Here is a 57671-nt window from a genome sequence, read left to right as displayed (position 1 = left end):
TAATAGAAAAAGCGTTAATATATAGAAGAAAGTTTGGCTAAGAGAAAGCGAGGAGCAGATAATGCCTTTAATAGGAGCAGTGGCAGATGACCTGACCGGAGCTACGACAACAGGGGTGTTGCTTGCAAGGTCAAAAGCGAGAACAGCAGTATTTTTTAATGAAGAAGCAGCTGAGAATGCAAAAGAAATAGAAGAACTGGATGCAGTTCTGATTAGTAGTAATAGCAGAGCGCTTCCGGAAAGTGAAGCATATGCAAAGGTGAAATCGGCAACTATTTCATTAAAAAAGATGGGAATAAGATATTTCTCTAAGAGAATTGATACAACCTTACGTGGCAGCATAGGTATTGAAATTGATGCAATCTTGGATCAGTTTAGTTGTGACATGGTGGCAGTAGTCGTTCCGGCCATGCCTCAGTCCAGAAGAATACTGGTTGGAGGATATTCGGTAATTGATGGTGTTGCACTAATCAATACACCTGTTGCACAAGATGTACGTACGCCGGTGAGGGAAAACTACATACCAAGACTTCTGGGAATACAGACCAGAAGAAAAGTTGGACTGGTTACTCTTGACAAGGTACTTGAAGGGAAAGATAGTATCCAAGAGGCACTTCAGAAAAAACGTGATGAAAAATGTCAAGTAATCATCGTAGATGGAATTACACTGGAAGATGTAGATAACATTGCACAGGCATGTATTGAACTGAAATGGAACATAGTAGCCGTAGACCCGGGGCCATTTACAGCAAAGCTCGCATACCGCAGAGGTCAGACGCAGGAAGAAGAACCGAATCTTCCGCCGGAAGCCAGAGAGACTGGTAAGACGGTACTGATTGCGGCCGGAAGCGCCACACCGATAACAAAGAAACAGATGGAGGTTCTGTGTGAGGATACCAGACATGTACGTATCAGTGTAGATCCGAATCCATTAATCGAAGGTGGAAATACTGCATTAGACGAGGTGTTTAAAGCGGTGAACAAGGCGGTAGAGCTGATTGAAGGTGATGAACAGCCAAGAGCGGTTTTGTTTGAGACAGCACTTCACAAAAAACTTCTGAATCTGGAAAAAGAAGACGAGAAACGCGGTTACGCAGGCGGTATGAGTGCCAACCGTATCAATGCAGGACTTGGAACCATTATTTCTCAGGTACTTGAACAGGTAGGAAGAAAAAAAGTGGCGGGATTATATACCACAGGTGGAGACACGATGGTAAATGTCTGCTATCAGCTTGGTGTAGAGTGTATTGAGGTTATAGATTATGTAATTCCCCAGACAGATGTGGGAAGGCTGTCAGGAAAATATGCTGGGCTTCCGATTGTTGGCAAAGGTGGACTTACCGGTAATAATAACACAGCATGTGATATCGTAGAACGGCTGTTCAGAGAAGCTGCAAGATAATATCAGGAGCATCCTGACATTATATACTAAATGCAATAAATTAAAAAAGGAGAGAGAAAATGAGCAAAGAAAAGAAAGTTGAGACAAAGGAGAGAAAAGACTTTGACATCTTAAATAAGATGAAAAGCCTTCCGGGCGGCCTGGTAATTATTCCTCTGGTAATTGCTGTGCTAATTGCAACATTTATTCCACAAGCATTTCAGATTGGCGGCTATGTAACAGCATTGTTCTATGAAGGAAATGCCTGTATGATGGGATTTTTCCTGATTGTATGCGGCTCTATGATTGACATCAAGCAGGTAGGCATGCCTCTTTACAAAGGCGTAGTCATGACAGGCGTTAAGTTTGTACTTGGCGTAGTTATGGGATTGGTTGTGGGCAAAATCTGCGGACCTTCAGGTTTCCTTGGAATTGCTCCGTTTGTAATGATAGCGGCAATTACAAACTCCAATGGCTCTCTGTATATTTCCTTGTCTTCTCAGTTTGGTAATGCAACAGATACGGGAGCAATTTCTATTTTGTCATTGAATGATGGTCCCTTTTTTACGCTAATCGCATTGGGAGCTACAGGGCTTGCTAATATTCCATTCAAGTCTTTGATTGCGGTATTAGTACCACTGTTAATCGGATTCATCTGGGGAAATCTTGATAAAGGATTTCGCGATGCATGTAAGGCTGCACAACCAATCGTCACATTCTTCATGACAGTTTCCATCGGAGCTAAGACCGATGTTAAAACAATTTTGACAGCAGGGGCATCTGGAATTGTTCTTGGACTTATTTCTGCGGCCACATCTGTTGTATTCTTCTTCGTAATTAATTTGCTTCTTCCGAAGAAAGAAAGAAACGCTATGGGTGCCGCAATTGGTACAACGGCCCTGAATTCTGCCATGACACCGGCAGCAGTTGCAGAAGCGGACCCATCCATGGAAGGCTATGTAAGTATGGCTACTGCACAGTGTGCAACAGCATCTATTATTACATTATTCCTGTGCCCATTCATTACAGCAGCATTTGACAAATGGATGCAGAGAAAACAGAAAGGTATTTACAGTCCCGAGGGTTGGGCATATTATAAGGTGAAAGCGCAGAGTTAATACTCTAAATGTATATGGATTAACAGCCAATCTGAGTCCTTTTATATGTCAAAGTATAGAAGGGCTTTTTTCAAAAAAGGTCTTTTTAGACGGTGCATTTCAGGAGGTATTATGAATAAAATGACGGTACACATGACAAAAGATGCATTATATGATTTTTTACTGTTTCATACATATTCAAAATTTAGCGGATTTTTAATTAACATTCTCGGACTTGCCATTGCATTTATGGGAATCATTATGTACACGACCGGGAGGAGCAGTATACTGGAAACCATATTATATTTTGTGGCAGCAACGATATTTCTTGGGAGCATGCCGCTTCAACTTAAAATGCGTGCAAACAAACAGGTAGTTGTGAATAATGAGTATAGCAGCCTGGCAGAATATACCTTTTCAGAAGAAGGAATTACTCTAGAGCAGAATGCGAAGAGTCAGAAATTCACATGGGAGCAGATCAAACGGGCAGTTGTAACACCTAAGACCATTGGTATATATTATGAAGAAGAGAGGGCTATGATTCTTCCAAAGGAAGATTTTGGCGATCAGTTTGTTCCGATTTTTACCATGATTGCAACGCAGCTAGGACAGAGTAAGGTAAGAATGAGGTAAGGGTAGAAATACTGTGATAAATGGCTATGTGCTTGACAATCTATGAAGAAAGTGTAAACTTATTGATAATAGAGCAGTTGAGAGGGAGGCAGCCATGGAAGAACGCAGAAACGCTATTTTAAGAGAACTGAAGGTTAAAGGCCGGGTCAAAGTTGTGGATCTTAGCAGGGAATTCGGGTGTTCTGAAGTTACTATCCGCAATGATATTAAGGCAATGGATACAGAAGGCCTGCTTAAGCGGACACATGGCGGGGCTGTCAGGATAGAAACGGAGCAGTCCAGGAAATATTCAGCAGAAAGTATCTACAAGAATGTAATGCAGAAAATGCAGATTGCAGAGGCCGCATATAGCTTCATAGAAGACCGTGACACTATCATTATAGATGATGCATCCAGTAGTTTTTATCTTGCAGAACATATTAAAAATCACCCGGAAAAGCATTTAGCAGTTGTAACTAATTCATTGCTTACGGGAAATGAACTGGCAGGCGTGGAACATGTGGAATTGTTTGTGATTGGCGGTCATGTCAGTGGTCACCTGGCAGCTACCATGGGAGATGCGGCGATTCAGAATATGGAGCAATTTCATGTAGATAAGGCGTTTATTGGCGTTCACAGTATTAATTTTGATGTAGGGCTTACTTCCATCGCAACACCGCAGATGCAGGTGAAGAAAACGATACTGAAAGCGGCAGAGAAAGTCTATGTACTGGCAGATAGTAGTAAGTTCGGCGGCGGCTATCTGTCGGTGGTGTGTCCAATCAAGAAAGTATATAAGATTATTACGGATACTGGTGTGTCAAAGGAGAATATCCAGAAAGCGAAAGAGTTAGAAGTACCGCTGGTAATTGCAGAGTAGAATTGAAAAGAAGTAGTTTTCCGTCAGTTGCTATATCGACTGGCGGTATTTTTATGCATTTGCAGCCCAAGTTCGTCAAAGGTTAGCTGCGTGCTTATTTAGCATATATTGTAACCGACTAAAAACAAATCATCTATAAAAAATTTGGAAAAATAGGAATTATTTATTGGAATGAATAAATAATAATAAAGCGGTCACATTAAAATGTTGAATTTCCAGAATCAGGAGGGACAAGTTTGAAGATTATCATCGGAGCGGATCCGTCGGGATTTGAACTTAAAAATGCAATAAAAAAAGACTTAATAAAGAAGGGGTATGAAATTACAGATATTGATCCAGACAATCCCGTGCTTTTTCAGGAGGCGGCGAAAGCTGTAGCCCGGGGAGTACAGAGTAAAGAGTATGAAAGAGGGATTGCCATATGCGGCACTGGGATGGGCGTCAGTATCATATGCAATAAGCACAGAGGTGTATATGCAGCACTTTGTGAGAGCCTGTATCAAGCGAAACGTGCAAAAGCAGTGAATAATACAAATGTACTGTGTATGGGGGGCTTTATCATCGGAAATGAGATGGGGATTGAGATGGCAAATGCCTGGCTTGAGGCTGAGCACATGTCTGGTCTCACTCCGGAAATGGCAAAAATAGTTGAAAAAGAATATGATCAGTTGGTTGAATTCGAAAAAACTGTATATCCTAATGAGTGTATATCCCAATGAGAAGGAGGAGAATTTATGAAAAATTTAAAAAAATTTATTGCAATCATAGCAGCAGCGGCTATGACATTTTCACTGGCAGCCTGCAGTGCTGAAAAGACCACCACATCTTCTAACAAAAAGGAGACGAAAGAGTCTGCTTCAAAGGATAAAAACGGTGACTTGTTTGATGTCTCCAGATATAAATCGGACAAGGATAAATCTGAGTGGACAATTGCTGTAGTTACGAAGGACAACACCTCAAACTGGTTCAAACGTATGGAGGTTGGTGTAAATGACTTTGGAAAAGAGACAGGCATCAAGGTAATTCAGAAAGGACCGGCTAATGCAGATGCAGCGTCCCAGGTTCAGGTAATCGATGACTTGATTAACCAGGGCGTGGATGCTCTCTGTGTTGTGCCTATTGATCCCGGTGCAATCGAGGCATCTCTGAAGAATGCCATGGAGCAGGGAATTGTTGTTATCACCCATGAAGCTTCTAATCAGAAGAATACACTGTTTGACACAGAAGCTTTTACAGCGAAGGACTTCGGCTCGGCAATTATGGATGCCCTTGCAAAGGATATGGGTGAAAAGGGAAAATATGCAATGATGGTTGCTTACACAACTTCCACAACTCATATGGAGTATGCAAACGCTCAGTATGAACGCCAAAAGGAAGCATATCCGGATATGAAGCTGATTAACGACGGAGCTGTTCCCTCTGCTGAGTCTGAAGAGTCTATTGATACTTCTTATGAAAGAGCAAAAGAAATCTTAAAATCAAATCCGGATCTAAAAGGCTTCACAGGTGTTGCTTCTACAGACTGTCCGGGTATTGCAAAGGCTGTAGAGGAATTAGGACTGGATGTAAAGGTTGTCGGTGTAGGAACACCGGGCGAATTTAAACCATATGTTGAATCAGGTACAATCTCTACAATCAAGCTGTGGGACCCTAAGGGTTCAGGGCATGTTATGTGTAAGGTAGCATCTATGATTCTTTCAGGAGATGAAGTGGGTGAAGGCACAGATCTTGGCATAGCGGGATACGACAAACTCCAGCTAATTGAGGGAGAAAACAGATGTCTGATTGGACAAGCTGATCTTACAATCACAAAGGACAATATCAATGATTATGATTTTTAAAGAGTATTAAGTAAAACGTGGTGGATTATTTACGCCGCCCCGGTGAGAAAGAAAGGCATGGTGACACGATGGAAAATGACAATATCCTTTGTGTAAAAGGAATTAAAAAATCATTTGGTGGTGTTCACGCCTTAAGAGGCGTGGATCTGACAATCAAAAGGGGAGAAACCCATTGCCTGGCAGGGGAAAACGGTTGTGGAAAATCTACAATTATCAAGGTTATATCAGGGTTCTATAAACCAGATGAAGGTATGATTGAGGTGGATGGGAAAGAATATCCTGTTATGACGCCTGGGTCTGCTATTAAGGAAGGAATTCAGGTTATCTATCAGGACTTTTCTATCTTCCCGAATCTGACAGTGATAGAAAATTTGGCTTTTAACCAGGTCCTTGCCAATAAAAGGAAACTGGTGAACAAAAAGGAATTCAGGAGAATTGCAAAAGAAGCTGTAAAGAAAATTAACTTTGATGTAGATCTGGATGCTCTTGTGGAGACACTTCCAGTTGCGGACAAGCAGCTGATTGCGATCTCAAGAGCCCTCCTTGATAACGCCAAGCTGATTATCATGGATGAGCCCACAACGGCACTAACGAAAAAAGAAATTGATCGTCTCTTTGAGATTATCACAAATCTGAAGGAAAACGGAGTCACAATTCTGTTCGTGTCTCACAAGCTTGATGAGGTATTTGAGATATCTGACAGTATCACCATATTAAGAAACGGCGAAAATGTTATCAGCTGTCCGACAAAAGAGATGACAGAAGAAAAATTCGCCTATTACATGACCGGACGGCATTTTGACGCACAGGTTAAAAAAGAAGTAAATGAAGAAAGCCGTGGAAATGTGGTTCTGGAGGCACGTAATCTGGCTGCCCTGGGATTTGAGGGAGTAAGTTTTGAACTTCACCAGGGAGAAATTCTTGGAATTACGGGGCAGCTTGGGTCCGGGCGCACTGAATTGTCAATGGCATTATGCGGATTACTAAAACCTACAGCCGGGCAGATTTTCGTGGAGGGAAAAGAGGTTCATATTAGAAATGTATCCGAGGCACAGAAGCTGGGCATCGCTCTGGTTCCCGAGGACCGTTTGACAGAGGGCCTGTTCCTTCCACAGTCTATTATCAAAAATATAACGGTGAGCAGACTGGACCAGCTTGCAAATAAGTTTGGCATTTTGAGCGACAAAAAGGTGGAGGAAGAATCCGCACAATGGGTGAAGGAGATCGGCGTGGTAACAAAGAACCATGAATTCCCTGTACAGACTCTTTCGGGCGGAAATCAGCAGAAGGTAGTTTTAGCCAGAGGACTTGCAAATCATCCTAAGGTGCTTATCTTGAACGGTCCCACAGTTGGTGTGGATATCGGTGCAAAATATGACATCCACAGGCTTCTGAGAGATCTGGCGGCGGAGGGGATGGCAATTATTGTCGTGTCCGACGATGCGGCAGAAGTCGTGACAACCTGCGACAGGGCGCTGGTAATGCAGGCGGGACAGGTGACAGGAAAATTATCTGCGCAGGATTTGAGCGCAGATGTTCTGACGGCCCAGGCGACGGTGCAGGAAGGAGGAATTATAGATGAATAAATTTTTTAAGAGGATGGTAAAACAGACAGAATTCTATGTATTCCTTATTATCGTAGTTTTATCTCTGGTGATTCAGGTAAGATCAGGCCTGTTTTTTGCAAACAATAATATAGTAGATTTACTCCGATCCATGATTGTTCCATCCATGTATGCAATTTGTGCCCTTTTGGCGTTTGTCAGTACAGGACCGGACGTATCATTTCCTCTGATTGCGGCTCTGAGCAGTTACCTTGCATTGATTGTGACGAATAACCTGGGGCTTGAGGATACATCGTGGTTTATTACATTTATTATCGGTATTTTCTTCGGATGTATCATGGGGGCATTAAACGGATTTATTATTGTAAGATATAATTTTCCAAGCCTGATTGTAACACTGGGAACCAGTTCTTTGTTCAGTGGGATTTTATTGGGCGCATTTGAAGCAGAAAGAATGAATCTGCCAAAAAATCTGGCAGCTTTCGGCAAAGCATCACTGATTACTGTCAAAAATGCAAAAAGTGGGCTGGGCTCTACTCTGCCTATGACATTTTTGCTTATGATAGCTCTTTACATTATTGCCTATCTTGTGTTGAATAAGACTATGGTTGGCCGCGGGGTTTACGCCGTCGGCGGTGACGAGGTATCCGCAGAACGTGCAGGGTTTAATGTGAAAGGAATCCGTTTTGGCATTTTTGTTGTAAACGGGGGGATTGCGGCTATCGCCGGTCTGTCTTATGCAGTTATGTCCATGCGGTATCTGCCCACGGAATATGCCGGCGGAGAAATGATTGTTATTGCAGCAATTATTTTGGGAGGAACCAGGATGACAGGCGGGATTGGTACATTAAAGGGATGTCTGCTTGGAACACTGCTTTTGACTATGGTATCTAACAGCCTGATTCTTCTGGGAATTTCGGTTTATTGGCAAAAGGTATTTATCGGCGCGATTATTATCATAGGCACAGCGGTTTCCGCAGTGCAGAGCCATGCAGGGCGTAAAGCAAAGACCAGGCTAAAGAAGGAGACAGCATAATTATGAGAAAGATGAACAGTAATATCAAAAGATTACTAATAATCCTTGTTGTTTTTGTGGTGATTGCCTGTGCTACCAGACCGTCAGAATTTATTAAAATTGGAAACTTCCAGACTATGGCAAAACAGCTCTCTGAATATGGCTTAATGGCAATCGGTGTTGGAATCTGTATGATTTCCGGAGGGATCGACTTGTCAACTGTCTATATTGCAAATTTATGCGGTATCCTGGCAGGGCTTATGATGCAGAGCGGAGGAAGTATTCCTCTTGCGATACTTGTCGCTCTGATTGTCGGAATTATCTGCGGAAGCTTCAACGGATTTTTAGTATCATATCTGAGGATACCGGCCATGCTCGCTACCTTGGGAACCTATCAGCTATTTATGGGAATTGCTATCATTGCTTCTAAGGGAAGTACAGTCAGCGGCATACCGGCCGAGTATACATCCTTTGCTACAACGGCACTGTTTGGATATATACCACTTTCATTCGTGGTATTTCTCCTGCTGGTCGTTGTAGTTACATTTATTATGAGCAAGACAAAATTCGGCACCCGGGTTTACCTTGTGGGAACCAATGAAAAGGCGGCAAGATTTGCAGGAATTCACGGTAATGCAGTACTTATCCGCACATATATGCTATCAGGAATTATGTCCGCTGTGGCGGGGCTCTTGAGTCTGGCGAGAATCAATTCCGCGAAAGCAGATTTCGGAAGCAGCTACACAATGCAGTGTATTTTGATAGCGGTATTGGGGGGCGTCAACCCAAATGGCGGGTTTGGGACAATCCCTGGTATTGCCATAGCAGTTGTTATTTTACAGATGATGTCTTCCTATTTAAATATGTTCCCGGGAATCAGCAATTACTACAGAGATTTAATCTGGGGTGCTGCATTAATCGGTGTTCTAATTATGAACTTTGTTCTTGACAGAAGGAGAACTCAAAGACTGAGTAAGATTAGCTAGTGTACCGTCTCATTGACATTTCGATGAAAGTCAATGGGAATAGTACACCAGTGGAAGTGGGTGAGATAGTGTTGGATAAGCGGCAATATGAAAAAATGAGAACCAGCGTGCTTGACGAATGTCAGAAAGCCCTGGAAGCTATAGAGCCTGACAAAGTACAGAGCTATCTGGAAATGATTACAGGCGCCGAACAAGTATTTTTTATCGGGGTGGGAAGGGTTCTGCTGTCACTGGAAGCAATTGCGAAGCGCTATGCCCACCTTGGCATACGTGTTGTTGTGGTAGGACAGATAACGGAACCCGCAATTACACAGAAGGATGTACTTATTGTAGGTTCCGGCAGCGGCGGGACACTGTATCCCGCCGGGATTGCAAGAAAAGCAAAATCAATCGGGGCAAAGGTAATTCATATAGGAAGCAATCCTGACAGCCCGCTTAAGGATACCGCTGACTTGTTTGTGAGGATACCTGTTGAGAGCCGGGCGAAAAAGAAAGATGAAATCCATTCCGTGCAGCCCATGACATCCCTGTTTGAGCAGGCTCTGCTGCTGTTTGGAGACATTACGGCAATGATGCTGATAGAAGACAGAAGGATTGACATAGACAGCTTGTGGCAATATCATGCAAATCTGGAATAAAAATCAGGCGCCTGGGGAGGGGGCATATTTGCGGTATAGGGTCGGTGTTAGGTATTCCTGTTTTTTAAATATTTTTGTGAAATATCCGGGATCACTGAAACCAAGCTGTTCACTGATTTGTGTGACAGGGATATCTGTTCTTGTCAGTAATTCTTTTGCCCATTCAATTTTTAATTTCGTAGTATATACCGTATAGCTTACACCAAATTCCTTAGAAAAAGATCTGCTGAAGTAACCCGGACTTATGTGACAGAGTTGAGAAGCCTTTTCCAGAGAAACCATTAAATGGGTATTACTAAAAATATATTCCAGCGCCGGTAATAGCTTAGTGTCTTTTAGAACAGGGAGTGATGTATCTGGTGAAGGGGACTGCCGACTTGGAACAGGAGAAGTAGATGTACTTACAACTAGATTTTTGTCAGTTGCTTCATCTACAATATAGTTACATAATTTAAAAAGCATGTCGGAAATCCTTAAAATAAGGCCATAGTCCAGTGTTGGAATTTCTTTGTATAAGTGTTTTAACTCCTGGGATTCTTGAAGGGCCTGAAGGCTGACGGGGGAATATAATATCTGCTCTAAATCCGGAATGGCTCCGGAAAACGATGGCTTTATCTGGCCTGCCATAATAGCACCGATATATTTGTCATCATTTGTTATGGGAATAGCGATATCAATAATATTATAATGACACAGATAGATATATGGCCTGTTATATCGGACAGCCTCTAATCCTGCTCTGGAATCACACTTTTGACACATTTTCGATAAGTCTGCGTTGTCCCGGATCTTTTGACAAAAAGGTGTACATTTACTGTGAGCAGAGATAGGTTTTCCTCTGTAATCAATAGTAATAATTGCAAGCTGTGTTACATCTGCAAGGGAATCCTGCAAGTCTTGCCATTTCTTCAAATTCAGGATTTGATCTAAGTTAAAGTGCATCATAGAAAATCTCCCCTCTTAAGTTATATCCAATGTCATTATATTACTAAAGCAATGCATAAAAATCAACCCTATTTGCGAAAAAGCATAATAAAATGAATAAAAAAGCTTCTACAAATCGTTATAAATATAACAATATAAACAAAAATTAAAATGAATATGTCCAAAAAGTCATAATAATACTATTATTTAGCGCTATATCATAGAAATACCATTGAAATTTATGAAAAATAGACAACAAATACCATTGTAATATAAGGCGTGTTGTGTATAATTTATATATTAAAGAAAAAACAAAGGTAAAGCATGGGCTGTAGATTGCGGGGATACTGGAGAATGCGTACAATATTTAGAAGAATGCTGGGGGAATGATTCAAAAGAGTAAGAGGAAATAGGGGAATTGGATTGTCATTCTGATTGTAATCAGTTTGTTTAAAGATGTCTCGAAATGTATAAAAAGAGAAGACTGATACAAGAGGATTGAGAATAGATAAATTCCAATAAAAAGGAGGAGGATTAAAAATGCAAACAGAAAAGCAAAAGAATGTGAGAAAGTGGATGACGGTTATTATTGTTGCCATTGCCGGAGGATTAATTACAAAGCTGCCATATTTGCGTGAGACGTATATGGAGCCTCTGCAGCAGGCAACAGGAGCGACAAAAACCCAATTAGGACTGATTATGTCTGCCTACGGTATTGTAAACTTTATCTGTTATTTTCCGGGAGGAATTTTAGCGGATAAGTTCAGCTCTAAAAAATTGATAATTATTTCTTGTGTCGGGACGGCACTTGCCGGTTTCTGGTACTGGACAATGCCCGGCTTTATTTGGCTCGTCGTGATTCATGCTATTTTTGCAATCACGACAGTGTTTACATTCTGGGCAGCTATGGTCAAATCGGTGAACCAGCTTGGCGGGCCGGAAGAACAGGGGCGGTTGTTCGGAGCTCTGGAGGGAGGAAGAGGACTGATAGGAACGGTGGTGGCGTTTGGCTCAGTTGCAGTTTTCGGCATGGCAGTTGATGATATCGGCGGTATGAAAAATGCCATTTTATACTATAGTATTTTTTTGATTATTGCAGCGATTCTGGCAGCGGTTTTTATGGAGAACGATACACCCCAAAAGTCAGCAGAGAGTCAAAAGAACCCCTTGAATATGAAGGACTTTATGGAAGTTGCAAAGATGCCGAGAGTATGGCTTTGCGGAGCATTAGGAATCTGTAATTATTCTGCCCTTATCTTCCATGGGTATGTAACCGCTTATTTGTCAGAAGCATTTGGCTTAAGTGCTACCGTGGTGGCAAACTTAAGTGTTATCCGTACATACTTCATGATGATGGTCGGTGCTTTTGTTGCCGGCCTGATATCAGATAAAATTGGAAGCAGAATAAAATTCATACAGTATGCATTTATTGGAATGGCAGTATTTGCCACCGCCTATGTTGCAATCCCGGCAGGTAAAGGCGCCGTCCCGATTATTGTAGCGAATTTTGTATGCTATGGTTTGTGCCTGTACAGCATTAAAGCATTGTATTTTTCAACAATTGATGAAGTGCTTGTTCCAAAGAAACTTGCGGGCACAGCGTCCGGAATCATTTCTCTGGTTACCTATGCACCGGAAATCTTTTTATATACAGTATCCGGAAATATGGTTGACAGATATGCGGGGACAGCCACACCGCTTCAGGGGTATATTAATTGTTTCATAGCAATGGCAGTTCTTTCAGTAATTGGCTTTATCAGTGCATTTGTTCTTCTTAAATTGAATAAGAAAGCAATTGTAGAAGCGCAGGCAGCGGGAATGGTGGGAATTTAGGAGGTAATTATGTCAAATTTAAAATTATTGAGCTCCTGTGAAACGGATTACAACAATGATCTGCATAATTGGGGTGAAATTGAGCGTCAGATTAAGTTTCTGGCCGAAGCAGGGTTTACGCATACACAATGGATGCAGAACTGGGAAGGAGAATACTTATACAGCAAAAGTGAAATGCTTCAGGCAAGAGATGTTCTCCGCCATTATGGTATCTGTGCTCATAGCATTCATGCATCGGAAGGCGGAAAAAGGACAGCCATAATTAATGGTACAAAGGTATTTCGTAATCGTTACAGGTTTGAAGATATTCGAAAGGATTATACTTCTGCAAATGAATATCTGCGGCTGGCAGGCGTTGAACTGTTGAAGAACAGAATAGATTTATGTACATATATTGGGGCATCCGTCATGGTACTTCACATGCAGCTTCCTTATATGCTTTTTGAAGAGAAGCCGGAGGAAAAGGCTGCCTATTATAAGCAGGTTGCGAAATCTTTTGATGAGGTGAAAGAGTATGCGAAAGCTGCCGGGGTCAGAATTGCATTGGAGAACTTGATCTGTACACCTCAGAAGTATCAGGATGAACAGTTTGACAGAATGTTTGACCGCTACGACAGCGATTTTTTAGGCTTTGCTTATGATTCCGGACATGGGGCACTGATGTGTAGGGAGGATCATTATCATTTCCTTAAAAAATATAACAGTAGGCTTTATGCGACTCATCTTCAGGATAATGTCTCTATTTCCGATGAACTGCTATATCAGGAGGATGGAGATAAGGCAGATTTGGAAGTGCTGCTTCATGACAAACACTGGGTACCCAATGTAGACGGGACACTTGGGCAGGGAATACTTGACTGGGATTTGATTGCAGGTTATGTGGCGAAAGCGCCGCTTGAGCTGCCGGCAGATTTTGAGGTTTGCCTGTATGGGGAGGACAACAGCAGAGAGGATGAACTGAATCAGCTTATTACCTGTCGGAGGCAGGCAGAGCTTTTTTATCAGAAGGTAATAAAATGTAAGGCAGAATAAGGAGGTAAAAGAAAGTGAGAAAAGCATTTATTTGTCCGACAAAATATGTACAAGGTGAGGACGAGATACTAAATTTGGGATACTTCGTAAAAACCTTTGGAATGTCCGCGCTCTTAATTGCACATCCGGATGATGTAGCCCGAGTAAAGGAAAAACTGAATGCAACAGCAGAAAAATTTGGGATTACTTTTGTTGAAAGCGGATTTAAAGGAGAGTGTTCCCGCGAGGAGGTTGCAAGGCTGCAGAAAACTGCAAAAGAAAATGGATGCGCCTGCACTATTGGGTTAGGCGGAGGAAAGGCCATTGATACAGCCAAATGTGTAGCTATGGGAGAGGCATTGATCATATGTCCCACCATTGCGGCGACAGATGCCCCCACAAGTCATTCAGCAGTGTTGTATACACCGGAGGGTGCATTTGATGATTATGCATATTTTAAACAGAGCCCCAGCGTAATTTTAATTGATACAACGGTGATTGCAAAAGCCCCCTCACGGTTTTTGGTGTCTGGTATGGGGGATGCCCTTTCCACTTACTTTGAAACAAGGGCAACTTCCAGATCCTGTTCTAATGTAAATGCGGGTCTGCCCTGTGGCTATCGTGAAGGCCTGTGTGGGGAGGCAAAGGGAACGAATGCGGCATTTGCTTTGGCCACACTGTGCTATCAGACGATATTAAAGGATGGTGAGAAGGCAAAGATTTCCTGTGACTGTAATCAAGTGACTCCAGCACTGGAAAATATTATTGAAGCTAATATTCTTTTGTCAGGATTAGGATTTGAAAGTGGTGGATTGGCCGGCGCACATGCAATTCATGATGGATTGACCGTTTTGGAGGGGACACATAAATTTTTCCATGGTGAGAAGGTTGCCTTTGGTACAATTGCACAGCTTGTGTTGGAAAATGCACCGGAAGAAGAGTTATATGAGGTGATGGACTTTTGTGTGAAAATTGGGCTGCCCGTGTGCCTGTCAGATATTGGAGTAGATTCAATTACGCAGGAAGAACTGATGAAGGTAGCCGAAAAAGCGTGTATTCCGGAGGAATCTATTTACTCTATGCCATTCCCGGTTAGTCCTGAGTCGGTGGCGGCTGCTATTATTACTGCCGATGCTATAGGGAGCGCTTATAAGACTAGATAAAGGGGGATGTCATGAAGAAGATTATTAACAAACCGGAGAACATTGTAATGGAAATGTGCAACGGTATGGCAATGGCATATCCGGAACTTGAATTTATTCAAAAATATAAGATTATTAAGAAGAAAGAGATCAACAGAAATAAAGTCAGCCTAATTAGCGGAGGAGGGAGCGGGCATGAACCTGCTCATGCGGGATTCGTGGGAAAGGGAATGCTCGACGCAGCAGTTTGCGGGGACATCTTTGCTTCTCCCTCTCAAATTCAGATATATCAGGCGATTAGGGAAACAGCCGGTGACAAGGGAACCTTGCTTATCATCAAAAACTACAGTGGGGACATGATGAATTTTAAAAATGCGGCGCACCTTGCGGAGGAAGACGGCATTCAAGTTGACTATATCAAGGTGGCGGATGATATTGCAGTGCAGGATAGTTTGTATACGGTTGGGCGCCGGGGAGTTGCCGGTACGGTGCTTGTCCATAAAATTGCCGGTGCAGCTGCGGAGCAGGGAAAAAGTTTGCAGGAGGTTAAGGCGGCTGCGGAAAAAGCAGCCCGAAATGTGCGGAGCATAGGATTTGCACTAAGTTCCTGTACTGTACCGGCGAAAGGTACGCCAACCTTTGAAATCTGTGAAGATGAAATGGAGTATGGAGTCGGCATTCACGGGGAGCCGGGAAGAAAAAGAGAAAAGGTTATTACAGCAGATGAGCTGGCACAGAGGATGGTAACATCGCTTCTGGAGGACTTACAAATGAAGCAGTCTCCGGAAGAAATTGCATTGCTGATTAATGGATTCGGCGGGACTCCGCTGCAGGAGCTATACCTTTTAAATAATGCGGTGACCAGAGAACTGTTTCAAAGAAGTATTAGCATCAATCGAATCTTTGTAGGAAATTATATGACCAGTATCGACATGCAGGGTGCATCCGTTTCAATAATGAAACTGGATGAACAATTAAAAGAACTTTTATCCTTTGAGAGCGATGCTCCGGCATTCAAAGCAGACAAAACAGTGGAAGGTGTACAGTATATAAACCTGATGCAAACGAGTGAGGATAAAAAAGAAATTTCTTTTCAGGTTCAGACAGATGAAGTCTATGCAGTCGTTCAAGATGACAAAGTATGCCTTAATAATATAATTTATCTTGTAGATAAAATGAGTGAATGTATTATTAAAAATGAAGTTTCATTCTGCGAGCTGGATTCTCATGCAGGGGATGGGGATTTTGGAATGAGTGTAGCCAAAGGATTTAAACAGTTAAAAAGGGAGTGGAGAGACATTGTTGATAACAATGCACAATCTATAGGGAGCTTTTTGGATGCTTGCTCTTTGGTAATTATGGAATACTGCGGAGGGGCTTCGGGTCCTATTTGGGGTGCCGCACTTCGGGCCGCTGGAAAATCTGCCGGCTGTAAACAAGAACTTTCCGTACGAGAGTTTGGAGAGATGATGCAGGCGGTTGTAACAGGAATTCAAAGTACGGGAGAGCGTTCTTTCGGAAGAGGTGCGGTTGTAGGAGACAAAACCTTAAATGATGCCCTGATTCCCTGTGCCGATTCCTGGATGGAAAGTGCTCACAAAGGAGATGATGTCAGGACATCATTTATAAAAGCTGCGCAGGCTGCAGTGGCCGGAGCAAAAGCAACGGAAAATATTGTAGCAAGAATGGGACGCGCAGGTACTGTTGGAGAAAGAAGTTTAGGATACCCTGATGCAGGCGCTTTTGCGTTAGGAGTAATCTTTACTGAAATTACTGAAAGTATAAAGATGTAAAATGAAAGAGGCCTTTCTCCAGGCCTCTTTTTGCGTAGTGCGCCCTTTCTTTCATGCGTGGAATGACTAACTATGTAAAGAGTTTTTTTAACTTACCCAGGGGTTTCTCCCGTGCGGCTTCCCGGCGGCTTGCCTGCTGCTGGCGGATCAGGCAGTCGAGTTTGCGAAAATGTTCTTCCTCCTGGCGCTCTTTTGTCTGGAACAGGAGATCCATTTCCCGCATGACATTTTTTGTGACCGATTGGCTGAGATCATTTTTCAGGGTTTCATTATTGGCAGCGACAACCTCTGTTAGAACATCACCGATCAGGAAGCGGACTTGTTCCAGTTGAGTGGCAGGAATGACCTCTGTATCGGTAATACTCAGCGCCGCCGGGGTTTCCTTTGAAGCAGCCTGTCCCAGGGCGGACTTGTCCTGACCATCAAGCTTATTTTTTTCATTAGGCTTCTTATTTTGACTATTAGGCTTGTCCTTGCCGGAAGCACTGCATATATTGGTATATGTATCCTGAGCGGAGGGCTTGTCCTGCATGACAGGCTTGTCCGGAGAAGTGGAGCTATTCTCACCGGAAGGGTCAGAATTATTATCATCTGATTTCATGTCTTTAGAATCATTTTTAATCTCTTTGAGAGGCGACTCCTTATTCCCTGCAGCTTTTTTAATATTCCGGATTTTAGGCTCCGCTGAACTCTGCAGCTTAAGACGTGTCTGCTTCAGTTCGGGGATAATAGGTTTTAAGTCCTTCAGAAGCATGCCTTCATCCTTTAGTTTTTTAATACAACGAAAAAGCTGTATATCATCCTTTGTATAATATCGATGCCCCATTTCTGTGCGCCCGATTTCCAGGTTTAGTTCTTCCTCCCAGTAACGCAGTACATGAGATTCGACTTTTACCTGTTTGGCGGCCTCAGAAATCATAAATCTGACCTCACCCATATTATACTTATACCTCCTTAAACATGGTATTCTTATTCTTCGTTCTGTGTTATTATACCATATAGAGGGTAAAAACAAGTGGGTAATCGTTCGTCAAATTGCGGCAGAATGTGTGTTACAACCGCACTGTTAGCTAAACTGTAATGAATACAAAAATTAAAGTTAGAAAAGAAGAGGTAAAGTTTGAAACAAAAAGGTAGCGGTTAAAGAAAAAGTAGGGTATAGCAAACAAGCCATCTTTCGCTGGCTTCAAAAAAGAAATATAGACACAACACTTAATTCATGGCAGGAGCGGCTTCATCCTTGATGATGTATCCACGCTGTTTTAGCAGATTAAGCGCCTGAGAAGTAGTCAGAATTTTTGACTTATTCACAGGGCGTGACTCAAGAAAGCCTTCCGGTGTATATGGTTTTAAATCTGAGAGTATGTGCCAGATAGCGGTCAGGAGCATACGGCAGACAGCAATAATAGCTTTCTTGTGACCACGACGTGCTTTTATACGTCTGTAGCGAGTAATAAATTCAGGATGTTTCTTCGATTTTAATAAAGCATTTGCAACTTGCACCAGAACTGGTTTAAAATAGGAACCAGCACGGGAGATTCGAGTTGATTTGATTTTACTGGCGCTTTGGTCATTACGAGGACAACATCCGGCCCATGAAACGAGGTGTTTAGCTGTGGGGAAGACAGACATATCACCACCGATTTCAGAAAGGACTTGGATAGCAGTCATTGGATTCTTATTAAATCCAGGAACTGTACGTATTAGATCAAGTGGAGCTTGGTACTTGTCACTGAGACAAAGGATTTCCCGTTCTACTTCATCTATGTGTAGTCTCAACTCATCTATGTGATTGAGACACTGTCTGAGTTTTACAGCCTGTTCAGGGCATAATGCGCCATCGACAGCCGCTTGGATTTCTTCAATGGGAGTCTTACATCCGCCGTGTACAAAAGGTGCAACATCAAATATTTCCCCAGGATGAGCAAGCATCTGTTCTGTAATGGAGCGGGCTGACTTTCCAAAAATATCGCTGAACACATCATCAAGCTTGAAATTAGATACGGTAAGACAGTTTTGAGCACGATTCTTTTCACCAACGATCATACAGGTGAGTTTGAACCGGTGCCGCACTAAGTCTCTCAGGTGACGAATATCAGCAGGTGGAATAAAGGAAGGTTTGATCATATCGCACATAAAGAGGTCACAGATCCATTTGGCATCTTTACGGTCAGTTTTATTTCCTTTTTGTGGTTTGGTGTATTTGGGGTGTGCGAGAACGACAGAAATGTCTGCCTTCTCCAGGATATTAAATACAGGGATCCAATACTTACCGGAAGACTCCATACAGACTTCAGAACAATTGTACTTTGCGAGCCAATCACACAGTTCACTCAGCCCTTTAGAAAAGGACGAGAAACGAGCTTGCTTGTAGTCGGTTCTGCCATTTGTATCAGTCACTCCAATGCAGGCATAGATCCAGGTTTTGTGGACATCAAGTCCGCAACAGTTTTTACGAAAGATTTTAAAAGACAATAAAATAACCTCCTGAAATTTATAGTCATAAGATTGACAGGGACTGGTCATCCGGCAAAATCGAGTCGACTTTGGAAGAGATAAGTTTACGGGCTACGGTATGCGCCATTCATTGATGCCTTAACGGATGACCGACAACATATAAATATGCGGGGTCGCCGCTATACGGCCCCACCACTCACCTCCACGTGTTCTGTAGTGTGTCAGTCTTATAAAGAAACTATATCAAAAAGAAAAGAGATTAGAAAGCGAAAAGTGGATCATGGGTTTCATAACCCCATGGGTGCCTTTCGCAGAAAGGCGGAATATAAGTATGGAGACATCATTTTACAGGCAAAATAGAAAAGAATTTGCAGAGCATATGAAGCCAGGCGATGCAGCGTTATTCTATTGTGGGGAGACCATAAGAAGGTCGTGCGATGAAAATTATGAATTTTTTGCAAACCGCAATTTTATTTATCTGTGTGGGATAGAGCAGAAGGAGAGTGTGCTTCTCCTGGAGAAAGAGGGAGAATCCTGTCTTGAAACACTGTATATTCTGGAGCCGGATTTTATGAAAGAGCGCTGGGAGGGAAGCCGGATAACCGCTGACAGAGCGGAAATAATATCCGGTGTTTCAAATATTAAGTTCATAAAGGAGTTTCCAAACGATGTGAAAAGGGTCTTTGAAAAAATTGGCGTAGGCACAATTTATCTTGATATAGACAGGGTACCGGGGCAGCTATTAAAGAGCTGTGCAGATAGGATGGAGGAATACCTGATTCAGACATATCCTCATGTAAAAATTAAAAATGCGCTGCCCGTCATGAAAAAAATGCGCACTGTAAAGAAACCCTGTGAAATAGAAGCGATGGAAGTGGCCCAGAGGATTACAAAAGCAGGAATTGAGGCTATGATGAAGAGCTCCCATCCCGGCATGTACGAATATCAGTATAAAGCGGAATTTGATTATGCGTTGGCTCAGCATAATGGCGTGACGGCACCGTTTTCAATTATAAGTGCAGGGGAAAATAATTTCTATATCCATTATGACAGCTTCACCGGTCGGGCTGCAGCTGGGGATATGGTTTTAAACGATGTAGGCGCGCGCTGGGACTATGAGGTGACTGATGTGTCGAGAGGGTGGCCCTGCAGCGGTAAGTTTTCTGACAAACAGCGTCTTCTGTATGAGTGCGCCTACCGTACGTCAGAATATATGTTTCAAACCCTGAAACCGGGTATTCCGATGGAGGAAGTCGATACCGCAATCCGCAGATATAATTTTGAGCAGCTGAAAGAAGCCGGGGTCTGCAGGAACTATGATGAGATCGGAACATACATGTGGCATAAGGGAGCACATCATGTGGGACTGGATGTACATGATGCCGTAGATGTGGCAGATGCCGTTACTGTGCCGGGAATGGTATTTTGTATTGATGTGGGAATCTATCATGAGGAGTGGGGAATTGGATTTAGGTTAGAGGATAACTGCCTGATCACTACAGACGGATGCCGCAATTTATCAAAGGACACGCCGAGAACTGTCGAGGAAATTGAAGGTGTTATGAAAAAAGGGACATTGTATTAACAATATCCCTCCTTACACGTTGTGATCACTTTACGGTATATGAATTATTCTGCTGAAATAGCACCTGTAGGACAGGCTGCCTCGCATGCCCCGCAATCTATGCAGGCATCAGCGTCAATAACGTATTTGCCATCGCCTTCAGAGATAGCGCCTACCGGACATTCACCTTCGCAAGAACCACAGCTTACGCATTCATCACTAATTACGTGTGCCATAGTATTATCCTCCTTTATGAAATCTTCGACAGAGCTTTTATGTAACTGCCTTAGCCTCATTCTAATACAAAAAAGGCAAATATACAAGCAGTTTTCATGCTCTAAATCAGGAACAATTATTAGGAGAACATAATAAATTTCGATAAACTTAAGAAAAAATTCCTTTATTTTTCACAAGATTAGTGTATAGTATATAAGTAGAAATTTGGAGGCAATCAATATGAATAGAAAATGGACAGCCATTGTACCTGCAATATTCGGCATCATGCTTACGGTTTCCGCTTGCGGCAAAGAAGATGCGCCGACATTTACAGGGAATATAACAGAGGAACCAACCTATCAGGATAGCTTGAACGTAATTTCACCGACGGCGTATAATAATGTGCGGGGACTTAAAGTAGAGCCGGGAGCATATATATCTATCATTGGAAGAGAGAGTGGCTCTGCCTATTGGAAGGAAATAAAAAGAGGTGCCCTGCAGGCGGCAGTGGACTTGAATGGAGCCCTGGGATATACCGGAGACGATGAGGTTAAGGTTACTTATAATGCACCGGAAGATGTGGAAAATATTGATGAACAGGTGAACCTTCTAGATGAGGAGCTTGCACGATATCCTGATGCCTTGGGAATTGCCAGCATTGATGCAGAAGCATGCAAGGTACAGTTTGATTTGGCCACAGAGAATGGAATCCCCATTATTGCTTTAGATTCAGGCAATTCTTATCAGGGAATACAGTGTACGATAAAGACAGATAATGCTGAAGCTGCGAAAACAGGTGCATACAAATTGAGCGACGAGATGGAAGACGAGGGAAGTGTTCTCCTCCTTGTACATGATTCAAAGTCAGCATCAAGTCTGGAGCGACTAAATAGTTTTAAGAGTGAGATAGAGGAAAATCACCCTGGAGTATCCATTACGGAAACGCTTTATTTGGACAAGATGGATGATATGAAAAAGGAGATTGCAGAAGATAAGAACAAGTCTAAAAAAGAGGATGAAAAGAAGATTACTTCCGAGGACCTTAACGATACAGATGTTGTGGCATATTATCTGGAAAAGCATCCGGACATTAAAGGTTGCTTTGGAACGAACATTACAGCGACACAGCTTGGCCTGAAGACACTGAAGCAGGAGGACAAGATAAAGGATGTGATATTGATGGGGTTTGATGCCGGGAAAGAGCAGTTAGACGCACTGAAAAGCGGTGACATCAAAGGGCTGGTGGTGCAGAATCCATTCGGAATCGGGTATGCATCTGTAATAGCTGCCTCAAGGTCTATACTGGAGAGCGGAAATGAGGCAGAAGTGAATACCGGATATATTTGGGTCACAGGGGATAACCTTGAGGAGGAATCTATACAGAATATGCTGTATCAATAGAAAGAGTAAATGTGTTACAGATTGAGGTTATGGGAGAAAACCCATAACCTCAATCAAATTTTAGAACTTTCGTTTTAACTTTTAGGATCGGGTTTACTTAAGGAAAAGATAAATTCGGTTCCCACCCCTTCTGTACTTATGACATTGATATGCTCATCATGGGCCTGTATAGCCTCCTTCACGATAGCCAGCCCTAGTCCGGTTCCCTTTTTGTCCTTTCCCCGTGAGAGATCGGATTTATAGAAACGCTCCCAGATTTTGTTAAGCTCTTTGCGGGGAATTCCAATGCCCGAATCTTTAACAGAAATGAAAATCTTCTCATTTCTCTGGCTCACTTCGATGATGACATCAGATTGATTTTCGCTGAATTTAATAGCATTGTCTATCAGATTATACAGAACCTGCTGAATTTTCCCTTTGTCTGCATATACAATGGGGGGATCGTGGAGCAGGAGCAGCCGGATGAATATATGCTTGCTGGTACACGCCCCCTCAAAGGAAGCGGCTGTATTTTTAATCATTTCCTGAATATCAAATTCGCTTTTCACGAGCATCATCTCTTTTGTATCAAATTCGTTCAGAGTGAGCAGATCTTTTGTCAGATCAGTCAGGCGTTCTGTCTCAAACAGAATGATATCTAAATATTTTCCGTGAAGTTCCGGTGGGATAGTGCCGTCTGTCATCGCTTCCACGTAACCTTTAATGGAAGTAAGGGGAGAGCGGAAATCATGGGAAACATTTGCCACAATTTTCTTTTGATACTCCTCCATATCTTTAAGCTGAGCAGACATATAGTTCATGGAAGCTGAGAGATAGCCTATTTCATCGTGGGTATAAACAGGAATTTCATAGGTCAGGTTGCCGGAGGCATATTGCTTCGCGGCCTCTGTAATTTGTCTTAAGGGACGGTATATAAAAAAATGAAACCCTAACAATATTATAAAAGATAAAATAAAAATAGCAGCAATTGTGATATAGACAGGGAACATCATCTGATCACAGACATCCTGTATATAAGAAACTGGTTTGTGGATTAACATATAGCCCTTGATGTAAAAGCCCCGGGTTACCGGGGCCATAACAGTTATCACATCTTCATCAAAATATCCGTGGTAGTTGCCGGTAATGTGCTGATTGCTTCCGATTTCCGCAGGATCAAAATTGTCAATTGCAGTGGGAGCCTTTGTATTGTCCAGGTTGGAAGACGTAATCAATACTCCGTCCGAGTCTACGAACCAGAGAGAAGAGTTCAGATATAATCTCATGGCATTGAGCTGGTTGTGGACGGCCCACGCAGAACCTCCTTCCATAAAATAGGAAGGAAGATAATCGTTGGAGATTAAGGTTGCCTCTTTGTACAGGTTACGGGAATCATTTTCCATTAATTTATCCATCATAAGCTGGCTTGTCAGAATGCTCACCGTAAAGAAGCTTAAGAAACCAAAAACAATATAGATACCGATAAATTTTAAGTACAGTGTACTTTTCATGTGGCACTTCCTCTTACTGATAAAGTATTGTTACTTTAATTCAAATTTATAACCGATTCCCCAGACGGTACTAAGTCCCCAGGAGGAATGGTCTTTAATTTTTTCGCGCAGGCGCTTAATGTGGACATCGACGGTTCTGGTATCTCCAATATACTCATAGCCCCAGATCTGATCCAGAAGCTGCTCCCGAGTAAATACCTGATTTGGGGAAGAAGCTAAAAAATAAAGAAGCTCCAGTTCCTTGGGCGGCATTTCCACCGGATGGCCGTCACAGACAACAGAATAATTGGTCAGGTTAATGGTCAGTCCGTCATACTCCACACATTTTGTTTTATCTTCGGAAGAAGCTTCTGCCTTAACCGGATGGTATCTGCGGAGAACAGCGCGGACCCGGGCTACCATTTCTTTTGAATCAAAAGGCTTCATGATATAATCATCTGCGCCCAGCTCCAGCCCCAGTACTTTGTCAAAGACCTCTCCCTTGGCGGAGAGCATAATAATCGGAACGGACGATTTGGCCCGGACCTCCCGACAGACTTGATAACCGTCAATGCCGGGAAGCATTAAATCCAGGAGAATTAAGTTCGGCTGATAACTCTCAAAAGCAGACAGTGCATCCTCTCCGTTATAAACAATCTTCGTATCAAAACATTCCTTCACCAGATAGAGCGAAATTAGCTCTGCAATATTTTCATCATCATCCACAATCAAAATTTTCTGTTTTGTAACCATGATGTTACCTCCTGTTTTCATTTGGGGTCTGACCCTTTTGCGGGCCGTTTTCTGAATATTCAGAAAATAGCTGATATCATTTTAAATGATACCTGCGGATTGCTACGCACTTTGTGCTCCCGCAATCCTAAAAACATTCGAAATCCGCCCTGCTCGGGCTACTCTCTCATGTTTTGCGGGTCCCAAAGTCATGCTTTTTCATGCAAGCATGAAACGCATGACCTTTTGACCCTGGTATCATTTTAATTCTACGATTGTGACACCGGCGTCACCTTCTCCAAATTCTCCCAGCCGGTATGATTTTACATGCTTTTGGCGGCGAAGGTATTCGTGAATTCCTTTTCGAAGAGCCCCAGTGCCTTTTCCATGTACCACGCGTACGGTGCCCAGGTGAGAGAGGAGGGCATCATCTAGGTATTTATCCAGCTCTGAAACGGCCTCGTCGACGGTCTTTCCGAGAAGATTGATTTCGGGGCTGACAGACAGAGACTTACTCATTTTCATCCTTCCTTTTGAGGTCTGTTTCATATTCCCGGACGTGTAGGAAGCCGCTTCGTCTACTATTTCCAGATCAGAAATATTTACCTGGGAGCGCAGAATCCCCATTTGCACTGTCAGGTTTCCGCGGGAATCCGGTAGTGAACTGACAGTGCCGGTTAAATTCAGGCTCAGTACGCGGACAGATTCCCCAAGCTTAAAATCTTCCGGCTTATATGATTTTTTCTGCTTTCTTGCAGGCAGGACATTGGCTGCGGAGGTCTCCTTTATCTTTTGGCGCAGGCGCTCACGCTCCTTTTCCATGTCCGCGGCCGAAACATTTTCCTTTCCAAACTTACGGAAGTTTTTCATGGTTTCATCAGCCATCTCTTTGGCCTCGCGCAAAATGGAGTTGGCTTTCTCATTTGCTTCCCTGAGAATACGTTCCCGTTGTTCCTCTGTCTTTTCCTGCTTTTGCTTTGCTTGAATTTTTAAGGCTTCTATTTCACGTTTATAGGCATTGATTGAGGCTTGTTCTTTTTCAATGGTGCGTTTGCTTGTCTCCAAATCAGCCAGCATATCTTCGAAGGAGACATCCTGCTCAGTCAGATGTTGTTTTGCATCTTCAATAATGTAATCCGGCAGTCCAAGCTTACCGGATATGGCGAAGGCATTGCTCTTTCCGGGGATTCCAACCAGCAGACGGTAGGTGGGCTTCAGGCTTTCTACATCAAATTCGCAGCTTGCGTTTTCCACACCCGGTGTGGTCAGTGCATAAATCTTGAGTTCACTATAATGTGTAGTCGCCATTGTGCGGATATTCCGATTGTGCAGATGAGATAAAATAGCAATTGCCAGTGCCGCACCCTCTGTCGGGTCTGTACCCGCACCCAGTTCGTCGAAGAGAACCAAGGATTTCTCATCTACATCCTGAAGAAAAGAAATAATGTTAGTCATGTGGGACGAAAAAGTACTTAAGCTCTGTTCTATACTCTGTTCATCACCTATATCCGCGTAGACCTGATGGAAAATGGCAAGCTCCGAGCGGTCCAGGGCCGGTATATGAAGGCCGGATTGCCCCATTAAAGTGAGCAGCCCCACCGTTTTCAGGGAAACTGTCTTGCCGCCGGTATTGGGTCCTGTTACGATTAACATGGTGAAATCTTCCCCCAGACTGACAGTAATCGGAACAACCTTTTTTTGATCCAGCAGGGGATGACGTCCCTCCCGGATATGAATGCGCCCTTCAGTATTCAGAACCGGGCGGCTGCCATTCATGGAAAGTGCAAGAGAGCCCCGGGCAAAGATAAAGTCCAAGTCTGTTAATATTCTATAATCGGTACGGATTTCTTCGATATACTCTGCAGCATCTGCGCTCAAACGTGCCAGGATAACCTGGATTTCTTCCTGCTCTTTGGCATAGAGCTCTTTTAGATCGTTGTTCAGCTTCACCACAGCCATAGGCTCAATAAATAAGGTGGAACCGGAAGAAGACTGGTCGTGTATCATGCCGTTCACCTGATTGCGGTATTCTGCCTTCACTGGGATACAGTACCGATCTCCGCGCATGGTGATAATGGGATCCTGCAGATAAGTGCGCAGTGACCCATTCACCAGATTGGTCAATGTAGCATGTACTTTATCATTGATAGAGCCGATGTTTCTGCGGATATTCTTCAAAGTGCTGCTTGCGTCGTCGCTGATTTCATCTTCTCCCGGGATACAGCGTTCAATCTCATTTGTCAGCAGTGTCAATGGCTCTAATTGCTCAAAATAGGTGTCCAGACAGTCAGACAAATTTTCCTGAGTATCGTGACGCCCGTAAGATTTGGTGCGGTCTGCCGTCTTTAAAAGCTTACAGATGCGCAACAATTCGCCGCTCCCAAGAACACCGCCGATTTCCAGTCGTTTCAAAGACTCTCCCACAGGAAAAGCATCACTGAGGGAAATTTTTCCTTTCTGGACAATTCGGGTAAATGCTGCTGCAGTCTGCTCTTGACAAGCATCGATGCGTGACCGGTCAGTCATTGGTTTTAGCTTTCGGCAAAGCTGCTTTCCCCTCATGGAGGAGGCTTGTTCCTCTAAAAGAGCCGTGATTTTATAAAATTCCAATTTATTTAAAGTTTTCTGATTCATAATGTTCACCTTTTATTCCCGCGAGCAACGAGCCAAGCGGAAATGCTTGCATTTCCATTTGGCGACTGCCGCGAGGGTCAAATACCCCGCAGCTTGCTGCGCTGCAAGTTTGATACCCCGTCAGCTTGCTTCGGGGTCTTTGACTTAAACTCATGAATATATTCTACCATATCTCGTTTAACATTAGTAGCTTAAATCTTGTTGAACATTTTTAATGAATAAGTTATACTATACCCTAAAGGAGAGCCGAGCCTATGCCGTACGATGAGAAGCCCAAGCAGGGACCGGATACAGGCCCCCAGGAAGAGAAAGAAGAAAAGTTCTCATTCATACAGGAAACGATAAAGCCGAAGCCAGTCACCAGAAGGAAAATTCTGACACAGCTTGCCAGGATAGTGATATACGGGCTGATTTTTGGAGCGTTTGCCTGCCTTGGTTTTTTTGCGCTCAAACCGTGGGTACAGAACAGGTTCCAGAACATTCCAAAGACAGTTACCATCCAGGAGGATGAGGACGAGGGCACGGTGCAGACAGCTCCTCCCGATACAGCAGAGGCGGTATCACCTGTGTTAAATGCAGACAGCTATAAAGAAATCATGAGAAGTATGTATGATATTGCAAAAGATGCCGGCAAATGCGTTGTTACTGTACAGCCTGCAGATAAGGAGAAGAGTTTTTCTTCAGAAGGCAGCGGCACGGAAAATAGTGTTGCCGGTTTAGTTGCTGCCGATAATGGAAAAGAACTTCTTATATTGTGTGACAATTCTGTGTGTGCAGATGCAGAGAATTGGACGGTTACATTTTCAGATGGCAGCCAATATGGTGCAACGCTGAAAAAGCAGGATAAGAACAGTGGATTTGCAGCACTTAGTGTTCAGCGTATAAATCTTACAACCAGTACGTGGAATTCGGTGCTGGTGGCAACTTTGGGCAATTCCAGTGTTACCACAGAGGGAGATGTAGTGATTGCTCTTGGAAATATGTTTGGCTATGCAAAGGGAACAGGTTTTGGAATTGTAAGCTCCAACATTTATGAAGAGTCAAAGGCAGATGGTCAGTACAATGTACTTACAACGGACATTCCCGCAGAAAATGGCGGAACCGGAATTCTGTTTAACCTGAAAGGTGAAGTCATCGGTATGATTTCCCCTGGCATTTGGGAAAATACTGAGGCAAACACTACAAAGGCACTTGCAATTTCGGATTTGAAATCTACAATAGAACTTTTAGTAAACGGTGAAAGTGTACCTTATGTAGGAATCTATGGCACTACAATTAATGATACCATGGCAGAGAAAGAGAACATGCCTGTGGGAATTTATGTCATTGAGGTAAACCCTGATTCCCCGGCCATGGCAGCAGGAATCCAGAGCGGAGATATTCTACAGGAGGTTTCAGAGGCAAAGGTTTCTAGTACATTATCCTATGAAAAAGCAGTTATGAGCAGCAAGGTAGGCGGAACTATAAAAATGAAAGGCAAACGCCGGGGGGCGAACGGATATGTAGATATAGATTTTAATGTAACAATAGGCAGTCTGGAATAAACATATCTTTGAGCAAAAGAAGAAACAGGCTGCCAGGTCACAGGGTAGCCTGAATTACATATAGAGATTGGAGAAGAAAATCATGAAATTTATCAATGAATTGCACGAAGGGGAGACAGTACGCGGAATCTATCTCTGCAGAGTAAAGCGTTCCGCAGAGACAAGAAATGGGAAACCCTACGACAATTTGCTGCTTCAGGATAAAACAGGAACTTTGGACGGGAAAGTGTGGGACCCAAATTCCCAGGGAATTTCGGACTATGATGAAAAGGATTTTATAGAGGTATTTGGTGACATAATCAATTATAATAATAATCTGCAGTTTAACATTAAACAGATAAGGAAAGCGGATAAAGGCGAGTACAATCCCGCAGATTACATGCCTACAACTGAAAAAAGTGTGGACGGCATGTATGCAGAGTTATTGTCCTATATCCGTCAGATATCGAATGCTTATCTGCGCCAGGCAGTCGAATATTATTTTGTGAAAGACAAAGAATTTATAGAAACATTCAAGGGACATTCTGCGGCCAAAACAGTCCATCACGGATTTGCCGGCGGGCTCCTGGAGCACACACTGAGTGTAGTAAAAATGTGCGAGTATTTTGCAGGAACCTATTCGATTCTCAACAAGGATTTACTCTATGCCGCAGCCATCTGCCATGATATCGGGAAAACAAGGGAGTTGTCTGATTTTCCCGACAATGACTATACAGATGATGGTCAGCTGCTCGGACACATTATCATCGGTGTGGAAATGATCAGTGATGCGGTCCGTGCGATTCCCGGATTCCCGGAGACCCTTGCAAGTGAACTGAAGCACTGCATCATAGCACATCACGGAGAGTTGGAATATGGGTCCCCAAAAAAACCGGCACTGCCGGAAGCATTTGCACTCAACCTGGCAGACAATGCCGACGCAAAAATGCAGACATTGACGGAGATATTTAAGAATAAGAGCAGTGCAGAGTGGCTGGGTTATAACAGGATGTTTGAATCGAATTTAAGAAAGACTTCTATTTAAAAGTCCTGTTTTGGTCTGTGTAAAGTCTGTGCAAAGGAGTACGTTTATGCAAAAAAATGACGTTGTTACAGTGACAATAGAAGATATAGGAGTAAATGGAGAGGGTATAGGCAAGGTAGACGGCTATACCCTATTTATTAAGGACGGAATTATCGGGGATACGGTGGAAGCTAAGATAATGAAGGCCAAGAAAAATTATGGATATGCCCGATTGATGAACATTATTGAGCCCTCTTCCTACCGTGTAGAGCCGAGATGTCCCATTGCGCGCAGGTGCGGCGGCTGTCAGCTTCAGGAAATGTCCTATGAAAAGCAGCTCGAGTTTAAGAATAATAAAGTAAGGGGAAATTTGGAGAGAATCGGCAGTTTTGCCCCGAAATTTCTGGAACAGGTCATGGAGCCTATTGTGGGAATGGATGAACCCTTTTATTACAGGAATAAGGCGCAGTTTCCTTTCGGAGCAGACAAAGAGGGAAACCCGATCACGGGGTTTTATGCAGGACGGACCCACAATATCATTGCAAATACAGACTGCGCGATAGGAGTGCCTGTCAATAAGGAAATATTAGGGCTGATACTGGCATTTATGAAGAAATATAAGGTGTCTGCCTATGATGAAAAAACAGGAAAAGGACTCATTCGTCATGCCTTGATACGATATGGTTTTACGACGAAGGAAATCATGGTCTGTCTTGTTATAAATGGGACATTGATTCCTCACAGTGAAGAACTGATAGAGGAGCTTCGGCAAGTTGAGGGAATGACAAGTATTTCAATCAGCAGGAATATTAAGAGGACCAATGTGATTATGGGGGACAGTTATAAAGTGTTGTGGGGACAGGGCTTTATAACGGATTATATTGGGAAGACTAAGTATCAGATTTCACCCCTCTCGTTCTATCAGGTCAATCCGGTGCAGACGGAAAAACTATATGGACTGGCACTGGAATATGCGGGGCTGCAGGGTGATGAAACAGTATGGGATTTGTATTGTGGTATTGGGACAATTTCCTTGTTTCTGGCACAGAAGGCAAAGAAAGTATATGGCGTGGAGATTGTACCCCAGGCAATAGAAGATGCCAGGAATAATGCTAAGATTAATAGGATCACGAATGCGGAATTCTATGTGGGGAAGGCAGAAGAAGTACTGCCGGAGTATTATAGGAAATATGGAGAGGAACATCCGGGAGAAGAGGCTCATGCAGATGTAATAGTAGTAGATCCGCCCAGGAAAGGGTGCGAGGAGTCAGTGCTGAAGACCATGGCAGAAATGAAGCCGGAGAAGATCGTGTATGTAAGCTGCGATTCGGCGACATTGGCACGGGATTTGAAGTATCTGCGGGGGAAAGGGTATGAAGTAGAGAAGGGGAGAGCGGTAGATTTATTTCCGATGACGGTGCACTGCGAGATTTGTGTCGAAATGTGTCGAAAAAAATAAGACATGAGACATCTACTTAAGGATCTCTTGTCTTATTTTTGTGGTGGATCCGGCGACGCACGTTTCTAACCAGTGAAAGTCCGGTCAAGGTAATTGCCAGTGAGCCTTGTAGCAAGCCTCCAGTGCTCTTGGGTGACTAATTGTGCTGAAACGAGGTAGACCTATGTGAAATAGGTGCAAATTAACAGTCCGTAACATTAAGTGAACTCTGCAGCATCGTTACCTTAGACCTCGTAAGAGGACAAAAGGGAGTCGGGTCATTGACTTTCGGAATGTTAAGACAGTTGGTGATGGAACAGAGGAGACTTTATGGCTTATACTTTTCTTGCCCGGACGATAATCACATCCGGTTTTTCTTTGTCCCCATAGCTTTCTTTATAAAATGTGTCTATCATGAAGGTATTTTGAAAGCAAAGATGCCATCCTCAGAAAGCAGTTTATAGACACAGTGAAATAATTCTGAACACTATACAATCAGTGTGTTGCTCATAATGTTCTCCTGTTTTCTAAAAATCGTCTGCAGCATGCTGCCTTGAGCACAGGGATAAATCGGATAACCGCTCCTTTGTTTCGTCCAGCAATAAGGCGACGCTCACTGCTGACAGCTTCTGCTTCATGGCATCGACGCTTTCATCCAAGTGCCCCTTCAGTACGCCGAAAATGTTGCTGCCAATGGGGCAACGCATATCAGACTGCTCATGAAACTGAAAGAACTGGTCAGGATCTGACAATTCGGCGGCCAGGAAGATATCCCATAAGGAGATGTCGTCCGCACTGCGTGCAAGCTTCGCACCGCCCGGTCCGGGAGAGATGGAGATCATACCGGCACCTTTCAGAGACTTGAAAATATTTCTGATGGTAACGGCGTTGGCACCTGTGCTTTTCGCCAGCATTTCACTGTTAATTTTTGTTTTCTCCCCGAAAGCGGCAATAATCATAAGAATATGCACGGCTAACGGGAATTTTGTACTCATTCGCATAATGGTTTACCTCAACTGTATTCTGCAATAAGGATAACATAAGAATCCGAAAAAGTAAATCTGTAGCCATTGACGTTACAAAAACTTTATGATAATCTGTAGTAAAACATACTACAATCTTTGTAGACCAATGGATACATTACAGAAAAAGGAATACCATTCAAAATGAAGGAGGTTACTGTTATGAAAACAATGCTTATTGCAGGTGCAGGAAAAGGGTTAGGATTGTCTCTGGCAAAGGCTTTTGGCAAAGAGGGATTCCAAATAGCTCTAATTGCGCGAAACGAGGAAAAGCTGCAGTCCATGGTCAAAGAACTGCAGGATCAGGGAATTGAGGCGTCTTATTATCCGGCGGATCTGACCAAAAAGGAAGCGGTGGAAAATGCCGTGGCTGACATCAAAGAAAAATACGGATCCATTGACGTCTTGGAGCTCAGTCCGGTACCCACCACTGCTCCCCCCCGCCACAGCGGTGAATGTTACGGTGGAAAATGCTACGGCGCCCTTTGAGGGGTTTGTGATTAGTGCTATCAATGTGGTCAATAGTGTGCTTCCAGATATGCAGGAACGCGGCGGGGGTGCTTTGCTGTTTACCACCGGGCTGTCCGCTCTGTATCCCATGTCAATGCTGGGGAACATTGGAATTGCTATGGCGGGACTTCGCAGTTATATCGCCAATCTGCATACAGAATTATCTCCAAAGGGGATTCTGGTGGCACACCGCTCCTTGGGACTGATGATGAAAGCCGGAACCGGCGGCGTCAATGATCCCGATACGATTGCAGAGATGTGGTACCAGGTATATTCTGAAAAGCTGGACGGGGAACAGGAATATCCAAAGGGCGTTACTCCGAAAACTATGGTGTTCTGACACGGAACCTGCGATCGAGAAAGCTTATAACTTATAACAGAGAGAGGGGCGGTAAATGGTCGACTTCAAGATTACTGTAGTCGATTTGTCATATATCCAGGAAGGAGAAATGGAGAAAATGAATGTCAAAGTAGTATACCATTCCGGACGATCCGGCAATACCAGGAAGGTTGCTGAAGCCATCGCGGAATCGTTTCATATCAGAGCGGAACGAATTGGCAAAGAAAAAATAGATTTCACTGCTCCGGTCGATCTGCTCTTTGTCGGGGACGGAATTTATTTTCACAAGCCCCATCGAAAGACGAGGGCATTCCTTCAGGGGATGAACCCTGAAATTGTAAAAAACGCCGCTGCCTTTGGAACCTATGGCAACCAGCTTGAGATTGGGGCTTTGATTGCAGCTTTATTAAGGGAACAGCAGATATCTATCGCAGGGGAACCGTTTACCTGCAAAGGAGATTCGCCGGGAACGGACAATAAGGGACATCCCGATGCGATGGATCTGGAAAATGCGAGGAGGTTCGCTCAGAAGGTGGCCGCTTCACTAAAGGAAAGAGGTGAAGAGTGAGATGAGAGCTGTTGTTTATACCGGGGTTGGAAAGACGGAGGAATCGCTCCGTATGGGAGAGATTGCAAAACCATCACCGGGGGCTCATCAGGTGCTTGTAAGGGTGAAGGCTTCTGCAATCACAAATATGGAGTATATGCGCTTTGGAAGCATCGGCCTTGGACGGGTGCTGAATCTGGCGATGCCTGCGGCCGGAAAGCCACTGGGCGTGGAGTTTGCGGGCATTGTGGAGGAAATTGGAGACGGTGTGAAAGGTCTGAAAAAGGGCGATGCGGTGTTCGGTCTCGCAAAAGGCTTTATCGGTGCCTGGGCGGAGTATGTGCTTGCCAATGAGAAAGAAGTGGCTCCAAAACCTGATTCGCTTTCCTTTGAGCAGGCAGGGGCATTGCCCACAGGCGGCATAACAGCACTTGGAGCGGTTTGCGCCGCAAAGATACGGCCGGGACAGGAAGTGCTGATACAAGGGGCATCCGGGGGTGTCGGGCATTTTGTCGTTCAGCTTGCCAAGGCATATGGTGGCATTGTTACCGCCGTGTGCAGTACGCGGAATGTGGAAATGGCGCAAGGCCTGGGGGCAGACCATGTGATTGATTATAAAAAGGAAGATATTGCGGGGACCGGAAAAACCTACGACAGGATCATTGCGGTCAATGGGTATCATCCCTTGTCGGTATATAAGAAGCTGCTGAATCAGGGCGGCAGGTATGTCTTAATTGGAGGCACGCCGAAGGCATTGAGCGGTATGGCGGCAGGACCGGTTCGTGCCATCGGGAGCGGGAAAAAATTCGGCTCAGCGGCTTTTCCCTTCCAGCCCAAAAGGCAGAGACTGGAGGAACTGGGCAGATTGGCGGACGAGGGCAAGGTCAAGCCGTATATAGACCATATTTACACGCCGGACGAAACGGCAAAAGCTATAGAGTATGTTCTGGCAGAGCATCCCCAAGGGAAAGTGGCCTTTCGGATGGAGTTTTAATCCTGCTTTTATTGCTTTTACGACAGCGGTGAAAAGCTCAGGAAGAGGTTTCCAGCTATTCGATTGGAACCTTCCTGTAGTTCGGGGAGAAGAGGATTTTCCGGTACAGGTAGGGGGGATTCCATAGGCTCCTCTGAAAATTTCCGAAAAACGGCTGGCATTGTGATACTTGGTCTCCTGCGCAATGACGTAGAGCGGCAGGCCTGTGTGCTCGATTCTGTGCCGAGGTTCGTTTGGACGGGAAGATCACGATGTACGAAAATAATACACCGGATTGGCAAAAAGACGTCCCCTGCTATTATTATTTCGTCTGCATTCATTTTGCCCGGCGCATGCCATCCAGATAAAAGGAGGTAAAACATCGAAAAAATCACGTTACCATCACCCAAGCGTTGACGCAGCAGATATTGCCGCTCAAAAGCAGGGGGTACGGCGATAGAGCCTTTGCTCGTGAACGGGGTGGATGCTGGTTATAAAATGTGACGCAATTATAGCCGATTAATTAGTTGTTTTGGAAGGAGGATGTCAAATGAAAATCACTGTTTTTGGCGCAACGGGAAAAACGGGGAGTGAGGTGGTAAGACTTGCACTCGACCGCGGATACAATGTCGTTGCTTTTGTCCGTGATTCTCGAAAGGTTACTATCGAGAATCCTCAATTAGAGGTAGTTCAAGGCGAGCTTGGTGATAAAGAAACACTGAGAACCGCCCTGAAAGGCAGTGATGGGGTCATCAGTGCGCTTGGGCCTACGGGAAAGCCATCGGATGCGGAACTGAGCGATGGTATTGCGAATGTCTTATCCGTGATGGAAGAATACGGAATTAAAAGATTCATCGTTCTTTCTACCACCAGCAATCAGGATTCTCTTGATAAGGACGGATCTCGTTTCAGGATGAGAAGAAACATGATTCGGCGGGGCAGACCGATTACCTACGAACAAATCAATAAATACAGCCAGTTGGTTCGTGACTCAAATACTGACTGGACACTCGTAAGAATTGCCGCACTTTTGACGGATAAACCGCTGTCTAAACATATTCGGGCAGGGTATCTGGGGAAGGACAAGCTTGGCTCAAAGTTGTCGCGTACTGATTTGGCTTGGTTTATGTTGGAGCAGATTGACAGTGCTGACTATGTTCGAAAAGCACCGGCGGTGAGTAACTGACGGCAAAAGCGGACGGAAACGTTTATGGGTGGGAAAAATTAATTATCCTTATTCAAGCCGTACGGAATACCGGACGATTAGAAATAAGGTAATAAAACGCACGGCTAAAAATAAATAGCAAACACATACTGAATAGGAGGTATTAATATGTCTAAAATGCCGATGATGTTTATAGGTCACGGTTCGCCGATGAACGCAATAGAAGACAACCGTTTTACCAGAACTTGGAGGGATATGGTAAAAGAAATACCTAAACCGGACTCCATCGTATCTATCTCGGCACATTGGTTTACAAAAGGGACTAAAATTATGAACGAGGAGAATCCGAAGATGATCTATGACATGTATGGATTTCCAGAAAAGTTGTATGAGGTTCGCTATGATGCTCCCGGCAATCCGATGCTTGCAGAAGATGTAAAAAGGTTAATCAGCCGACCAAATGAGTTTGATAATTCCTGGGGTATTGACCACGCGACTTGGGTTGTTCTGGTTCATATGTACCAAAAACGGGATATACCCGTCTTTCAAATCAGCATAGATGCTGCCGCTCCGCCAGCGGTGCATTATCAGATTGGTAAGGAACTGAAATCCTTGAGACAGCAAGGCGTTCTACTGTTTGGCACCGGAAATATCGTTCACAACCTGCGAAGGGTTGACGCATCTATGCGTGGCAAGGGATTTGATTGGGCCTACCGGTTTGACGATTATATCAAAGATGGCATCGAAAACAAGAAATATGAGGACGTCGTTGACTATATGAGTCTGGGAGAAACGGCAAGGTTAGCCGTTCCTATGCCGGATCACTTTAATCCGATCCTGTATATATTGGGTGCCGCAGATCAGGAGGATGAAGTATCAGTCTACAACAACAGCTGTCTGGCAGGTTCCGTGTCAATGACCAGCTATTTGTTTCAATAAATTGCATTTGATTTTCAATAGTCAATCTAAGGAGATCACGCATATTGGTGGCCTGCGGATACGCCCTATGAGGTGATGGTTGGCACGGTGCTTACTCAGAACACTGTGTGTGGCAATGGCGAGAAGGCAATCGCCAATTTTAGAGGCAACCTATCCCCGGAAATTCTATTTCCCTTATGGTTGCCTGCGCTGTCCCGGAGGAGGTTGACAGGCTCCACGCCAGCTTGTCTGACGGGGAAATAGAGCTTATGCCTTTGGGTGCTTATCCCTTTAGTAAGCAGTATGCATGGGTTCAGGACAAGTACGGCCTTAGTTGGCAGCTAATGCTGGTGGATGATGCTGAAAAACAGCAGCGGATTAGGCTGAAGCTGTTTTTTTCGGGAGAGGCCTGCGGAAAAGCGGGAGCTGCCCTGGATTATTATGCTTTGGTTTTTGATGAAGCTGAGAAAGGCTATGTGAATTACTATCAGGAGGGAGAGAATCCTGAGAAAAGAGCAGTAATCAACTACGGGGAATTAAAAGCAAGGATACTATTTATAACGGATATCTAAGGGTGAGTCTCGTTCCAGCAGCACCTTTTGCACGAGCATTCTGATACAAATGTGTTCATTGGAAAATCTGCCCTGATGCTCAGAAATATTTAGACAGCATACCAGTCATTCGTGGTGTCAATGGTATTGAGTTGGTGGATTGGTTTTGAAATATTATGGATATAATGAAAATTAGTTAATTATTACTTACGCTAAGATTAAATTGTGCTTTGCGGGACTCTTTATCACACACTCAACACGTATAGAATGCTGTGTTCTGTTGCAGCGAGGGGATGGTAAGATAAAATGAAAATTAGCGGCACAGATGGAATATTACAGGGAGAAGATTCAGGGCAATCCTGACTGGGTGCTAGCTGGAGTTTTCTTTGATTGTGAAAGTGGATTAAGGATTCCATTATAGAAATTTCTTCAGATAGATTTATAAATCCTGAAAGGTTTTCTTTCATGCTTCAGCTAGCTAATGACAGTCCAAATGGATTTCTTAGATTTGAAGCAGTCAAAAATATTGAAATAGGTCCAGATAAAACTTTTTTAGTGCCTGATGATGGTAAATGGATGGAAGGTAGTGTCCGTAATATCATTATTAATAGTGAGAAAGGGCAGACATTAGAAAATATTGAATACATATCTAATACTGATTTTCTGAACTTCCTTAATAATTAACTCTCTAAACAAGACAGAACCTTGAAAAGACCTCCATTTTCGTAACAGTTCAACCCCAAGGCTAAACTGTTACCAAGAAGTTTTAATATTAGCACAAACCCATTGAAATAACCATGGGTTTGTGCTAATATTAAAACGAGGTGAATGTTATATGAAATATTACGGGCAGCTAATTGATGAGAGAGTTTTTGGCTATCCTGCTCTGGCAGAGATTATAAGTGAAAATAGAAATACGATATATTCATTGATTCGCGAATACCTTCAAAAACATTATGTGGAGCAGGTAAAGAAAGGACTGTATGTAGCCGTGAGCATGGAAACAGGTGCTCCGGTAGCCAGTCGTTTTGAGATAGGAAGCCATATTTTGGAAAATGGATACATTTCTCACCATAGCGCATTTGAGTACCTTGGTTTTACAAACCAGATGATGCATACGGTGCAGGTATCGGGAAGCGGACGGTTCCGCCCATTTTCCTTTGATGGGTATCAGTACCAGTGCTTTCCGGAGCGGATTAAGCCCGGAGTGCTTCAGAAAGAGAACAAAATAAAGGTGACGGACACGGAACGAACCGTTTTGGATTCTGTGAATGATTTGGAAAAGGCAGGAGGAATCTCCGAACTTTATCATTGTCTGCAGATGGTTCCGTTTCTTGATGAGGATAAACTTTTGTATTACCTGGAACTGTATGGGAAACAGTTTCTCTACCAAAAGGCCGGGTTTATACTAGAACCGTTAAAAGAAGATTTAAAACTGACAGAACAGTTTTTTGATAAATGCCGTGAATATATGGGGAAAAGCAGACGCTATTTTTCAGATACAATGGAGCGCCAGACGATGGAGTATGTGTCCGCATGGCAGATGTATGTCCCGAAGAATTTTAAGCGTATGGCAGAATTGGAGGAGTAACTTGAGATTAACCAAAAAAGAACTGAACAAAATAGCAAGGGAGCAGGGCTTTGTGCGTGACACTTTAGAAAAGGTTTATCGGTTTAAAAATGTCCTTGACAAGGGGTACAATTTAGAGTTAGATAATTTTTGATGGAAGTAGTTTAAAAATTTAAATATTAATCTCTTGTATTGACAAGAGTTTTTGAGTATACTAAAGATAGAAGTAGAAAAAGGAAGAGGTGATTTGTATGAGTCCGGCACAACAGCTTATAGATTATCGTAAAGAAATTGATGAAAACCAGAAACAGGTAAGAGAAATGGTATTAGAGAGTTATCGTGATATCGCAGTGGGAAAAGGCCGTGATCATAATGAATTCTTCAATGAACTGGAGAAAAGATATTCCGATGACAATATATAAAGTTATAACCTTACCGTTAGCAGAAAGTGACATTGTAAATCAGACAGATTATATTGCGTTTAAACTAAAAGCGCCTGGGACTGCAATTAATATGGTGGGAGGATTTCGAAAGACAATAAGTAGCCTTAGTATGTTTCCACAAAGTCATGAATTAGATGAAGACGAAGAGTTAGCGAGGTATGGGATTAGGAAAACATATTATAAAAATTACAAAATATTTTTTCTGATTAATGAAAAAGAAAAAACCGTCTACATACTTAGAGTATTTCATATGCTTGTTGATTATAAGGCCAAAATTCTAAAGGTTTTTGAATAAAGTAGAAAGTATTATGAAAGTCCCTTATTTGTTAAGCAGGTAAGGGGCTTGTTTATATATTATGAACGGTATTCCGCCATAAACAACATTGATATCCCAAGATTCAATTGTGTCTTTCGATAATCCGATTCACACTCAACACACTGCAAATGCATTTTAAGTATTTCGGAAATTAAAAGGCGAAAAAGATGGATTAAGGGAATGATATAATGGAGTAATCGAAGATATGTCTTACATTGCAGGAAACAGCAATGGTATTGGAGGGAGTTACGATTGATAAAAAGCCTCTAAAAGATCATTTGGAGGCAGTTGGACATCGCGATGCATTCTTATATGTACAGGATTTGGTAACGAACAATACACCTTTTACCGAGTATATTATCAAGCAAATTCATACTTTGGTTTTAATGGATCGGCCAGAAGATAGGGGGATTTATCGTCGCATACCAGTTCGCATCATGGGGGCTTTTCACGAACCGCCCGAACCAGCATTAGTGCCAGAACTTATTGAAAAATTAATAGTGGAATTTCATTCTGCAAGGATACATCCAATTGAGAGTGCTGCACTGTTTCATTTAAAGTTTGAAGGTATTCATCCTTTTGTGGATGGGAATGGTCGGACGGGGCGCCTAATACTCAATTTATTTTTAATGCAGAATGGGTATCCACCAGTTAATGTGAAGTTTGTAGATCGCAAGCGATATTATGAGGCTTTTGATAGTTATTACCGTGATGGCTCATCTGTTGAAATGACAGAGATAATAGCTGAGTATCTGGAAGAACGTTTTCAAGGCATTTTAATGTATCTGGAATAGCGATCAAATATTATATGCCGAGGTAACGCATGAGTTCAATATTTGATAATATGAGCAATAAAGATAAATGCCAGAAATTCACCCCCGTGGATATGGTTCAGAAAAAGTTAGATTTGGCTGGGTATACAACGAATTTAACAGGAAAGCGTGTACTAGAAAATTCTTTTGGATCAGGGAATATGTTACTTGAAATAGTCAGGCGATATATTAAAAATTGCCTTAATCAAAGTATACCGCTTATTGAGGATACTGCTCGCCAATACCTTTATCCGGACACTGAGGGAATACAGAAAGCGTTTGTAAGAGACGACCAATATTACATAAAAATTTCTGATGAGTGCAAAGAAGATGACACCGTAAAAGATTTTTATAAACAGATAAATCTCGGAGGAGAAATACATAGGCTTGACTATTTATTGATGAGTATGATTGGAATGAATAGTAAGATGATGGACAGGCCAGAAGTAAGTCAAAAAATAGGACAAGCAATAGAAATGCTTCGTGCTAAAAGAAATATTATGGGATAGAAGGCCTCCACCAAGGTTCGATTGCGCCTTGCAGGAATCTTTTTCGCACACTCAACACATTGCGAGCTTTGTGTCGAATTGTGTCGAAAATGAGGAATAGCTTATTGCTGGAGAAAAGAAAATGGTAGATAAAGAATTTATCACCCACTTTATCACCCACATGTGATATAATTAATGCGTGGTACGGTGGGGAATAAAGTCGGTCGTGAAAGGGAAAGCAAAATGAGTAATGTAATTGAAGTCATTAATGAACTATGGCAATATGACTCGGAACGTGAATGGTTTGAATTTAAAGAGAATTGGTATAAGCCGGATGAACTAGGAGAATATATATCTGCTCTTTCCAACAGTGCTGCTTATGAAGGTAGAAAGCAGGGATATTTTATATGGGGGATAAATGATAAAACACATAAAATTGTGGGGACTGATTTTAATTGTAATCAGGATGTCAAAAACGAACCTTTAAAACACTATTTGGCAAGACAACTTACTCCAGATGTGAATTTTAAATTTGAGGAAGAGATTATAAATGGAAAGAGGCTGGTTATGCTGACGATTCCGTCAGCAAAGTCAGTTCCAACAGCTTATGCACGGGAACGGTATATTAGAATTGGATCCAGCAAGGAGAACCTTAGGAAATTCCCGGAAAAGGAATCTTATTTATTTAATATATTGAGCCATGGCTTTCCTACGATGGAGAATAGGCCATCGTATTATCAAGATTTAACTTTTGAAAAATTGCTTATCTACTATGGGGCGAAAGGATTGAAACTTAATATTAATACATTCAAAAAAAATCTATCCTTGTATACGGAAGATGGAAAATACAATATTTTGGCACAATTGCTTTCAGATAATTCTCATATGCCAATCAGGGTTGCTATTTTTTCTGGGAAAACGAAAGCAGATAATATGTATTCTGTGAGGGAGTTTGGAAATCAGTGCCTTTTATACTCGCTTGATGAAGTTCTTCGTTATGGTGATGTTTTAAATATTATACAAGCCGACGAAAGTAATCGTGTGGTGGAGCGAACAGAAGTGCCATTATTTGAGAATGATGCGTTCCGAGAGGCTGTAATCAATGCGTTTGCCCATAATAAATGGGTCAGTGGGAATGAACCGATGATTACCGTTTTCTCCGATAGAATAGAGATACTTTCGCGAGGGTCATTAGCGCCGGAACAGACCATGGAGGGATTTTTTGCAGGGGAATCGATTCCTGTCAATAAAAAACTGTCAGAGATATTATTGCAGCTTCATATCAGTGAGAAAACCGGAAGGGGCGTGCCAAAGATTACACAGTGTTATGGAAAAGAAGCATATGAATTTCGCGAAAACTCTATTGTAGTAAAGATACCGTTTAATTGGATTAATGTGATGGGTGATAAAATGGGTGATAAACAGGGCGATAAAGACAAGGAATTCCGATTGACGCAGACACAAATTCAAATATTAATGGAAATCCGTAACAATCCCAACATAACAAAACCAAAACTGGCGCTACAAATCGGGGTTGGAAAGACAACGATTGATAATGGAATTGCCGCACTGAAAAAATATGGATTCATTGAACGAATCGGTTCTAATAAATCTGGTTATTGGAAAGTGCTTAAAGTGGAGAATTTAAATGGAACGGCTTTTTGATGTAATACCGTCTGGCTTTTTTAACTGCTTGTCCAGTGGAAGTAATAATGGAATCTATTCGGATTGTCTTCAGATTATTTATGAGCAATATGACAGGGAAATCTCTTATCGAATTGCGAGAAGCAATATTCGGGATGCTCTGGCATCTTATCTGCTGGAAAATCATGTAGAGTTCCTTGATGGGGAGGAAGACAGCGGGAGCAGGAAAAATTATAATGACCTGGCCAATGGTATAATACGGAAATTTTCTTCCAAAGAGATTGGTTGGCTGGAGGAAGAGAATGATGATGCCACTTATGAAAAACATATTATTATGACTGAACAGGGGATATTGCTGGCTGAGTTTTTACAGCAATTAAGAAGGCCGGAAAGAGAAGAGTATTCCAGCTATATCTACAATATCTATAATGTCCTGCACAATGAAGAACAGTGGTCTCAGGATCCATACGTAGAAGGACTGAAAAACATTTATCGCAATGCTAAATTATTGTCAAAAGCATTAAAAAGGCTTTCTACATTTATAAAGAAAATTATTGAGCGAATGGTGAGGGAGGAAAGCCTGGAAAGCCTGACGGAAAATGTTATTGAATATTGTGAGGGGAATTTTATCCGAGAATATGCGAGGCTTACAAAGCAGCAAAATATACACATGTACAGGTCTTTTATCCGTTCAAAACTGGAAAGCATGCAAAGTGATAGGGTACTCTTTGAACTTCTCGTAATAGGATGTGCAGTAGAAGAAGATTTAGAAGAGGAAGCAGCAAAAGAACAGGTTCTGGATATGATTCAGAGGACAAGAGGCTTCCTGTCTGAAGATTATGACCACATTATGAAAGAAATCAAGCACAAAATTAATGTGTATCTGCAAATTGCCGTGGGACGCGCACGATTTTTAAGAAACCGGGAATCGGATGTCAGAGGAAATGTGGAACAGACGATTAAGTATATAGCGGAGGAAATGCAGGAGTTGGAGTGGAAGGTGGAATTGCCGGATGAAATGGAGGCTTTGTTTTTGCTGGACAGGAATGAATTTATTGACAGAGGTTCCATCCGTTTTCCAAGAAAGGCACAGACAATTCGTAAACAAACCTTTGCAGATTTGGAAGAGATGACAGAGGAAGAACTTGAAAAAGCAAGAAGGGCCCATGAAAAGGAAGCCTATAATCCGTATTCAAAGGAGAAAATGAAGGCATATCTGGAACTGGTTATGAGAGATGAGAAAAGTGTAAGCAGCGATAAGTTGCCTATGGAAAGTAAAAGAGATTTACTTTGTACCATGTCCGCCGTGGCATACGGAGAGGAGAATGGGCTTTCGATTCAATTGAAAGATGGTTATGTGGAAACGAATGGTATGATACTTCGCAGATTTGAAATTATCAAAGGAGAAGACTGATGAGCATAGAAGAATTTTGGGAAGAATACACCTCGTCAGAACGAGACTTGTTTCAGCGGTCGTGCAGGCGTTTGCTAAAGCATACTTTTATTGTGCGTGATAAAGATGATGAGAATAAAAAGGTATACTATTTTATTTCTAAGAAGCCGGAACCCTTTTCAGGGTTTTTTGGCTATATCGGTTTTGACATTGTAGTGGATAGGGAAAACGGGGTTGTTATGCTGCGCAATTGTGCGGATGTAGGAGAAAACGGAAAGATACAGGCGAATCGTCTTCAATTGAAGAAGGCAGAGAGTGTGGTATTGTGCTGCCTTTGGGCTTTATATGCAGATAGAATGCGTTCGGGAAATCTCTCCCGATCATATTTAATTTCCATAACGGATTTACGGTTTGAGATGGAAAAATATGGGGTAAAAGAACAGATTGATAAAAGCACTATGGGGAATATTTTGGCGCTGTTTTCAAAGTTTAATCTTATCGATGTAAATGGCAAAGTAGGGGAGGAGGATTGCCTGATCCGACTTTATTCATCATTGCAGTTTGCACTGGATTCGGAAGAATTCCGTCGCTTTGTGGAAGTGACGCAAAAGCGAATGATTGAAAAATCAGGGGAAACTACAGATGATGAGGAGGATAACGATGCAGATGAATAGGAAGACTGCCACCAGATTGCTGCTGGTTCAATGGTCAAGATTTCAGAATGAATGTATCCATTTGGAAGGTTCCACATTGTTTACCGGAGTAAATGGAAGCGGGAAGTCTACCATTCTGGATGCGGTGACGTACCTGCTGACGGGGAATACACAGTTTAATAAGGCTGCAAAGGACCGGGACAGAACCGTAGTTGCATATGTGAGAGGAGACACCAAAAGCAACGGCACAGAGAGATACTTGAGGATGGGCGAGGTTGTCAGCTATATTGCAATGGAATTCTGGTCGCCAGTTGAGAATTCTTATATGGTTATTGGCGTATGTATCGAGTCGGCCAATGAGTTTTCCTATAAGAGCAGTTGGTTCATTTGCCGCAATTCTCAAATTGAGCAGATAAATTTTACCGTGGTGGAGAATAAGCGGGTTCGATTTACACCAAGAAACGAGCTGGCTGTAGGTGGGCATAGATTAAAGTCAGCAGATTTTCTGGGGAGAGACAAGGGAGTAGACCAGGTTCTCCGTGCTCTGGGACTGCGCTGTGATGCCACAAAGTACCGTACAAAGCTGCTGAAAATGATGGTATTTAATCCCGAAAATAATATTGATCAGTTTATTCAGGATTGTGTACTGGAACCAGGAAAGGTAGATTCTCTGAAAGAACTTCGAGAGCAGAGGCGTCAGTTTGAGCACATTAGAGGGATGTATGAAAATTTAAGGAATAGTAAAGTCCGACTGGAGACAGTGGAACAGAAAACGGTGGAGTACGAGAAAAAACTACGGAATCTACATATCCGGGAGTTGATGCTATGCTATCAGGAACTAAGGGGGAAAGAGGAAGAAAAAATACAGGCGGAAAAGAAGTTGGAATCACTTGTACATAGACAGACAGTCCTGGGAACCCGTAAGAAAGAACTGGATAAAAAATATGAGGCGGCCGGCGAACGGTATCGTATTGCAGAAAACAATGATATTTTCAAGGGAATGCAGGATAGCATTCAGGTGCAGAAACGACAGATAGAAAATTTAGAATTTGAAATTGAGAAATATGAGGAAAAGGTTGCGGAACTTAAGAACTTACAGATACAGATGTCCGGGTTGTTGAAACGGATTGCGGAATTTCTTGAGGTTGGGGAGATGGACAAGCAATATTTGTGCCATTTGGCTGAAAAAGAATACGACGAGGATAAAAAACTTCAGGTGTTTTTACATTTTGCGGAAATGGTCAAGGCGCAAAAGAATATTTTTTGGACGAATGAGGTTCACAGCAGGGACCGGATCGGGCAATTGAATACAGAGATGGATGAGTTGGAAGAAACGATTAAGCAGCTGAAATCCAATCAGATGGTATTTCCTAAAAAAGTTGAGAGTGCAAAGCGAATCATCCAAGAGGAATTTAAACGGCAGAAAATCCAGACAGATGTCAGGATATTTGCAGAACTTGTGCAGGAGATTAAGGACGCAGAGTGGAGGGCGGCGATTGAGACATTTCTTGGGAGAAAACGTTTTTATATTATAGTGGATGGGGACTATTGTCACAAGGCCATGGAGGTTCTGGAACAGAAAGAGATACATGGAGCCAATGTGGTAATTACGGACAAACTGCCGGACACCCGGATGGCAGCGGGATCGGCGGCGGAGATGCTGGTGATTCCCAATCTTTATGCCAGAAGATATGCTAATTATCTTCTGAATGGAATTCACCTATGCGGAACATTGGAAGAACTTCATGAATACCCCAAGGGCGGTCTTATGAAAAATGGGATGCTGGCGAAAAGCTATGCCGTGTCTTACATGGAAATTAGAAAGACAGAATTCTGTTTGGGAGGAGATGCAATCAAGTTTCAGCTTGAGAGAGCGGAGGAGGAAAAAGAGAAGAAGAAAACGGAACTCCGAGGTATGAAGAACAATGTGGAGCAAAGTGAGAAATACCGTAGAGAGATTGACCGGGTAGATTGGGATGTTAATCACTATGACTTTGGGTCTGCAAAAACGCTGGACGAAAATATGGAAAAAAAGGAAACAATTAAGAAAAATATTGACAAAATACGCAGTAATCCAGATTTTATGACGGTTTTGCAAGAGCAGCAGGATGCGAAACGGGAGTTTGATGAATTCAAAGAGGCAGTGAATAAGGTTTCACAAGAGATAGGTTCCTGCAACAAAGAACAGGAAACAGAGAACACAAGACTCAAGACAATTTCTGGAGAGTTATATGAACTGAATCAGGAATATTCTAGGAAATCCATGGAACGCTTGGAATTAAAACGCCCAATGATGGAGGAATATGAAAGGCTGGTTAAGGGAAAGGAATATACATGGAAGGCCATTACACCTAAAACGGTTCGTAATTTAGAGGGGGAAGTGAAAGAGTGTGTCAGGCAGTTGGAAAGTGCACAACTTGAATATTGTAAGTTAGCCGAAATCGATATTAACAGAAGAGGTGTGGGATGTATTCCCTTTTATAGAGAAGAATACAGGAATATTGCGAATATAAAGATAGAAGAAGCGCAAAACCGACTGAAAGAACAGGGAGAAAAGCTGGAAAGCGCGTTTATGAATGATTTTGTTGCAGAAATCAATGAAACAATCCGAGAGGCACGAGAAGAAATAGAAGTAATTAACCAAGAGCTAAAGCGTATTCCATTTGGTAATGATACTTACCGGTTTGTTATGGAGGAAAAGGCAGACCGTAATGTGTTTTTTCGGATATGTAAAAAATTGGAGCAGTACATGGATTCTCCAGAATTATATATGAATTCGGCAAGAGATGATGAAGAGATGGAGCAAGATATTCAGGAGTTTATGAGTATTATTCTGGATGAGGAGGACGAGGCGGAATACACAGATTACCGTAAATATTTTGTGTATGATATGAAGATTGTCAGCAGGCAGGGAGAGCAGGAAATCACTTCGGATTTATCAAAAAAGCAAGGCTCAGCAAGCAATGGAGAAAAACAAACACCGTATTTTATTATTCTGGCGGCCAGCCTGCTCCAATATTATCCAAGACAGGTCTGTTGCGCCAGACTTGCTTTCATTGATGAGGCATTTTCTGCTTTATCCAGAGAACGCATTGAACAGATGGTAAAATATTTTGAAGAGAATCAATTTCAAGTGTTTTACGCAGCACCTCCGGAAAAAATAAACAGTATCGGAACATTTATTGAATCTACGGTAAGTCTGGTAATGTCAGGGAGGTATACCCATGCGGTAGAAGGGCTGGTGAAGGATTATCAGAATGTTTAGTGAAAACCAGAAAAAAGTGCTGGGAATCCTTTTGGACCAGTATGAAAACAGTAAAACTTATCAGGGTGAAAACAAGATTACGCAGGGTTTCTATGCTCTGCCAGAGAGGGTGTTTAAAGATTATCATTCTGATTACGTGGATATGAATCTTGTTTGTGATTTCGAAAATCAGATGAGGGATTTGGAGAACAGTGGATTGATATCTGTGAGACGCAACAAGGGGGTAATTGAGAAGCTGGCGGCAAATCCGGAGAAGTGGCAGGATTACTATAGGATTTTGAAGAGACAGGACAAGCGTACCTTGCAAAGAATTCAGATAGAATTGTATAAAAGCTACATGGGAGAGGAATTTTTGTTGGATCGGTTTTGTCAGGAGCAGATAGACAGGCTTAGGGAAAATAAAAAGGCTGTTTATGATGTGCAGGTTGCAGAATTTATATTGAAACTTTGCAGATATATATTAGGAAATCAGGAAGATATTCTGGAAAGGGAATTGTCCGTTGCTGTCCTCGGTGACAGTAAAAAATGGGAAAAGCAATTCCGCTCCAGAGTCTGTAGCCTTCTAAAAAAATATGGCGATTATGATACTTTGCTTTTAGGCGTTTCTGATGGAGAGGATAAAGAGGACAAGCGGGAGACGGAGCGGATTCTTTTAGCAGAGCACCACGTTTATTCTAATCCTGCTTATGTATATTTTAAAGGAAATGCGGAAATTTTATTTGATAATGGACAAAAAATGTGTGTGAACCGATATATGCCAATCGCGTTTTCTACGGAAACATTGAATCAGCTGAAAACGATTCAGATTCTAGATCAAAACGTGATGACTGTAGAGAATCTGACATCATTTAATCGAATGCAGGAAGAGCATACATTTTTAATCTTTTTGAGCGGTTATCATAATTCTGTGAAGCAGCAATTAATCCGAAAAACATATGATGCGAATCCAGGACTGGTATGGCAGCATTTCGGTGATATTGACCCGGATGGTTTCTACATCATTGAAAATCTGAGAAGAGGAACAGGAATTGATTTTAATCCGGTTTACATGGATAGGGAAGTTTTGAAAAAATATAAAGATTATACGAAGCCGTTGACAGATAATGACATACGAAAAGCGACGGCACTGATTCATAATGAAATGTATCATGATATTATGGGGTATATGCTGGACACCGGAGGAAAATTGGAGCAAGAGATTGTCAGTTGGATGGGATGGAAGGTAAAGTGATCTATTTTGTATAACGAATCAAAAGGCTTCCGCCAAGGTTTAACCACGCCTTTCAGGAATCATTTGGACAAAGTAAATCATATTTTAATAACTGTTTTGCGTGATATAATCGTGAATTGAAGGATAGTGAACTGGAAATATATAGAAAAGCACGTAATTTACTTTATGTTGCGGTAGCCAGAGCACGTATAAATTTAAGAATCTTATATACGGAAAATTATCAAAGTAAAAAGGAGATATTTGATAACATTTTTGCCGATGTATCATGTGGAAAAAGGAAAATGATTGTTCAAAGGAGGTTTTATAAAAGAGCTTCTTGGGAAAGTAAGAGGTTCCACCTAGGGATAATTCTGTTCTGTGAACATCATTTTTATACACTCAACACACGTTGAGTGCGTAGTGTTGATGTCAAGGGGACAGAAGTAGGGCACGAAGAAGTGTAGAAAACAAGGAAATTTTGAGACTTACAACTATAATTCATATATGGGGAAAACTGCTTGAAGCCCGGTAAGAATCAAGCTATTGCATATAGAAGATTCATGGTCGTAGGGTGAGTAAAACCAACACTATAAGAAAATCCCCGTGTCCAGTATGGACGCGGAGATTTTTTGGCTAGTGGTTTTTCTTTTTCATCCGATTAATGACCGTTCCTAATACTTTCTTTTGAATAAAATTGGGATGCTGTTTTGCAGCTATATGCATACCATTGTTGAATTCGACCATTAGATGCCATTTATGACCTTCGGCAATTTCTTTTGGTGCATTTTCAGGAAGGAATACACCCAGCTTTACTTTCATACCGGTTGGTGTATTAGTCAATTGGTGCATGCCCAGCATCTTCGTGTCTTGACCGTTTGAACGAAGAAAAGTCTTTCCAGCCATTACGATATCAACATCTTTAGCAGGCTTGACTGGATAATCTTCTTTGCTTCCCAGTCTCAAATCAAGATAGGAAGGATCCTTATACATGCCGAATGTTTCGATGATTACCTGCCGCCCCGTTTTATCAGCATCAAAATAGTAATGTTCAGGATGGATTGTAGATGGCAAATATAAATTGTTAGTCTTCATCAAACTTTGATTAAACATCAGAAACTGGATTAAAGAAATATTTTCTGTCTCCACTTCGACATACGATTCTTGAAAATTGACTCCGGCACAAGAAGAAGCCGCGATTTCCTCCCACATGTGGTCACCACGTTCAATTTCCGGTTTGAATAGTTTTAGTGTCTTTTCTTTACCGATGGATTCCCGGGTTTGGGCTAAAGCAATCTTAGCGCTTTTAAGTGGCAAATCTAAAAGTTCCTTGAGCGATAAGGTTTTATTATTTAAGGAAATGGGTATCTTTTTTTCATCAAATATGTGGAAAACATGATGGTAACGACTTAGTTCCATTTCTAGTATCTCTTGTTCAGAAACAATACGACCGCCGACAGTAAACGTTATTTTATAATCATTCATTATAATACCTCCATAGACATTTATTTTATGACGTTGGGGCAAAAGGTATTTTGCCCCCTGATACCTACGGATTGTTACGCACTTTGTGCTCTCGCAATCCTAAAAACATTCGAAATATGCCCTACTCGGGCTGCTTTCTCATGTTTTGCGGCTCCCAAGGTCATGCCTTTTCATGCAAGCATGAAATGCATGGCCTTTTGACCCTGGTATCATTTTATAAACAGATTATAAGACAATAGATATCATACGACAACAACATAAAATACATACTTGTAGAGTAAAACTACAACATGTAGAATAAAGATATCTATAAAAGGAAAGCAGGTATGAAAATGGCTGATTTACGATTTGAAAGAACCGAGCAAATGCTCCAACTAAACTTTTTGAAGTTACTTGAGACAACACACTTTAATGATATTTCTATCGCAAAGCTTGCAAAAGCGAGTTTAATTGACCGAACGACATTTTATGCTCATTATGAAAATATCTACGAATTGGCGGAACAACTCATTGATCAGTATTTGGAGCATTTTGCAAAAGTTTTTGAGCAAAACATTAAAAAGAGAAAACAAGAGGAGAAATTTGACAGTTATTCTTTTCTTGATGAGGAATTGAATGCTTATTTGGTTGAGAACCGAAAAAAAATCATGCTTGTCCGCGCGCTTAATTTGGGCATAAATAGCTTTGATGCGAAGCTGCGCCGCCTATTTAAGAGCGAATATGTAGAAGCATTGAATATTCCGGAAAATGAGTTCACTATTTATTTGCTGGTTAATCTGGCGATGAGCAATATGGATTTTACTTTAGAGAAACAAAGAGTTCCATCAAAGAAGGAATTGAAGGAGGGATTGGTTAAAATCGAAGAATATTTATCTTGATTTTTTTCCCTTTATAATAGACAATAGTGGCCAAAGAAAAACGTGGGCTACAAGATATTCCTACAGGAATTTATCCTGTAGGGTATCGGTATAATTGTAAATATGGGTCAGATTTACTATTCTAATGTACACAATTTATCTACCATAGCCTCAAATTTCTTTTTAATGGGAGGTAATTGTTAAAAGAGAAGCCGTTTTCAGAAATAACCGCTTCTGATATTATTAGAGTTTCTGGTGTGGCAAGAGCATCTTACTATCGAAATTTCGAATCAAAAGAAGAAATTATTGAGGCATACATGGAGCGTCACCGCACGGAAGTGGCTCATATGATTACTTTCTCAGAATCGTCTATGGAACGCTATAGCTTATATTTTTTATCGGGGGCAATGTTTAATACAACAATTCAATGGTTAAAAAGCGATGCTACCGAATCGCCGCGGCAGATGTATTGAGATTCATGGCTAAATCGGTTATAATATTTCTTAATGATCTTAAAAAATGCAGAGAAATTACAGTAGTTGGGGATCCATTATAGAAGAGCAAGGCGGTAACGCGTGTAGAAAATGAGGCTTTTATGAGAGTGATTTAGAACAGGCATTAATCACTCATTACAGAAATTCTTGTTAGAACTTGGGAGAGGATTTTCATTTGTTGCCAGACAGAAGAGAATTACTTTTGAGGGACGTCATTTCAGGATTGACCTTATATTTTATAATTACGTTTTGAAATGTTTTGTTCTTATTGATTATTTGTACAAATCCAGTGGTCCAACGAAAAATACAAATGAGAAGCAGTAAAATGCTTTCAGGTAAACTGGGATGTCTTAGTGGAAATGAAAAAACAGCGGCAGGTTTATTGAAAGATATGACAAAAGCCATTGTTGAGTAGAGACTGAAAGAAAAGTATTTGCTGAAGCCTGCAATGAAATTAAAAAGATGAGGTGTAGAGATGAATGAATGTTGCGATTGGACGAAAAACGATCCGCTTATGCTTGCTTATCATGATAACAGATGGTGCCAGCCCTGTCATGACGATACGGAACTCTTCGCCATGCTTTGCCTTGAAGGGCAGCAGGCAGGATTGTCGTGGTCGACTATTATACATAAGGAAGCTGCAATCAGGAATGCATTTGACGGATTTGATATCAGTATCGTTGCCCGGTACAATGAGCAGAAAATTGAAACGCTGCTGCGGAATCCCGAAATTATACGAAGCAGAGCCAAAATAAGGGCAGCTGTACGAAATGCTAAAGCAGTGCAGCAGATAGTTTCTTCCGGTGAGTTTAAATCATTTGATGACTATGTTTGGCATTTTACGGAAGGAAAGCAGATTGTTCACCATTTGAAGAAGCTCTCCGAGATGCCCGCCAAAGATGAATTGTCAGAAACCGTAAGCAAAGACCTGAAGAAACGAGGATTTAGTTTTGTTGGTCCTGTCATCGGCTATTCATTTTTGCAGGGAGTTGGTGTGATTGATGACCATCTGGATGGCTGCCCTTGCAAGGCAGAAGGATAAGAACGAACGGAGAGTTGTAAAGGGCAAGCTGGTGGGAGACATCTGTGATAACTGTTTCTTTTTGAAGCCGACAGAATCTATGCTGAATGGGATGTATGGCAAATTGCCGGACAGAAAGAAAAAGAAGTCCTGACATCTCACAGCACGGAATGTCAGGAAATCGTCATTCTCTCCTGATAAAATGAAATTAAAGAACAGGAGGAATAGGGGATGGAATGAATAGCGGGCATTCAAAAAGCAATTGATTATATGGAAGTTCATCTGATGGAAGAGAACGATTATGAATATGTAACCAATCCCAAATTTAAGGAGGAAAAGTGAAATATAATGATGTTCGAAAAGATCAAACAAGAAATTATGTCTGACAAAATGAACGAATCCTATACAAAAATCGGGATCCCACCATTATTTAAAGCTTCTGCAGATGCTCGCATTGCTATAGTTGGACAAGCACCGGGACGTAAAGCAGAAGCAACTCAATTGTTTTGGAATGATTTAAGCGGCGACCGATTAAGAGAGTGGATGGGAGTATCTCGCGAGATATTTTATAATACGGACCGTATCGCTCAGTTGCCTATGGATTTCTATTATCCAGGAAAAGCGAAAACCGGTGATGTCCCACCTAGAAAGGGCTTTGCAGAAAAATGGCATCCACGTTTACTTGATGAGATGCCAAATATTGAAATCATAATTCTGATCGGTAGCTATGCGCAGAAATATTATTTAAATAAAAGATGTGAGAAAAGTTTAACTGAAACAGTGAGAAATTTTCAAAAATATTTACCGGAATATTTTCCATTGGTTCATCCTTCTCCTTTAAATCTTGGCTGGTTGAAACAAAATCCATGGTTTGAAAATGATGTTTTACCTGTTCTAAAAGAAATAGTGAATAAGAATTTATAAGGAATCCTATATGAATCTTAAAATATATGAATTTGATGCCATTATACACAAGGCTCCTGATATAGACGATGCACGCAAAGGAGGCACACGTTACACATCATTCTTGCTATTATCTCTAAGATGAACTAATTATCTTTTGTTATGTGTGCGGTAATTATGGTGTAGCTATGCGCATTTACAGTTATCTTAGCATTGTTAATATACGCATACCAATTTTTTCCTTGCCTAATTATGCTATCCGCATTTTCAATTTGTTGTCTGCACCATGCAACCACATCATCAGAATCCAATCCCAAATTTCTTTTTATGCGTGCAATGCCCAATTCTGTTGTATGCAGTTTGGCAAGATTGCTTAATAAATCATTTTTCATTTCTTCATTCATCCGTATACCACCTCCATATGACCTATTAAATTATAACATTTTACTATCACATGTTCAAACAAAATCGGAAGGAGCGTGTTATTGACAATTTACCATTGTAGTATAAAAATCATCAGCCTAGGAATGGCGGTACAGTATTTTGCGGCAGGAACAGCAACCACACTAGATGTTTATGAGTTACTACAAAACGGTATCGGCACCGACTCAGGTTCTTTCCCGGCTCCAATTCCAACTTAACACCAGAAGTATTTTAAAATTTATTTGAATGAGTAAAACTTTGTTACTTCAGTATTGAAGGCGAAACTGAAAAATGATATCTTATACTGGTTAATAAGTATCGTAAATAATATTGAGTATTCTACTCAGTCTACGGAGCGTAGATTATTTTTTTGAGTGTTTATGTATACAATAAAGCGGGATAAAATATGGAGGTGGAGGCATGGATTGTGTGAAAATAGGTAAATTAATTGCCAAGCTGCGAAAGGAAAAAAATCTTACCCAGAGAAATATTGCAGATGCGTTGGGTATTCAAAATAAAACGGTTTCAAAATGGGAATGTGGTTTAGGGTGTCCTGATCTGTCGCTATGGCCAGAACTATCAGCTATTTTGGGCGTTGATATGAAACAGATGATGGAGGGCGAGATTACATCAAACAAGCCAGACAGCGGCAACATTGATAAAGTACGTTTTTATGTCTGTCCTTCCTGCGGCAATATTTTAGTTAGCACAGCAAGTGCCTCTATCTTTTGCTGCGGAAGAAAATTAGAACGTATCTTGCCAACGGATGCAATCACAGCACCCAAAATCACAGTAGAGGAAATGGACATGGATTACTTTGTAACTTTTGACCATCCAATGACCAAAGAGCATTATCTTTCTTTTGTGGCCTATGTTAAAAGTGACAGAATATTTCTGAATCGGTTGTACCCGGAACAAAACCCAAGCTGTAGGTTTCCTATAACTACTGGCGGCAAACTATATGTTTATTGTATTAAGCATGGTTTAGTAACTTGCCAAAAAATTAATGAGGAGCTTAGCAAATCTAATGATGAGGAGTTAGGTAGTTAAATTAAGTATGTGCAGATTGGTATAATCTTCATGCAGTTAGATTTATATACAGATTCCGATTTATGCGTTTGCCATAAGCAATAATCTTGTACGAGGAAAAATAGGGGAATTCAAACCACACTTACCCCAGGCGAGTCTAAAAGGCTTATTGAGAAGAGAGTTAAAACACTGCCAATTGCTATTAGGGATACAGGAAGCGCAATGGCGGTCATGCTTATGTTTATCCCTGTAATAATAGCATTGTTATTTTTTCCAACTATATTCATCTTCTACAATTCAACAGCATGGGTATATATCATTGCTTACGGAGTGATTGCCGCAATTGGCAATTTTATTGGGAAATTGTTTTTTAAAGCGTAACCGCAAAATAAAATAGCGGATACTAACGTAAACAGAGCATATAGAGTTCAGAATGCAATTATAAGTACTTTTGAAGAGATAGAAGAATATATTCGTGTTATACATTAAAGGAGGATATAGCAGTCCTTCTTTTTCATAAAAAATTACACCTTTAACTAAAAAAAGTAGGTTTCTATCGTTTGTATAAAATGATATTTTAATTATGACATATTTAATAATTTAAAAATATTGGCGAGGTGAAAAAATGGTGGTAAAAGATTCCTATCAGCTGTCAACGGAACCTGTAAGAACAAAACGAATCAATATGCTCCATAAATATATAACAACATCTAAGTATGGCATATGCGTTGAAAGAGCCAGGTTATTGACTGAGTATTATAAGAAGCATATAGATCAGACTCCGATTATCAGAAGAGCTCATGCAATTGACTATGTTCTTCAAAACATGAGTATTTACATTTTGCCGGGTAGCCTTTTCGCAGGAAACCAAGCTTCTCATCCGAGATGGGCACCTTTGTTTCCGGAATTTGATGCAGAATGGATGAACAGTGAGATGATATATGGGAATCCCTATTTTCCGGATAAGCGTCCAGAAGATCAATATATACTTCGAGAAGAAGACAAACCTGTTATTCAGGAATTTTGTAACTGGTGGAGAGGTAAAACGGTAACCGATATCTTGTGCACCAGACTTCCACAAGAAGCTATCCATACGCATTTCAATATTAAGGCTGCTGATATAGGGGCTTACTTTCAGGGAGGTGATGGACATTTTGCACCAGATCATCCATGGCTGATCAAAAATGGTGTTCAGACAATCATTGATGAGTGTGAAGAAAACTTAAAGAAAATAGACTATAAGAATGATCCGGAATGTATTAAGAAAAAAGATTTCTATGAGGCGGCAATCACCAGCGCCAATGCAATTATTAAATTTGCGGCAAGATATGCAGATTTGGCTGAAAAGATAGCTGCAAAGGAAAAGGATGAGACAAGAAAAGCAGAGCTCCTGGATATGGCAGACATTTGCCGCAACGTTCCAAGGAACCCGGCACGTAACTTTAAAGAGGCATTGCAGTTTATCATTCTGACCCATATCTGTATTCAGATTGAAGATAACGGAGCAGGAATATCTTTTGGCCGTTATGACCAGTTCATGCAGCCGTATTATGAAGCAGGTATTGCGGATGGAACACTGACCAGAGAACTTGCAACCGAGCTGACAGAGAACTTTTTCTTGCAGATTTATACCTGTAATAAGGTTCGCAGCTGGGTCGATACGGACTTTTTCCGTGGGGTTCCAATGTTCCAGAATCTGACTATCGGCGGTGTAGATCCGGAGACCATGAATGATGCAACTAATGATGTGAGCTATATAGCACTGGATGCTACGTATAATACAAGAGTACCACAGCCTTCCCTTACGGTACGATTTCATAAGAATACACCGATGGAGTTCAAGATGCGTGTGGCTGAGGTAGTCAGACTTGGTACAGGTCTTCCCTCCATCTTTAATGACGAGACTTACACAAGAGCAATGATGAACCGCGGCTATGAGATGAAAGATGCTTATAACTACTGCATTATCGGATGCATAGAGCCTGGTGCACCTGGACTTTTAGGGGGGCGTACTGGAGGTGCATGGCTGAACTGTACAAAGGCCTTGGAGATGTCTCTCTTTAATGGCAAGGATCCAAGAACGGGAATCTGTCTGCATAAGAACTCCAATGGAAAGACACTGGCGACCTTTGCATCTTATGAAGAGGCAAAAGATGCATTTGTTGACCAGATGAAATACTATATCAAGATGGAAGCAATCTTGGAGAATACTATCGACCAGGTGTGGGAGGAAATGTTGGATGAGCCAATGGCAGCAATCTTTGCCTGTCCGACCACAACAATTCCAAGGGGGAAGCCAATCAAACAGGGCGGCGCAAAATATGATCTTACCGGTCAGCAGACAATCGGTACTGCAAACATTGCAAACAGTCTGTATGTAATTAAGAAACTGATTTTTGAAGACAAGACAATTACCGGAGCGCAACTGCAGCATGCCCTGGAAACAAATTGGCAGGATGAGACAAC

General features: G+C 41.9%; 57 protein-coding genes and 1 pseudogene (1 of these 58 running past the window's edge). 47 read left to right on the top strand and 11 right to left on the bottom strand.

Annotated features, from left to right (window positions below; all coding sequences use genetic code 11):
* From pdxA to hxlB, 11 genes are all read left to right on the top strand, one after another.
* On the top strand, positions 1–25 hold the 3' portion of the coding sequence (pdxA, locus tag EDD59_RS11345) for a 4-hydroxythreonine-4-phosphate dehydrogenase PdxA (RefSeq protein ID WP_132381923.1). 1016 nt of this gene lie to the left of the window's left edge; only the last 25 of its 1041 coding nucleotides appear in the window; the start codon falls outside the window, past its left edge; it ends in the stop codon at positions 23–25.
* Between the two features lie 36 nt (positions 26–61).
* On the top strand, positions 62–1402 hold the full coding sequence (locus EDD59_RS11340) for a four-carbon acid sugar kinase family protein (protein ID WP_132381921.1): 1341 nt from the start codon (positions 62–64) through the stop codon (positions 1400–1402).
* A 59-nt stretch (positions 1403–1461) separates the two neighbouring features.
* A complete protein-coding gene (locus EDD59_RS11335) occupies positions 1462–2499 on the top strand; it encodes a 2-keto-3-deoxygluconate permease (protein ID WP_132381919.1) in 1038 nt (345 codons plus the stop codon).
* Positions 2500–2610: 111 nt separating this feature from the next.
* The gene (locus EDD59_RS11330; protein WP_132381917.1) at positions 2611–3111 is read left to right on the top strand and encodes a YcxB family protein; all 501 of its coding nucleotides are present in this window, start codon (positions 2611–2613) and stop codon (positions 3109–3111) included.
* A 94-nt stretch (positions 3112–3205) separates the two neighbouring features.
* Positions 3206–3970 carry a DeoR/GlpR family DNA-binding transcription regulator gene (locus EDD59_RS11325; RefSeq protein WP_132381915.1) on the top strand — a complete coding sequence of 255 codons (765 nt, stop codon included), beginning with the start codon at positions 3206–3208 and terminating at the stop codon, positions 3968–3970.
* A gap of 236 nt (positions 3971–4206) precedes the next feature.
* Positions 4207–4689 carry an RpiB/LacA/LacB family sugar-phosphate isomerase gene (locus EDD59_RS11320; RefSeq protein ID WP_165920920.1) on the top strand — a complete coding sequence of 161 codons (483 nt, stop codon included), beginning with the start codon at positions 4207–4209 and terminating at the stop codon, positions 4687–4689.
* Between the two features lie 15 nt (positions 4690–4704).
* Entirely contained in the window at positions 4705–5811 is a 1107-nt protein-coding gene (locus EDD59_RS11315) for an autoinducer 2 ABC transporter substrate-binding protein (RefSeq protein ID WP_132381913.1), read from the top strand.
* Positions 5812–5828: 17 nt separating this feature from the next.
* Entirely contained in the window at positions 5829–7397 is a 1569-nt protein-coding gene (locus tag EDD59_RS11310; RefSeq protein ID WP_330572073.1) for a sugar ABC transporter ATP-binding protein, read from the top strand.
* Positions 7390–8412 carry an ABC transporter permease gene (locus EDD59_RS11305; RefSeq protein ID WP_132381911.1) on the top strand — a complete coding sequence of 341 codons (1023 nt, stop codon included), beginning with the start codon at positions 7390–7392 and terminating at the stop codon, positions 8410–8412. Before EDD59_RS11310 ends, EDD59_RS11305 begins: the two co-directional genes overlap by 8 nt.
* Before the next feature lie 2 nt (positions 8413–8414).
* Positions 8415–9377, top strand: coding sequence for an ABC transporter permease (locus tag EDD59_RS11300; RefSeq protein WP_132381909.1), 963 nt, complete (start codon positions 8415–8417; stop codon positions 9375–9377).
* On the top strand, positions 9377–10015 hold the full coding sequence (hxlB, locus tag EDD59_RS11295) for a 6-phospho-3-hexuloisomerase (RefSeq protein ID WP_330572070.1): 639 nt from the start codon (positions 9377–9379) through the stop codon (positions 10013–10015). Before EDD59_RS11300 ends, hxlB begins: the two co-directional genes overlap by 1 nt.
* Before the next feature lie 3 nt (positions 10016–10018).
* On the opposite strand, the gene EDD59_RS11290 is transcribed toward hxlB, so the two are convergent.
* The gene (locus tag EDD59_RS11290) at positions 10019–10960 is read right to left on the bottom strand and encodes a PocR ligand-binding domain-containing protein (protein ID WP_132381907.1); all 942 of its coding nucleotides are present in this window, start codon (positions 10958–10960) and stop codon (positions 10019–10021) included.
* A gap of 519 nt (positions 10961–11479) precedes the next feature.
* Here EDD59_RS11290 and EDD59_RS11285 point away from each other — a divergent pair.
* Genes EDD59_RS11285 through dhaK form a run of 4 tightly spaced genes read left to right on the top strand, consistent with a single transcriptional unit; the run spans position 11480 to position 16718 of the window.
* Positions 11480–12772: an MFS transporter gene (locus tag EDD59_RS11285; protein ID WP_132381905.1), complete on the top strand. Its 1293-nt coding sequence runs from the start codon at positions 11480–11482 to the stop codon at positions 12770–12772.
* A gap of 9 nt (positions 12773–12781) precedes the next feature.
* Positions 12782–13804, top strand: a complete 1023-nt coding sequence (locus EDD59_RS11280) for a sugar phosphate isomerase/epimerase family protein (RefSeq protein ID WP_132381903.1) — start codon at positions 12782–12784, stop codon at positions 13802–13804.
* Between the two features lie 14 nt (positions 13805–13818).
* Positions 13819–14946, top strand: coding sequence for a glycerol dehydrogenase (locus EDD59_RS11275; RefSeq protein WP_132381901.1), 1128 nt, complete (start codon positions 13819–13821; stop codon positions 14944–14946).
* Between the two features lie 11 nt (positions 14947–14957).
* Positions 14958–16718 carry a dihydroxyacetone kinase subunit DhaK gene (gene dhaK / locus EDD59_RS11270; RefSeq protein ID WP_132381899.1) on the top strand — a complete coding sequence of 587 codons (1761 nt, stop codon included), beginning with the start codon at positions 14958–14960 and terminating at the stop codon, positions 16716–16718.
* A 70-nt stretch (positions 16719–16788) separates the two neighbouring features.
* On the opposite strand, the gene EDD59_RS18665 is transcribed toward dhaK, so the two are convergent.
* Both EDD59_RS18665 and EDD59_RS11260 read right to left on the bottom strand, forming a co-directional pair.
* Positions 16789–17655, bottom strand: a complete 867-nt coding sequence (locus EDD59_RS18665; RefSeq protein ID WP_132381897.1) for a MerR family transcriptional regulator — start codon at positions 17653–17655, stop codon at positions 16789–16791.
* Positions 17656–17930: 275 nt separating this feature from the next.
* On the bottom strand, positions 17931–19193 hold the full coding sequence (locus EDD59_RS11260; protein WP_132381895.1) for an IS110 family RNA-guided transposase: 1263 nt from the start codon (positions 19191–19193) through the stop codon (positions 17931–17933).
* Positions 19194–19506: 313 nt separating this feature from the next.
* On the opposite strand from EDD59_RS11260, the gene EDD59_RS11255 reads away from it, so the two are divergent.
* The gene (locus EDD59_RS11255) at positions 19507–20760 is read left to right on the top strand and encodes an aminopeptidase P family protein (protein ID WP_165920919.1); all 1254 of its coding nucleotides are present in this window, start codon (positions 19507–19509) and stop codon (positions 20758–20760) included.
* Between the two features lie 44 nt (positions 20761–20804).
* Here EDD59_RS11255 and EDD59_RS11250 read toward each other — a convergent pair whose 3' ends face one another.
* Entirely contained in the window at positions 20805–20975 is a 171-nt protein-coding gene (locus tag EDD59_RS11250; protein ID WP_089983509.1) for a 4Fe-4S ferredoxin, read from the bottom strand.
* A 220-nt stretch (positions 20976–21195) separates the two neighbouring features.
* Between EDD59_RS11250 and EDD59_RS11245 the strand changes: the two genes are divergently transcribed.
* On the top strand, positions 21196–22356 hold the full coding sequence (locus EDD59_RS11245) for a substrate-binding domain-containing protein (protein WP_132381891.1): 1161 nt from the start codon (positions 21196–21198) through the stop codon (positions 22354–22356).
* 74 nt (positions 22357–22430) lie between these two features.
* On the opposite strand, the gene EDD59_RS11240 is transcribed toward EDD59_RS11245, so the two are convergent.
* The 3 genes from EDD59_RS11240 to EDD59_RS11230 form a co-directional block, all read right to left on the bottom strand.
* The gene (locus tag EDD59_RS11240; RefSeq protein WP_132381889.1) at positions 22431–23846 is read right to left on the bottom strand and encodes a sensor histidine kinase; all 1416 of its coding nucleotides are present in this window, start codon (positions 23844–23846) and stop codon (positions 22431–22433) included.
* Positions 23847–23876: 30 nt separating this feature from the next.
* Positions 23877–24578, bottom strand: coding sequence for a response regulator (locus EDD59_RS11235; RefSeq protein WP_132381887.1), 702 nt, complete (start codon positions 24576–24578; stop codon positions 23877–23879).
* A 237-nt stretch (positions 24579–24815) separates the two neighbouring features.
* Positions 24816–27191 (bottom strand): endonuclease MutS2, encoded by a 2376-nt coding sequence (locus tag EDD59_RS11230; protein ID WP_132381885.1) that lies wholly within the window; start codon positions 27189–27191, stop codon positions 24816–24818.
* 254 nt (positions 27192–27445) lie between these two features.
* Between EDD59_RS11230 and EDD59_RS11225 the strand changes: the two genes are divergently transcribed.
* The 3 genes from EDD59_RS11225 (at position 27446) to rlmD (ending at position 31197) form a co-directional block, all read left to right on the top strand.
* Positions 27446–28735 (top strand): S1C family serine protease, encoded by a 1290-nt coding sequence (locus tag EDD59_RS11225; RefSeq protein WP_132381883.1) that lies wholly within the window; start codon positions 27446–27448, stop codon positions 28733–28735.
* 82 nt (positions 28736–28817) lie between these two features.
* On the top strand, positions 28818–29759 hold the full coding sequence (locus EDD59_RS11220; protein ID WP_132381881.1) for a 3'-5' exoribonuclease YhaM family protein: 942 nt from the start codon (positions 28818–28820) through the stop codon (positions 29757–29759).
* Positions 29760–29805: 46 nt separating this feature from the next.
* Positions 29806–31197, top strand: coding sequence for a 23S rRNA (uracil(1939)-C(5))-methyltransferase RlmD (gene rlmD, locus EDD59_RS11215; protein WP_132381879.1), 1392 nt, complete (start codon positions 29806–29808; stop codon positions 31195–31197).
* Positions 31198–31703: 506 nt separating this feature from the next.
* On the opposite strand, the gene EDD59_RS11210 is transcribed toward rlmD, so the two are convergent.
* Entirely contained in the window at positions 31704–32171 is a 468-nt protein-coding gene (locus EDD59_RS11210) for an Rrf2 family transcriptional regulator (RefSeq protein ID WP_165920918.1), read from the bottom strand.
* 189 nt (positions 32172–32360) lie between these two features.
* Between EDD59_RS11210 and EDD59_RS17970 the strand changes: the two genes are divergently transcribed.
* The 19 genes from EDD59_RS17970 (at position 32361) to EDD59_RS11125 (ending at position 49017) form a co-directional block, all read left to right on the top strand.
* The gene (locus tag EDD59_RS17970; protein ID WP_207670400.1) at positions 32361–32687 is read left to right on the top strand and encodes an SDR family NAD(P)-dependent oxidoreductase; all 327 of its coding nucleotides are present in this window, start codon (positions 32361–32363) and stop codon (positions 32685–32687) included.
* Entirely contained in the window at positions 32662–33048 is a 387-nt protein-coding gene (locus EDD59_RS17965; RefSeq protein ID WP_207670399.1) for a Rossmann-fold NAD(P)-binding domain-containing protein, read from the top strand. The genes EDD59_RS17970 and EDD59_RS17965 overlap by 26 nt, the downstream gene beginning before the upstream one ends.
* A 55-nt stretch (positions 33049–33103) precedes the next feature.
* Positions 33104–33616, top strand: a complete 513-nt coding sequence (locus tag EDD59_RS11200) for an NADPH-dependent FMN reductase family protein (RefSeq protein ID WP_132381875.1) — start codon at positions 33104–33106, stop codon at positions 33614–33616.
* Between the two features lies 1 nt (position 33617).
* The gene (locus EDD59_RS11195; protein ID WP_132381873.1) at positions 33618–34589 is read left to right on the top strand and encodes an NAD(P)-dependent alcohol dehydrogenase; all 972 of its coding nucleotides are present in this window, start codon (positions 33618–33620) and stop codon (positions 34587–34589) included.
* Between the two features lie 511 nt (positions 34590–35100).
* Positions 35101–35754 (top strand): NAD(P)-dependent oxidoreductase, encoded by a 654-nt coding sequence (locus EDD59_RS11190; RefSeq protein ID WP_132381871.1) that lies wholly within the window; start codon positions 35101–35103, stop codon positions 35752–35754.
* Positions 35755–35901: 147 nt separating this feature from the next.
* Positions 35902–36672, top strand: coding sequence for a 4,5-DOPA-extradiol-dioxygenase (gene ygiD, locus EDD59_RS11185; protein WP_132381869.1), 771 nt, complete (start codon positions 35902–35904; stop codon positions 36670–36672).
* Between the two features lie 152 nt (positions 36673–36824).
* Positions 36825–37223, top strand: a complete 399-nt coding sequence (locus EDD59_RS11175; RefSeq protein ID WP_330572081.1) for a VOC family protein — start codon at positions 36825–36827, stop codon at positions 37221–37223.
* A gap of 444 nt (positions 37224–37667) precedes the next feature.
* A complete protein-coding gene (locus EDD59_RS11170) occupies positions 37668–37886 on the top strand; it encodes a hypothetical protein (RefSeq protein ID WP_132381865.1) in 219 nt (72 codons plus the stop codon).
* 151 nt (positions 37887–38037) lie between these two features.
* On the top strand, positions 38038–38793 hold the full coding sequence (locus EDD59_RS11165) for a type IV toxin-antitoxin system AbiEi family antitoxin domain-containing protein (protein ID WP_132381863.1): 756 nt from the start codon (positions 38038–38040) through the stop codon (positions 38791–38793).
* 1 nt (position 38794) lies between these two features.
* The gene (locus tag EDD59_RS18305) at positions 38795–38926 is read left to right on the top strand and encodes a hypothetical protein (protein WP_279233357.1); all 132 of its coding nucleotides are present in this window, start codon (positions 38795–38797) and stop codon (positions 38924–38926) included.
* Positions 38927–39023: 97 nt separating this feature from the next.
* Positions 39024–39194: a hypothetical protein gene (locus EDD59_RS17810; protein WP_165920917.1), complete on the top strand. Its 171-nt coding sequence runs from the start codon at positions 39024–39026 to the stop codon at positions 39192–39194.
* On the top strand, positions 39157–39510 hold the full coding sequence (locus tag EDD59_RS11160; protein WP_165920916.1) for a type II toxin-antitoxin system RelE/ParE family toxin: 354 nt from the start codon (positions 39157–39159) through the stop codon (positions 39508–39510). Before EDD59_RS17810 ends, EDD59_RS11160 begins: the two co-directional genes overlap by 38 nt.
* A gap of 251 nt (positions 39511–39761) precedes the next feature.
* On the top strand, positions 39762–40325 hold the full coding sequence (locus tag EDD59_RS11155; protein ID WP_132381963.1) for a Fic family protein: 564 nt from the start codon (positions 39762–39764) through the stop codon (positions 40323–40325).
* Positions 40326–40375: 50 nt separating this feature from the next.
* A complete protein-coding gene (locus tag EDD59_RS11150) occupies positions 40376–40852 on the top strand; it encodes a hypothetical protein (RefSeq protein ID WP_132381859.1) in 477 nt (158 codons plus the stop codon).
* 186 nt (positions 40853–41038) lie between these two features.
* Positions 41039–42496 carry an RNA-binding domain-containing protein gene (locus EDD59_RS11145; RefSeq protein ID WP_243117409.1) on the top strand — a complete coding sequence of 486 codons (1458 nt, stop codon included), beginning with the start codon at positions 41039–41041 and terminating at the stop codon, positions 42494–42496.
* The gene (locus tag EDD59_RS11140) at positions 42480–43889 is read left to right on the top strand and encodes a Wadjet anti-phage system protein JetA family protein (protein ID WP_132381857.1); all 1410 of its coding nucleotides are present in this window, start codon (positions 42480–42482) and stop codon (positions 43887–43889) included. The genes EDD59_RS11145 and EDD59_RS11140 overlap by 17 nt, the downstream gene beginning before the upstream one ends.
* Positions 43889–44542, top strand: a complete 654-nt coding sequence (locus tag EDD59_RS11135) for a DUF4194 domain-containing protein (RefSeq protein WP_132381855.1) — start codon at positions 43889–43891, stop codon at positions 44540–44542. The genes EDD59_RS11140 and EDD59_RS11135 overlap by 1 nt, the downstream gene beginning before the upstream one ends.
* The gene (locus EDD59_RS11130) at positions 44529–47786 is read left to right on the top strand and encodes an SbcC/MukB-like Walker B domain-containing protein (protein WP_165920915.1); all 3258 of its coding nucleotides are present in this window, start codon (positions 44529–44531) and stop codon (positions 47784–47786) included. The genes EDD59_RS11135 and EDD59_RS11130 overlap by 14 nt, the downstream gene beginning before the upstream one ends.
* The gene (locus EDD59_RS11125) at positions 47779–49017 is read left to right on the top strand and encodes a Wadjet anti-phage system protein JetD domain-containing protein (protein ID WP_132381851.1); all 1239 of its coding nucleotides are present in this window, start codon (positions 47779–47781) and stop codon (positions 49015–49017) included. Before EDD59_RS11130 ends, EDD59_RS11125 begins: the two co-directional genes overlap by 8 nt.
* Before the next feature lie 612 nt (positions 49018–49629).
* Here EDD59_RS11125 and EDD59_RS11120 read toward each other — a convergent pair.
* Positions 49630–50478 carry a hypothetical protein gene (locus tag EDD59_RS11120; protein WP_132381849.1) on the bottom strand — a complete coding sequence of 283 codons (849 nt, stop codon included), beginning with the start codon at positions 50476–50478 and terminating at the stop codon, positions 49630–49632.
* A 332-nt stretch (positions 50479–50810) separates the two neighbouring features.
* Between EDD59_RS11120 and EDD59_RS11115 the strand changes: the two genes are divergently transcribed.
* From EDD59_RS11115 to EDD59_RS11095, 6 genes and pseudogenes are all read left to right on the top strand, one after another.
* Positions 50811–51356 (top strand): TetR/AcrR family transcriptional regulator, encoded by a 546-nt coding sequence (locus tag EDD59_RS11115; protein WP_132381847.1) that lies wholly within the window; start codon positions 50811–50813, stop codon positions 51354–51356.
* 176 nt (positions 51357–51532) lie between these two features.
* Entirely contained in the window at positions 51533–51808 is a 276-nt protein-coding gene (locus EDD59_RS11110) for a TetR/AcrR family transcriptional regulator (RefSeq protein WP_132381845.1), read from the top strand.
* Positions 51809–51926: 118 nt separating this feature from the next.
* Positions 51927–52102, top strand: a pseudogene (locus tag EDD59_RS11105) (PDDEXK nuclease domain-containing protein); the annotation flags it as partial.
* A gap of 202 nt (positions 52103–52304) precedes the next feature.
* Entirely contained in the window at positions 52305–52871 is a 567-nt protein-coding gene (locus EDD59_RS11100; RefSeq protein ID WP_132381843.1) for a DNA-3-methyladenine glycosylase I, read from the top strand.
* On the top strand, positions 52828–53004 hold the full coding sequence (locus tag EDD59_RS17805) for a hypothetical protein (protein WP_165920914.1): 177 nt from the start codon (positions 52828–52830) through the stop codon (positions 53002–53004). Before EDD59_RS11100 ends, EDD59_RS17805 begins: the two co-directional genes overlap by 44 nt.
* Before the next feature lie 194 nt (positions 53005–53198).
* Complete coding sequence (locus tag EDD59_RS11095; RefSeq protein ID WP_132381841.1) at positions 53199–53774, top strand: uracil-DNA glycosylase family protein; 576 nt, start codon at positions 53199–53201, stop codon at positions 53772–53774.
* Between the two features lie 125 nt (positions 53775–53899).
* Here the strand turns inward: EDD59_RS11095 and EDD59_RS11090 are convergent, their stop codons facing one another.
* On the bottom strand, positions 53900–54157 hold the full coding sequence (locus EDD59_RS11090; RefSeq protein WP_132381839.1) for a DUF3781 domain-containing protein: 258 nt from the start codon (positions 54155–54157) through the stop codon (positions 53900–53902).
* A 439-nt stretch (positions 54158–54596) separates the two neighbouring features.
* Between EDD59_RS11090 and EDD59_RS11085 the strand changes: the two genes are divergently transcribed.
* On the top strand, positions 54597–55226 hold the full coding sequence (locus tag EDD59_RS11085; protein WP_132381837.1) for a helix-turn-helix domain-containing protein: 630 nt from the start codon (positions 54597–54599) through the stop codon (positions 55224–55226).
* 110 nt (positions 55227–55336) lie between these two features.
* On the opposite strand, the gene EDD59_RS17960 is transcribed toward EDD59_RS11085, so the two are convergent.
* A complete protein-coding gene (locus EDD59_RS17960) occupies positions 55337–55492 on the bottom strand; it encodes a hypothetical protein (RefSeq protein ID WP_207670398.1) in 156 nt (51 codons plus the stop codon).
* Between the two features lie 338 nt (positions 55493–55830).
* Here EDD59_RS17960 and EDD59_RS11075 point away from each other — a divergent pair.
* A partial coding sequence (locus tag EDD59_RS11075) for a pyruvate formate lyase family protein (protein ID WP_132381835.1) occupies positions 55831–57671 on the top strand: 1841 nt, incomplete at its 3' end.

It is taken from the genome of Muricomes intestini (assembly GCF_004346165.1).
GTDB lineage: Bacteria > Bacillota > Clostridia > Lachnospirales > Lachnospiraceae > Muricomes > Muricomes intestini.
The sequence above is the reverse complement of the archived record's forward strand: the minus strand, read 5'-3'. Positions and strand labels throughout refer to the sequence as shown.

Bases quoted from the DNA above. Each gene is read 5' to 3' on its own strand.
- EDD59_RS11210 (WP_165920918.1), bottom strand. From the start codon at position 32,171: ATGAGTACAAAATTCCCGTTAGCCGTGCATATTCTTATGATTATTGCC.
- EDD59_RS11250 (WP_089983509.1), bottom strand. From the start codon at position 20,975: ATGGCACACGTAATTAGTGATGAATGCGTAAGCTGTGGTTCTTGCGAA.
- EDD59_RS11230 (WP_132381885.1), bottom strand. From the start codon at position 27,191: ATGAATCAGAAAACTTTAAATAAATTGGAATTTTATAAAATCACGGCT.
- EDD59_RS11165 (WP_132381863.1), top strand. From the start codon at position 38,038: ATGAAATATTACGGGCAGCTAATTGATGAGAGAGTTTTTGGCTATCCT.
- EDD59_RS11135 (WP_132381855.1), top strand. From the start codon at position 43,889: ATGAGCATAGAAGAATTTTGGGAAGAATACACCTCGTCAGAACGAGAC.
- EDD59_RS11195 (WP_132381873.1), top strand. From the start codon at position 33,618: ATGAGAGCTGTTGTTTATACCGGGGTTGGAAAGACGGAGGAATCGCTC.
- EDD59_RS11305 (WP_132381911.1), top strand. From the start codon at position 7,390: ATGAATAAATTTTTTAAGAGGATGGTAAAACAGACAGAATTCTATGTA.
- EDD59_RS11170 (WP_132381865.1), top strand. From the start codon at position 37,668: ATGCTTCAGCTAGCTAATGACAGTCCAAATGGATTTCTTAGATTTGAA.
- EDD59_RS17960 (WP_207670398.1), bottom strand. From the start codon at position 55,492: ATGAATATAGTTGGAAAAAATAACAATGCTATTATTACAGGGATAAAC.
- EDD59_RS11085 (WP_132381837.1), top strand. From the start codon at position 54,597: ATGGATTGTGTGAAAATAGGTAAATTAATTGCCAAGCTGCGAAAGGAA.
- ygiD (WP_132381869.1), top strand. From the start codon at position 35,902: ATGTCTAAAATGCCGATGATGTTTATAGGTCACGGTTCGCCGATGAAC.
- EDD59_RS11245 (WP_132381891.1), top strand. From the start codon at position 21,196: ATGAATAGAAAATGGACAGCCATTGTACCTGCAATATTCGGCATCATG.
- EDD59_RS11225 (WP_132381883.1), top strand. From the start codon at position 27,446: ATGCCGTACGATGAGAAGCCCAAGCAGGGACCGGATACAGGCCCCCAG.
- EDD59_RS17810 (WP_165920917.1), top strand. From the start codon at position 39,024: ATGAGTCCGGCACAACAGCTTATAGATTATCGTAAAGAAATTGATGAA.
- EDD59_RS11120 (WP_132381849.1), bottom strand. From the start codon at position 50,478: ATGAATGATTATAAAATAACGTTTACTGTCGGCGGTCGTATTGTTTCT.
- EDD59_RS11340 (WP_132381921.1), top strand. From the start codon at position 62: ATGCCTTTAATAGGAGCAGTGGCAGATGACCTGACCGGAGCTACGACA.
- EDD59_RS11100 (WP_132381843.1), top strand. From the start codon at position 52,305: ATGAATGAATGTTGCGATTGGACGAAAAACGATCCGCTTATGCTTGCT.
- EDD59_RS11330 (WP_132381917.1), top strand. From the start codon at position 2,611: ATGAATAAAATGACGGTACACATGACAAAAGATGCATTATATGATTTT.
- EDD59_RS11290 (WP_132381907.1), bottom strand. From the start codon at position 10,960: ATGATGCACTTTAACTTAGATCAAATCCTGAATTTGAAGAAATGGCAA.
- EDD59_RS11155 (WP_132381963.1), top strand. From the start codon at position 39,762: ATGGTATTGGAGGGAGTTACGATTGATAAAAAGCCTCTAAAAGATCAT.
- EDD59_RS11115 (WP_132381847.1), top strand. From the start codon at position 50,811: ATGGCTGATTTACGATTTGAAAGAACCGAGCAAATGCTCCAACTAAAC.
- EDD59_RS11125 (WP_132381851.1), top strand. From the start codon at position 47,779: ATGTTTAGTGAAAACCAGAAAAAAGTGCTGGGAATCCTTTTGGACCAG.
- EDD59_RS11235 (WP_132381887.1), bottom strand. From the start codon at position 24,578: ATGGTTACAAAACAGAAAATTTTGATTGTGGATGATGATGAAAATATT.
- EDD59_RS18665 (WP_132381897.1), bottom strand. From the start codon at position 17,655: ATGGGTGAGGTCAGATTTATGATTTCTGAGGCCGCCAAACAGGTAAAA.
- EDD59_RS17970 (WP_207670400.1), top strand. From the start codon at position 32,361: ATGAAAACAATGCTTATTGCAGGTGCAGGAAAAGGGTTAGGATTGTCT.
- EDD59_RS11095 (WP_132381841.1), top strand. From the start codon at position 53,199: ATGATGTTCGAAAAGATCAAACAAGAAATTATGTCTGACAAAATGAAC.
- EDD59_RS11240 (WP_132381889.1), bottom strand. From the start codon at position 23,846: ATGAAAAGTACACTGTACTTAAAATTTATCGGTATCTATATTGTTTTT.
- EDD59_RS11090 (WP_132381839.1), bottom strand. From the start codon at position 54,157: ATGAATGAAGAAATGAAAAATGATTTATTAAGCAATCTTGCCAAACTG.
- EDD59_RS11220 (WP_132381881.1), top strand. From the start codon at position 28,818: ATGAAATTTATCAATGAATTGCACGAAGGGGAGACAGTACGCGGAATC.
- EDD59_RS11335 (WP_132381919.1), top strand. From the start codon at position 1,462: ATGAGCAAAGAAAAGAAAGTTGAGACAAAGGAGAGAAAAGACTTTGAC.
- EDD59_RS11315 (WP_132381913.1), top strand. From the start codon at position 4,705: ATGAAAAATTTAAAAAAATTTATTGCAATCATAGCAGCAGCGGCTATG.
- EDD59_RS11280 (WP_132381903.1), top strand. From the start codon at position 12,782: ATGTCAAATTTAAAATTATTGAGCTCCTGTGAAACGGATTACAACAAT.
- EDD59_RS11150 (WP_132381859.1), top strand. From the start codon at position 40,376: ATGAGCAATAAAGATAAATGCCAGAAATTCACCCCCGTGGATATGGTT.
- dhaK (WP_132381899.1), top strand. From the start codon at position 14,958: ATGAAGAAGATTATTAACAAACCGGAGAACATTGTAATGGAAATGTGC.
- EDD59_RS11140 (WP_132381857.1), top strand. From the start codon at position 42,480: ATGGAACGGCTTTTTGATGTAATACCGTCTGGCTTTTTTAACTGCTTG.
- EDD59_RS11325 (WP_132381915.1), top strand. From the start codon at position 3,206: ATGGAAGAACGCAGAAACGCTATTTTAAGAGAACTGAAGGTTAAAGGC.
- EDD59_RS11300 (WP_132381909.1), top strand. From the start codon at position 8,415: ATGAGAAAGATGAACAGTAATATCAAAAGATTACTAATAATCCTTGTT.
- rlmD (WP_132381879.1), top strand. From the start codon at position 29,806: ATGCAAAAAAATGACGTTGTTACAGTGACAATAGAAGATATAGGAGTA.
- EDD59_RS11255 (WP_165920919.1), top strand. From the start codon at position 19,507: ATGGAGACATCATTTTACAGGCAAAATAGAAAAGAATTTGCAGAGCAT.
- EDD59_RS11130 (WP_165920915.1), top strand. From the start codon at position 44,529: ATGCAGATGAATAGGAAGACTGCCACCAGATTGCTGCTGGTTCAATGG.
- EDD59_RS11160 (WP_165920916.1), top strand. From the start codon at position 39,157: ATGAACTGGAGAAAAGATATTCCGATGACAATATATAAAGTTATAACC.
- EDD59_RS11285 (WP_132381905.1), top strand. From the start codon at position 11,480: ATGCAAACAGAAAAGCAAAAGAATGTGAGAAAGTGGATGACGGTTATT.
- EDD59_RS11200 (WP_132381875.1), top strand. From the start codon at position 33,104: ATGGTCGACTTCAAGATTACTGTAGTCGATTTGTCATATATCCAGGAA.